49 protein-coding genes, 2 tRNA genes and 2 rRNA genes (2 of these 53 running past the window's edge) are annotated in these 57671 nt (G+C 54.5%); 21 read left to right on the top strand and 32 right to left on the bottom strand.

Annotation, left to right across the window (positions count from 1 at the left end; genetic code table 11):
- The 4 genes from ACFIOZ_RS11690 to ACFIOZ_RS11705 all read right to left on the bottom strand — a co-directional run.
- A 23S ribosomal RNA gene (locus ACFIOZ_RS11690) occupies window positions 1-694 on the bottom strand (it extends 2198 nt beyond the left edge of the window).
- Between the two features lie 257 nt (window positions 695-951).
- A tRNA-Ala gene (locus ACFIOZ_RS11695) sits at window positions 952-1027 on the bottom strand.
- 116 nt (window positions 1028-1143) lie between these two features.
- Window positions 1144-1220, bottom strand: a tRNA-Ile gene (locus ACFIOZ_RS11700).
- 83 nt (window positions 1221-1303) lie between these two features.
- Window positions 1304-2836: ribosomal RNA gene (locus tag ACFIOZ_RS11705) — 16S ribosomal RNA — on the bottom strand.
- The 16S and 23S rRNA genes sit together here with 2 tRNA genes alongside, the layout of an rRNA operon.
- Window positions 2837-3276: 440 nt before the next feature.
- Between ACFIOZ_RS11705 and ACFIOZ_RS11710 the strand changes: the two genes are divergently transcribed.
- Window positions 3277-4263: a cytochrome-c peroxidase gene (locus ACFIOZ_RS11710; protein WP_386077742.1), complete on the top strand. Its 987-nt coding sequence runs from the start codon at window positions 3277-3279 to the stop codon at window positions 4261-4263.
- Between the two features lie 53 nt (window positions 4264-4316).
- Here the strand turns inward: ACFIOZ_RS11710 and ACFIOZ_RS11715 are convergent, their stop codons facing one another.
- From ACFIOZ_RS11715 to ACFIOZ_RS11740, 6 genes are all read right to left on the bottom strand, one after another.
- Window positions 4317-5309 carry an adenosine deaminase gene (locus tag ACFIOZ_RS11715; protein ID WP_386077744.1) on the bottom strand — a complete coding sequence of 331 codons (993 nt, stop codon included), beginning with the start codon at window positions 5307-5309 and terminating at the stop codon, window positions 4317-4319.
- A gap of 42 nt (window positions 5310-5351) precedes the next feature.
- A complete protein-coding gene (gene cydC / locus ACFIOZ_RS11720) occupies window positions 5352-7064 on the bottom strand; it encodes a thiol reductant ABC exporter subunit CydC (protein WP_386077747.1) in 1713 nt (570 codons plus the stop codon).
- Entirely contained in the window at window positions 7061-8734 is a 1674-nt protein-coding gene (gene cydD, locus ACFIOZ_RS11725) for a thiol reductant ABC exporter subunit CydD (RefSeq protein ID WP_386077750.1), read from the bottom strand. The genes cydC and cydD overlap by 4 nt, the downstream gene beginning before the upstream one ends.
- Window positions 8735-8737: 3 nt before the next feature.
- Window positions 8738-9739: a cytochrome d ubiquinol oxidase subunit II gene (gene cydB / locus ACFIOZ_RS11730; protein WP_386077753.1), complete on the bottom strand. Its 1002-nt coding sequence runs from the start codon at window positions 9737-9739 to the stop codon at window positions 8738-8740.
- A gap of 2 nt (window positions 9740-9741) precedes the next feature.
- Entirely contained in the window at window positions 9742-11157 is a 1416-nt protein-coding gene (locus ACFIOZ_RS11735; protein WP_386077755.1) for a cytochrome ubiquinol oxidase subunit I, read from the bottom strand.
- 260 nt (window positions 11158-11417) lie between these two features.
- Window positions 11418-12395, bottom strand: a complete 978-nt coding sequence (locus ACFIOZ_RS11740; protein ID WP_386077758.1) for a calcium/sodium antiporter — start codon at window positions 12393-12395, stop codon at window positions 11418-11420.
- Window positions 12396-12742: 347 nt separating this feature from the next.
- On the opposite strand from ACFIOZ_RS11740, the gene ACFIOZ_RS11745 reads away from it, so the two are divergent.
- The 9 genes from ACFIOZ_RS11745 to ACFIOZ_RS11785 all read left to right on the top strand — a co-directional run bounded on the left by ACFIOZ_RS11745 (window position 12743) and on the right by ACFIOZ_RS11785 (window position 21775).
- Window positions 12743-14116 (top strand): PqiA/YebS family transporter subunit, encoded by a 1374-nt coding sequence (locus ACFIOZ_RS11745; protein ID WP_386077760.1) that lies wholly within the window; start codon window positions 12743-12745, stop codon window positions 14114-14116.
- Window positions 14109-15794, top strand: coding sequence for an intermembrane transport protein PqiB (gene pqiB, locus ACFIOZ_RS11750; protein WP_386077763.1), 1686 nt, complete (start codon window positions 14109-14111; stop codon window positions 15792-15794). Before ACFIOZ_RS11745 ends, pqiB begins: the two co-directional genes overlap by 8 nt.
- A 10-nt stretch (window positions 15795-15804) precedes the next feature.
- Window positions 15805-16389: a PqiC family protein gene (locus ACFIOZ_RS11755; protein ID WP_386077766.1), complete on the top strand. Its 585-nt coding sequence runs from the start codon at window positions 15805-15807 to the stop codon at window positions 16387-16389.
- A gap of 65 nt (window positions 16390-16454) precedes the next feature.
- Entirely contained in the window at window positions 16455-16961 is a 507-nt protein-coding gene (locus ACFIOZ_RS11760) for a helix-hairpin-helix domain-containing protein (RefSeq protein WP_386077768.1), read from the top strand.
- Between the two features lie 272 nt (window positions 16962-17233).
- A complete protein-coding gene (locus ACFIOZ_RS11765) occupies window positions 17234-18493 on the top strand; it encodes a DEAD/DEAH box helicase (RefSeq protein ID WP_386077771.1) in 1260 nt (419 codons plus the stop codon).
- A gap of 95 nt (window positions 18494-18588) precedes the next feature.
- Window positions 18589-19092, top strand: a complete 504-nt coding sequence (locus ACFIOZ_RS11770) for a hypothetical protein (protein WP_386077774.1) — start codon at window positions 18589-18591, stop codon at window positions 19090-19092.
- A gap of 8 nt (window positions 19093-19100) precedes the next feature.
- On the top strand, window positions 19101-20342 hold the full coding sequence (locus ACFIOZ_RS11775) for an MFS transporter (protein ID WP_386077776.1): 1242 nt from the start codon (window positions 19101-19103) through the stop codon (window positions 20340-20342).
- Between the two features lie 29 nt (window positions 20343-20371).
- A complete protein-coding gene (locus tag ACFIOZ_RS11780) occupies window positions 20372-21448 on the top strand; it encodes an asparaginase (RefSeq protein ID WP_386077779.1) in 1077 nt (358 codons plus the stop codon).
- An 87-nt stretch (window positions 21449-21535) separates the two neighbouring features.
- Window positions 21536-21775, top strand: a complete 240-nt coding sequence (locus tag ACFIOZ_RS11785; protein WP_211594980.1) for a DUF2789 domain-containing protein — start codon at window positions 21536-21538, stop codon at window positions 21773-21775.
- 5 nt (window positions 21776-21780) lie between these two features.
- Here the strand turns inward: ACFIOZ_RS11785 and ACFIOZ_RS11790 are convergent, their stop codons facing one another.
- Both ACFIOZ_RS11790 and ACFIOZ_RS11795 read right to left on the bottom strand, forming a co-directional pair.
- A complete protein-coding gene (locus tag ACFIOZ_RS11790) occupies window positions 21781-22389 on the bottom strand; it encodes a TVP38/TMEM64 family protein (RefSeq protein ID WP_386077782.1) in 609 nt (202 codons plus the stop codon).
- A gap of 57 nt (window positions 22390-22446) precedes the next feature.
- Window positions 22447-22872, bottom strand: coding sequence for an SRPBCC family protein (locus ACFIOZ_RS11795; protein WP_386077785.1), 426 nt, complete (start codon window positions 22870-22872; stop codon window positions 22447-22449).
- Between the two features lie 220 nt (window positions 22873-23092).
- Between ACFIOZ_RS11795 and queC the strand changes: the two genes are divergently transcribed.
- The 4 genes from queC to ACFIOZ_RS11815 are packed head-to-tail and all read left to right on the top strand — an operon-like array spanning window position 23093 to window position 25569.
- Window positions 23093-23803 (top strand): 7-cyano-7-deazaguanine synthase QueC, encoded by a 711-nt coding sequence (gene queC / locus ACFIOZ_RS11800; RefSeq protein ID WP_386077787.1) that lies wholly within the window; start codon window positions 23093-23095, stop codon window positions 23801-23803.
- A complete protein-coding gene (queE, locus tag ACFIOZ_RS11805) occupies window positions 23803-24459 on the top strand; it encodes a 7-carboxy-7-deazaguanine synthase (protein WP_386077789.1) in 657 nt (218 codons plus the stop codon). The genes queC and queE overlap by 1 nt, the downstream gene beginning before the upstream one ends.
- The gene (locus ACFIOZ_RS11810) at window positions 24459-25319 is read left to right on the top strand and encodes a 6-pyruvoyl trahydropterin synthase family protein (protein ID WP_386077792.1); all 861 of its coding nucleotides are present in this window, start codon (window positions 24459-24461) and stop codon (window positions 25317-25319) included. The genes queE and ACFIOZ_RS11810 overlap by 1 nt, the downstream gene beginning before the upstream one ends.
- A complete protein-coding gene (locus ACFIOZ_RS11815) occupies window positions 25312-25569 on the top strand; it encodes a YkgJ family cysteine cluster protein (RefSeq protein WP_386077795.1) in 258 nt (85 codons plus the stop codon). Before ACFIOZ_RS11810 ends, ACFIOZ_RS11815 begins: the two co-directional genes overlap by 8 nt.
- A gap of 21 nt (window positions 25570-25590) precedes the next feature.
- Here the strand turns inward: ACFIOZ_RS11815 and ACFIOZ_RS11820 are convergent, their stop codons facing one another.
- Both ACFIOZ_RS11820 and ACFIOZ_RS11825 read right to left on the bottom strand, forming a co-directional pair.
- Complete coding sequence (locus ACFIOZ_RS11820; protein WP_386077797.1) at window positions 25591-29490, bottom strand: AAA family ATPase; 3900 nt, start codon at window positions 29488-29490, stop codon at window positions 25591-25593.
- An 18-nt stretch (window positions 29491-29508) separates the two neighbouring features.
- The gene (locus ACFIOZ_RS11825; RefSeq protein WP_386077800.1) at window positions 29509-30174 is read right to left on the bottom strand and encodes a tRNA-(ms[2]io[6]A)-hydroxylase; all 666 of its coding nucleotides are present in this window, start codon (window positions 30172-30174) and stop codon (window positions 29509-29511) included.
- 564 nt (window positions 30175-30738) lie between these two features.
- Here ACFIOZ_RS11825 and acnB point away from each other — a divergent pair.
- From acnB to ACFIOZ_RS11840, 3 genes are all read left to right on the top strand, one after another.
- Complete coding sequence (gene acnB, locus ACFIOZ_RS11830) at window positions 30739-33342, top strand: bifunctional aconitate hydratase 2/2-methylisocitrate dehydratase (RefSeq protein WP_386077803.1); 2604 nt, start codon at window positions 30739-30741, stop codon at window positions 33340-33342.
- A 185-nt stretch (window positions 33343-33527) separates the two neighbouring features.
- Window positions 33528-34025, top strand: coding sequence for a ribonuclease E activity regulator RraA (gene rraA / locus ACFIOZ_RS11835; protein WP_386077806.1), 498 nt, complete (start codon window positions 33528-33530; stop codon window positions 34023-34025).
- Window positions 34026-34067: 42 nt separating this feature from the next.
- Window positions 34068-36011 carry a glycerophosphodiester phosphodiesterase family protein gene (locus ACFIOZ_RS11840; RefSeq protein ID WP_386077808.1) on the top strand — a complete coding sequence of 648 codons (1944 nt, stop codon included), beginning with the start codon at window positions 34068-34070 and terminating at the stop codon, window positions 36009-36011.
- An 8-nt stretch (window positions 36012-36019) separates the two neighbouring features.
- On the opposite strand, the gene ggt is transcribed toward ACFIOZ_RS11840, so the two are convergent.
- Entirely contained in the window at window positions 36020-37810 is a 1791-nt protein-coding gene (gene ggt, locus ACFIOZ_RS11845) for a gamma-glutamyltransferase (RefSeq protein WP_386077810.1), read from the bottom strand.
- A gap of 107 nt (window positions 37811-37917) precedes the next feature.
- On the bottom strand, window positions 37918-40293 hold the full coding sequence (gene ppsA, locus ACFIOZ_RS11850; protein ID WP_386084064.1) for a phosphoenolpyruvate synthase: 2376 nt from the start codon (window positions 40291-40293) through the stop codon (window positions 37918-37920).
- A gap of 274 nt (window positions 40294-40567) precedes the next feature.
- Here ppsA and ACFIOZ_RS11855 point away from each other — a divergent pair, with 274 nt between their 5' ends.
- On the top strand, window positions 40568-41401 hold the full coding sequence (locus tag ACFIOZ_RS11855; RefSeq protein WP_386077813.1) for a pyruvate, water dikinase regulatory protein: 834 nt from the start codon (window positions 40568-40570) through the stop codon (window positions 41399-41401).
- 43 nt (window positions 41402-41444) lie between these two features.
- Here the strand turns inward: ACFIOZ_RS11855 and ACFIOZ_RS11860 are convergent, their stop codons facing one another.
- The 4 genes from ACFIOZ_RS11860 to ACFIOZ_RS11875 form a co-directional block, all read right to left on the bottom strand.
- A complete protein-coding gene (locus ACFIOZ_RS11860) occupies window positions 41445-42023 on the bottom strand; it encodes a hypoxanthine-guanine phosphoribosyltransferase (RefSeq protein WP_009286922.1) in 579 nt (192 codons plus the stop codon).
- A gap of 63 nt (window positions 42024-42086) precedes the next feature.
- Window positions 42087-43124 (bottom strand): beta-N-acetylhexosaminidase, encoded by a 1038-nt coding sequence (nagZ, locus tag ACFIOZ_RS11865; RefSeq protein WP_386077817.1) that lies wholly within the window; start codon window positions 43122-43124, stop codon window positions 42087-42089.
- A 63-nt stretch (window positions 43125-43187) separates the two neighbouring features.
- Window positions 43188-43724, bottom strand: coding sequence for a L,D-transpeptidase family protein (locus ACFIOZ_RS11870; RefSeq protein WP_386077820.1), 537 nt, complete (start codon window positions 43722-43724; stop codon window positions 43188-43190).
- Window positions 43702-44394, bottom strand: a complete 693-nt coding sequence (locus ACFIOZ_RS11875) for a TetR/AcrR family transcriptional regulator (protein ID WP_386077822.1) — start codon at window positions 44392-44394, stop codon at window positions 43702-43704. The genes ACFIOZ_RS11870 and ACFIOZ_RS11875 overlap by 23 nt, the downstream gene beginning before the upstream one ends.
- A 266-nt stretch (window positions 44395-44660) precedes the next feature.
- Between ACFIOZ_RS11875 and lexA the strand changes: the two genes are divergently transcribed.
- Window positions 44661-45341 (top strand): transcriptional repressor LexA, encoded by a 681-nt coding sequence (gene lexA, locus ACFIOZ_RS11880; protein ID WP_386077825.1) that lies wholly within the window; start codon window positions 44661-44663, stop codon window positions 45339-45341.
- Between the two features lie 8 nt (window positions 45342-45349).
- Here lexA and ACFIOZ_RS11885 read toward each other — a convergent pair whose 3' ends face one another.
- A complete protein-coding gene (locus tag ACFIOZ_RS11885; RefSeq protein ID WP_386077828.1) occupies window positions 45350-46021 on the bottom strand; it encodes an energy-coupling factor ABC transporter permease in 672 nt (223 codons plus the stop codon).
- 24 nt (window positions 46022-46045) lie between these two features.
- The gene (gene purU, locus ACFIOZ_RS11890; protein WP_386077831.1) at window positions 46046-46900 is read right to left on the bottom strand and encodes a formyltetrahydrofolate deformylase; all 855 of its coding nucleotides are present in this window, start codon (window positions 46898-46900) and stop codon (window positions 46046-46048) included.
- Window positions 46901-47131: 231 nt separating this feature from the next.
- On the opposite strand from purU, the gene ACFIOZ_RS11895 reads away from it, so the two are divergent.
- Entirely contained in the window at window positions 47132-48742 is a 1611-nt protein-coding gene (locus ACFIOZ_RS11895; protein ID WP_386077834.1) for a ribonuclease J, read from the top strand.
- Window positions 48743-48758: 16 nt separating this feature from the next.
- On the opposite strand, the gene moaE is transcribed toward ACFIOZ_RS11895, so the two are convergent.
- The 10 genes from moaE to ACFIOZ_RS11945 all read right to left on the bottom strand — a co-directional run bounded on the left by moaE (window position 48759) and on the right by ACFIOZ_RS11945 (window position 56632).
- Window positions 48759-49226: a molybdopterin synthase catalytic subunit MoaE gene (gene moaE, locus ACFIOZ_RS11900; RefSeq protein ID WP_386077837.1), complete on the bottom strand. Its 468-nt coding sequence runs from the start codon at window positions 49224-49226 to the stop codon at window positions 48759-48761.
- Window positions 49227-49228: 2 nt separating this feature from the next.
- Window positions 49229-50029 (bottom strand): cyclic pyranopterin monophosphate synthase MoaC, encoded by an 801-nt coding sequence (gene moaC / locus ACFIOZ_RS11905; protein WP_386077839.1) that lies wholly within the window; start codon window positions 50027-50029, stop codon window positions 49229-49231.
- A 4-nt stretch (window positions 50030-50033) separates the two neighbouring features.
- Window positions 50034-50612 (bottom strand): molybdopterin-guanine dinucleotide biosynthesis protein B, encoded by a 579-nt coding sequence (gene mobB / locus ACFIOZ_RS11910; RefSeq protein ID WP_386077842.1) that lies wholly within the window; start codon window positions 50610-50612, stop codon window positions 50034-50036.
- A gap of 71 nt (window positions 50613-50683) precedes the next feature.
- Window positions 50684-51916 (bottom strand): uracil-xanthine permease family protein, encoded by a 1233-nt coding sequence (locus ACFIOZ_RS11915; protein WP_386077845.1) that lies wholly within the window; start codon window positions 51914-51916, stop codon window positions 50684-50686.
- An 87-nt stretch (window positions 51917-52003) separates the two neighbouring features.
- Window positions 52004-52633 carry a uracil phosphoribosyltransferase gene (gene upp / locus ACFIOZ_RS11920; protein WP_113269665.1) on the bottom strand — a complete coding sequence of 210 codons (630 nt, stop codon included), beginning with the start codon at window positions 52631-52633 and terminating at the stop codon, window positions 52004-52006.
- A 95-nt stretch (window positions 52634-52728) separates the two neighbouring features.
- Entirely contained in the window at window positions 52729-53412 is a 684-nt protein-coding gene (ung, locus tag ACFIOZ_RS11925; protein WP_386077848.1) for a uracil-DNA glycosylase, read from the bottom strand.
- A gap of 2 nt (window positions 53413-53414) precedes the next feature.
- A complete protein-coding gene (gene gpt, locus ACFIOZ_RS11930) occupies window positions 53415-53894 on the bottom strand; it encodes a xanthine phosphoribosyltransferase (protein ID WP_009286932.1) in 480 nt (159 codons plus the stop codon).
- A 6-nt stretch (window positions 53895-53900) separates the two neighbouring features.
- Window positions 53901-54446, bottom strand: coding sequence for an adenine phosphoribosyltransferase (locus tag ACFIOZ_RS11935; RefSeq protein ID WP_386077851.1), 546 nt, complete (start codon window positions 54444-54446; stop codon window positions 53901-53903).
- A gap of 52 nt (window positions 54447-54498) precedes the next feature.
- On the bottom strand, window positions 54499-55797 hold the full coding sequence (locus tag ACFIOZ_RS11940; RefSeq protein ID WP_386077854.1) for an NCS2 family permease: 1299 nt from the start codon (window positions 55795-55797) through the stop codon (window positions 54499-54501).
- 208 nt (window positions 55798-56005) lie between these two features.
- Window positions 56006-56632: a riboflavin synthase subunit alpha gene (locus ACFIOZ_RS11945; protein ID WP_386077856.1), complete on the bottom strand. Its 627-nt coding sequence runs from the start codon at window positions 56630-56632 to the stop codon at window positions 56006-56008.
- Window positions 56633-57251: 619 nt separating this feature from the next.
- Between ACFIOZ_RS11945 and ACFIOZ_RS11950 the strand changes: the two genes are divergently transcribed.
- Window positions 57252-57671: the 5' portion of a methionine ABC transporter ATP-binding protein gene (locus tag ACFIOZ_RS11950; protein ID WP_386077859.1), read on the top strand. It continues 639 nt past the right edge of the window; 420 of the gene's 1059 nt are visible here — the first part of the coding sequence; it begins with the start codon at window positions 57252-57254; its stop codon lies off the right edge, out of view.

Raw genomic sequence — 57671 nt, forward strand, 5'->3', positions numbered from 1 at the left:
TCACCCTGCTCATGGATAGATCGCTCGGTTTCGGGTCTATATCCAGCGACTGTGTCGCCCAGTTAAGACTCGGTTTCCCTACGGCTCCCCTATACGGTTAACCTCGCCACTGAATATAAGTCGCTGACCCATTATACAAAAGGTACGCAGTCACCCAACTAGTGGGCTCCTACTGCTTGTACGCACACGGTTTCAGGATCTATTTCACTCCCCTCTCCGGGGTTCTTTTCGCCTTTCCCTCACGGTACTGGTTCACTATCGGTCAGCCAGGAGTATTTAGCCTTGGAGGATGGTCCCCCCGTCTTCAGTCAAGGTTTCTCGTGCCCCGACCTACTCGATTTCACATGATCAGATTTTCGACTACGGGGCTATCACCCGCTACGGCCAGACTTCCCAATCTGTTCGCCTAATCAGTCTCATGCTTAAGGGCTGGTCCCCGTTCGCTCGCCGCTACTAGGGGAATCTCGGTTGATTTCTTTTCCTCAGGGTACTTAGATGTTTCAGTTCCCCTGGTTCGCCTCGTACCCCTATGTATTCAGGGCACGATACTCATCTTATGATGAGTGGGTTTCCCCATTCAGAGATGTCCGGGTCACAGGTTGTTGCCACCTCACCGAACCTTATCGCAGGCTACCACGTCTTTCATCGCCTCTGGCTGCCTAGGCATCCACCGTGTGCGCTTCATTGCTTGACCCTATAACCCGAAGGAGTCTGGATTTTCGCAATGATAACGTTTCATTTTGCCGGATACGCTTGAGACGTATCACAATTTAAGAAGCACACCTTACGGTGTGTTCTTGTCAGCATGATATACATTGTTAAAGAGCAGCTGTTCAATGAACAGTGATAAAGCGGCGTGTGAGAACTAAAACAACAGTTACAGCACAGCGACTTATCAGTGGTCACGAAACATTCACAAACGGTATGGGATTTAACAGGGTAGTAACGTAATGGTGGAGCCAAGCGGGATCGAACCGCTGACCTCCTGCGTGCAAGGCAGGCGCTCTCCCAGCTGAGCTATGGCCCCATCGAGTCACTCTTAGTCACGCTCACCTCTGGCCAATTTTATTTAGCGCAAGGCATTTTATGGCGACGCATAGCCTGCTATGCGAGTCATAAAATAACGCAGCGGTAGATAAAATTTGGTGGGTCTGGGCAGACTTGAACTGCCGACCTCACCCTTATCAGGGGTGCGCTCTAACCAACTGAGCTACAGACCCAAGAGGGGATCGTGCTTAAACCGTTTGCTCTATATCTGATCAGGTAATTCATTGTGGACGCTTACTAACTGTGACGCATCGTTTAAGGAGGTGATCCAGCCGCAGGTTCCCCTACGGCTACCTTGTTACGACTTCACCCCAGTCATGAACCACACCGTGGTGATCGCCCTCTTGCGTTAGGCTAACCACTTCTGGTGCAGTCCACTCCCATGGTGTGACGGGCGGTGTGTACAAGGCCCGGGAACGTATTCACCGTGACATTCTGATTCACGATTACTAGCGATTCCGACTTCACGGAGTCGAGTTGCAGACTCCGATCCGGACTGAGACCGGCTTTAAGGGATTCGCTGACTCTCGCGAGCTCGCAGCCCTTTGTACCGGCCATTGTAGCACGTGTGTAGCCCTACCCGTAAGGGCCATGATGACTTGACGTCGTCCCCACCTTCCTCCGGTTTGTCACCGGCAGTCTCCTTAGAGTTCCCACCATTACGTGCTGGCAAATAAGGACAAGGGTTGCGCTCGTTACGGGACTTAACCCAACATTTCACAACACGAGCTGACGACAGCCATGCAGCACCTGTCTTACAGTTCCCGAAGGCACACCAGAATCTCTTCCGGCTTCTGTAGATGTCAAGGGTAGGTAAGGTTCTTCGCGTTGCATCGAATTAAACCACATGCTCCACCGCTTGTGCGGGCCCCCGTCAATTCATTTGAGTTTTAACCTTGCGGCCGTACTCCCCAGGCGGTCGACTTATCGCGTTAACTTCGCCACAAAGTGCTCTAGGCACCCAACGGCTGGTCGACATCGTTTACGGCGTGGACTACCAGGGTATCTAATCCTGTTTGCTACCCACGCTTTCGCACCTCAGTGTCAGTGTCAGTCCAGAAGGCCGCCTTCGCCACTGGTATTCCTCCCGATCTCTACGCATTTCACCGCTACACCGGGAATTCTACCTTCCTCTCCTGCACTCTAGCCTGACAGTTCCGGATGCCGTTCCCAGGTTGAGCCCGGGGCTTTCACAACCGGCTTATCAAGCCACCTACGCGCGCTTTACGCCCAGTAATTCCGATTAACGCTTGCACCCTCCGTATTACCGCGGCTGCTGGCACGGAGTTAGCCGGTGCTTCTTCTGCGAGTGATGTCTTTCCTACCGGGTATTAACCGATAGGCGTTCTTCCTCGCTGAAAGTGCTTTACAACCCGAGGGCCTTCTTCACACACGCGGCATGGCTGGATCAGGGTTGCCCCCATTGTCCAATATTCCCCACTGCTGCCTCCCGTAGGAGTTCGGGCCGTGTCTCAGTCCCGATGTGGCTGATCATCCTCTCAGACCAGCTACGGATCGTTGCCTTGGTGAGCCTTTACCTCACCAACTAGCTAATCCGACATAGGCTCATCCAATAGCGGGAGCCGGAGCCCCCTTTCTCCCGTAGGACGTATGCGGTATTAGCCTGGGTTTCCCCAGGTTATCCCCCACTACCGGGCAGATTCCTATGCATTACTCACCCGTCCGCCGCTCGTCAGCGGGTAGCAAGCTACCCCTGTTACCGCTCGACTTGCATGTGTTAGGCCTGCCGCCAGCGTTCAATCTGAGCCATGATCAAACTCTTCAGTTTAAAATCATTGTGATCCTTACTCGCTTACTTACGGACTAGCCGAAAGCAGCAAAAGCGAATCAAACTTGGCTCAAGGTTCAAACGAATTCATTCAAAACAGGTTTCGAAAAACCTTATTGCTTGAGTCGCTTGCCTTGATATTTGGTGATTTGTCACCAACGTCAGCAAGCGCCCACATGAATTACCTGATCAAATTGTTAAAGAGCTGGTCGCTGAGGCAGTGCCCCGTTGACGTGTGGCGTATACTACCCGATTTCCCGCTAGGGTCAACAGAGAATTCAACTTTTATGTACAAAACCCGTTAAAAATTAGCACCCACCTCTCAAACCCAGCATAGCAACACAACTTTTGATCCAGGACAAAACGACCACTCTCCTCTCCCGTAAGCTAATCAATAAGCGACTTCAAACCGTCGACTGTAAAAGCAAGGGAGAATAACCATGACTACAAGAGCTAACTTACTAGTCACTCTGGCAACGGGTAGCGCCTTTGTTACCAGCTTGGCCATTGCTGATGATGGGCTAGATAACTATCGCAACCGCTTCGAAGCACTACCTTTCCTTCCCCCTATCCCCGCGGATAACTCATTAACGACGGAGAAGGTCGAGCTCGGCAACATGCTGTTCTTTGAACCGCGCATCTCTTCCAGTGGTGTTATTAGCTGTGCTACCTGCCATAACCCAGCGCTGGGCTGGGCAGATCGAATTCCTCGCGCGGTGGGCCACGATGGGCAGGTGGGTGAACGGAATACGCCAACCGTGCTGAACAGTGGCTTTTTAGGATCGCAGTTTTGGGACGGCCGCGAACCTGATTTGGAAGGCCAAGCACTGGGCCCTATCGAAGCCCCTGTGGAAATGGCGATGGATCTTGAGATGGCCCTGGAGCGGCTGGTGGGGTTCGAGCTGTACCAGGAGAAATTCAGCGCCGCCTATCCGGATCAAGAAGAACCGATTACCGATAACAATCTGGCTTACGCACTGGCTGCTTTCCAACGCACTCTCAATACTCCCAATTCACCTTTCGATCGCTACTTGCATGGTGATCTAAATGCGATTAGCGAGCAAGCCAAAAAGGGTATGGTGGCTTTCGTAGATAACGGCTGCATTGCCTGCCATCGAGGCCCCGCTTTAACCGATAGCCAGTTCCATGCAATTCAGGTGCCGGGCTCGACCGATTTGGGTCGTTATGTCGTAACCGAAGAGGAGAGCGACAAGTACCGCTTCAGAACACCCACGCTACGTAATGTAGCGGTGACCTATCCATATATGAATAACGGTGCTACAGAAACGCTTGAAGAAGCTGTCGCGATAATGGGTGAAGAGATGCTGGGGCGTGAGTTTGATAATGATACCATTGATGACATTACCGCCTTTTTACATACGCTGACCGGCGAAATGCCCGCTTTTGAAGTACCCGCACTGCCTTAAACAGGACGGTTTTGAAGCAAACAGCCGCCTGGTAATCCAGGCGGCGCGCATACCTAAAGTGAGCCTAAACGACCCAGCAACTCTTCACGACGGAGCGGGGCCACAAATGCTTCTTCAATAGCATTACGCGTTAACTGTCGAAATACCGCCTCGTCCCAGCCAAATGCATCGGCGCACGCAATATGATTGGTTAACATGCCGCCGCCGAAGTAGGCGGGATCATCTGAGCTAATAGTGACTTTAAGCCCCTCAGCCAATAGCCGTGGCAGTGGATGATCACGAAGATCCTCTACTACTTTCAAGCTGACATTAGAGAGCGGGCATACGGTGAGTACAATCTGCTCATTGCGCAAGCGCTCAACTACCTCATCACTTTCTAAACAGCGCACCCCGTGATCAATGCGCTGAACCTCAAGCACATCAAGGGCTTCTTTAATATACTCAGCAGGCCCCTCCTCCCCCGCATGGGCTACACGCACTAGCCCAAGCTGCTTAGCGCGATCAAATACCTCAACAAATTTCACCGGGGGGTTATTTTGTTCAGCGCTATCTAAACCAATGGCATCCAGCATTTTCCAATAAGGAGCGGCCTGTTCAAGCACATGCAACGCCTCCTCTGCGGGACGATCACGCAGAAAAGCCATAATCATACCAATAGAAAGATCGAGGGTTTCTTCAGCTTCCTGTTTGGCTTTTAATAATCCAGCCATAACCACTTCTAAAGGTACGCCACGCTGCAGATGCGCCTGGGGGTCGAAGTGCATGTCGATATGAACAACCCCCTCCCCTCGCGCACGCTTGAAATAATCCATTGCCAGGTCGTAAAAATCTTCCTCATTACGAAGTACGCTCATGCCTTGAAAATAGAGATCCAGGAACCCCTGTAGATCGCTAAAGTGGTAAGCATCTTTCGCCTCTTGCACCGTGGCATAGGGTAGTTCAACCCCGTTACGCTGCGCCAAAGCAAACATTAATTCTGGCTCAAGCGAGCCTTCGATATGCAAATGGAGCTCTACTTTAGGAAGAGTGCGTAAAAATTCATGCATGACGGGCTCCTTGCTGTCTTATCTATTAATCAATGCAGCTTATTATCGATTATTAATGGGGGGTTGGCGAAGTTTACCGGCATCCAGGTGCCAGTGGTACTCTACCCCAGGCAGTAAATTGAGCGAGCTCACCTGATGAACCAAGAAGATAGCCGTTCGATTCACCAACCATTTATCCAGGGAAGCAGCGATATGTTTTGCCGTCGTTTCATCAACCCCTGCAAACGGCTCGTCAAGAATCACCACCTTGGGGTTACGTAGCATTAGGCGCGCTAATGCCAAGCGTCGACCTTGGCCACCGGAAAGCTGCTGCCCTTTCTCGCCCACCGCCGTTGCCAACCCTTTTGGCAACTGCTCACCCCAACTATCCAAGGCAACAGCACTCAATGCCTTCCAGAGTTTGTCATCACTCGCAGTGGGATCAGCAATACGCAGGTTCTCAGCAATTGAGGCATCGAATAGGTCTACCTGCTGAGTGAGCATGGCAAAGTGATTAGCACGGTTTTCGGCCGTGAGCTGCCAAGCTGGCACGCCGCCGACTAGCGCCTCCCCCCGAGTCGCTTTTAAGCGCCCCATCAGCACACTGGCTAAAGACGATTTTCCGGCACCGGAGTTGCCGGTAATCACTGCACGCTTTCCAGCGGGCAGTTGAAGATCAATCTCATTTAACGCGGGTTCTAGCGTTTGCGTATAGCGCAAAGAGAGTTGTTTAGCTTGAATGCTAAAACCAGCACCTTCAGGGAGTGTGCCGGCAGGCCAACCAGGCGAGGAATCACCGATTAGCTCATTTAAGCGACGCACCGCCGCATAGCTTGCGCCCAGTTTGATAAAACTTGCCGGTAGCGATATAAACGCCTCGTTCACCCCCAGTGCAATCAATACTGCCATCACCAAGATAGGGCCCGTCACCCATTGCTGGGTAAGCATCAGGCTCGCTAACCACAACACCGCCACTACCATTACTCCGCTGATGACACTCACCAGGCAGTTTATTAATGCCGCCTTGCGCCCTAAGCGACGCTGATTACTGAATGCCTGCTGCTCCTGCGTCGCGATCAACGCCCGGTGCCAATGGGTCGTTTGATAGCTCATCAACTCGGCCGAGGCCTGGACTTGATCGACCACTAGGCGACGCAGCGACTGCTGGTCAACCACCTGCTGGTAGCTATTCGAAAACCCGCAGGCCGCAGCCAAAAGGGTCGCCACCAGCCACAGTAAGCCCAGCGTCATCGCCATCAGCACGGCAACGCCGGGCAACCAGACAGCTACAAAAAGGACAACAGCCACCACGCCAAGCAGCGCCACTAGCGGCGGCACCAAGAGGCGCAGATAAAAATTATCCAGGGTATCGATATCAGCCGTTAAACGGCTCAGCCAGTCGCTGGCACGCTCACCACGCAAGCGAGCATCATCAAAGCGAGTCAAATAACCAAACACCCGATAACGCAGATCCGCAAGCAGCGTTAACACCGTATTATGGTTATACAGCCGCTCCATGTAGCGCGCTATAGTGCGCGCCAAGGCAAAAAAACGAATGCCGCCACCGGGGACGTAAACATCTAACCGAGCGGGCAGCCCCATGGAGAGGGCTATACCGGCCAGGGCACTAGCGGTGATAAACCAACCAGATAGGCCCAAAAGCGCCAGCCCAGCCATCAGGGTGACAAACACCAGCAGAGCGCCCAACAAGAAACGCCGACGACGCCGTAGTAGAAGCAGCAGCCAGGGGCGGAAGTCGCGGTAAATAGTCCTCATCTGGAGACCTCCACCAACTCACCCAGCTCAAACGCAAAATGGCGTTGGGCCGCATCAATGACTGCCGGGTGATGGGTCGCTATCACCAGGGTGCGCCCCTCTTGGGCAAGCTCTAGCAAAGCGGCCATAACCAACTGTTCAGTCTCGTAGTCTAAGCTCGCCGTCGGCTCATCTAACAGCACCAGCGACGCATTGCTGAGATAGACTCGTGCCAGGGCCAGGCGCTGCGCCTGGCCACCTGACAATCCTACCCCGCGCTCGCCTATTAACGTATCCAATCCCTCGGGCAGTTGCGTTAACATAGACCCAAAACCCGCCCGCTCTAGTGCGTTGAACATTTCTTCACGGGAAGCGTCAGGGGACGCTAAGCGCAAATTATCGATCAAACTGCCATGCAAGAGCGAGGGCTGCTGATCCAGCCAGGCAAAATGGCTATCTTCCTGCCGCCTATACTCCCCTGCAGTGGGGGCAACAAAGCCCGCCAGGAGCGCCAGCAGCGTCGACTTACCGCTGCCGGAAGCACCGCTGAGCGCCACTACTTCGCCGCGATGAACAGTCAGGTTGATCGGGCCTATCACTTGCCCACGACCAGGGTAAGAAACGCAAACCGCCGTTAACTCTATGGCTGATCTATGCGACAGCGGCATCAGATAGCGCTGCTTGCTCACCAAGGTTGGCTGGTTGAGTATATTCACCACGCTTTCGGCAGCGCCCAAAGCTGCAGCGCGATCATGGTAGTGCTGAGAAAGGGTACGCAGAGGCTGAAAAAATTCGGGCGCCAGCAGCAGTACTGCCAAGCCCGAAAAAAGCGTCAGTGAAGGAGATGGCCCATACTCGATGTAGCCCAGCAGGCCAAAACCGACATACATGGCCACAACCGCAATCGCAACCGAGGAAAAAAACTCCAGCACTGCCGAGGAGAGAAAGGCCAAGCGAAGAGTACGCATGCTAAGTCGCCGATAACCGTCAGTGGCATACCAAACCTCCTGCTGCGCCGCTGCCGTGTGGCCAAAAAGCTGAAGTGTGGTCATGCCCCGCACACGGTCAATAAAATGCGCCGACAATCGCGAGACTGCAACAAACTGATCACGATTAAGGCGCTCCGCCCCCATACCAACCAGCGCCATAAACAGCGGAATTAACGGCGCAGAAAGCAACAGAAACAGAGCCACCAAATAATCGAGCCACCCCGCCACCGCTAGTATCAATAGCGGCAAGCAGAGCGTAATTCGTAGTTGAGGGTAAAAGCGCGCGAAATAGCCTTCCAGCGCATCGATATGCTCAACCACTTGATTGGACAACGAGCCGCTGTGCTGACTGGTGAGCCAAACCGGGCCTAAAGAGGATAATTTATCCAACAGTTGAGCTCTGGCACGCTGCCGAATACGCAGACTGGCTTCCAGGCTCAGTGTTTCATGCCCCCACTGAAAGGCAGCGCGTAACAGCACGCAGCCCACCAGCAGGGAAAATATCGGCACTAAAGATATGGGCGATTGATCATGCACCACCAACTGATCAATAAGCCAAGCAAGCCCCACCACCACAACTACCGTTTGACTACCTGCCAGAACGCCGCAAAGAGCTGAGCCGAGCAGGCGGTTGCGCTCTCCCTTAGCCAACGTTTGCAGCCAGCTGCGCGGCGTAAAAGAAAGCGCGTCTTCAGTCACCATGGATCAGTGGTATCCCTCACCTACACGCACCTTACCGCGGAATACCCAATAGGTCCAGGCGGTATAGGTCAATATAATCGGAATAACGAACACCACGCCCACTAGCAAGAATAGCTGTGATTCCGGTGAAGAAGCCGCATCCCATAGCGTATAGTTAGGTGGCACAATGACCGGCCATTTACTGACGATCAGCCCTAAATAGGTGAAGACATAAATGCCGATAGTGGCCAGGAAAGGCACCCCTTCACGCCGTTTTTGCACCGAACGAAAAACCACAAACGCACAGGCCAAGGCAGCAAATGGAAAAACCCAGATTAGTTGAATATTCCCGAACCAGCGCTCCCATACCAGCGGATTCACAAACGGCGTCCAGAGGCTAATCACGGCAAACACAAACAGCACTATTGCCAGTAGCAGCGGAGTAATCTTATAGGCCCAATCCTGCACATGGCCCTCTGATTTCAGTATCAGCCAAGTAGCCCCCAACAGCGCATAACCTGCCATCAAGCCAAAACCGGTTAACACTGAAAAAGGCGTTAACCAGTCAAAGGCCCCGCCCACATAGGCAAAATCTTCAACCGGGAACCCCTGGATATAGGCCCCTACCACCGCACCTTGTGCAAAGGCAGCGACCGCAGACCCCCAGCAAAAAGCGCGGTTCCACCAACGGCGGTTTCGACGGGATTTAAAGCGGAACTCAAAGGCCACACCGCGGAAGATCAAGCCTGCCAGCATTAAGAAAACGCCAATGTAAAGCGCAGGCAAGAACACCGAATAAACCAGTGGGAAGGCGCCCAAGAGCCCTGCACCGCCGAGCACTAGCCATGTTTCGTTGCCGTCCCAAATTGGCGCCACCGAATTCATCATCACATCCCGCGCATCCTCATCGGGAGCAAAGGGATAGAGAATACCCAACCCCAAATCAAATCCGTCCATTAGCACATACATCATGATGCCGAAACCAATGATGAAGGCCCAAATCAACGTTAGATCAAACATTTCCATGTCTAGCTCCTCACCGGGTCAACGTCATCGTCAAAAGGTGTATGCGCCGCCGACATAGGCCGCATCGGACGCTTGAAGTTTTCGTCAGTGGTTTCGCGCTCCTCTTCCGGCAGCATGCCGTTACGCACAACGCGCGTCAGGTAATAAATACCGGCATAAAACACCACTGCGTAGACCAAGACATAGCCGATCAACGTAAACAGCGCCATTGGGCCAGTGAGCGAGGGCGTTAACCCCTCTGCATGAGTCATCATGCCGTAAACCAACCACGGGGAGCGTCCTGACTCGGTGACGATCCACCCCGCCAAGACAGCAACAAACGGCATTGGAATCATCGCCGTCAGGCCTTTTAAGAATAGCCGCTTGTCATAGATACGCCCTTTACGACGCAATACCAGCCCGGTTAGCGCCACCACAATCATTAGCAGCCCAATTCCCACCATGACACGGAAGCCCCAGAAAACGATCAGCACCGGCGGCTGCTCTTCAGGCGCCGCCTCGCTAATACCCGGCACTTCCCCGTCAATAGAGTGGGTCAAGATAATACTGGCCAGGTTCGGAATACCCAGCTCAAAGTGATTGGTTTGAGCATCTTGATCAGGAATCGCAAACAGCAGCAGCGGTACATTGCCAGAGGTTTCCCAGTGACCTTCCATCGCCGCCACTTTAGTCGGCTGGTGCTCTAACGTATTAATGCCATGGAAGTCGCCGATAACTGCCTGGGTGGGCGCTAAAAAAAGCAGTAGCCAAAGGCACATAGAGAGCGCACGGCGATTCGCTTCCGGATCACGATCACGCAATAGAAACCAGGCACTCACCCCGGCCACAACAAAGCCACCGGTCAAAAACGAGGCAACAGCCATATGCATAAAGCGGTAGGGAAAAGAGGGATTAAAGATTGCTTCGCTCCACGAAGTGACGTGGAAGCGGAAGTCGACTAGCTCCACACCCGCCGGGGTATGCAACCAGCTGTTAGCAGACAGAATCCAGAAGGAGGAGATAAAGGTGCCCACTGCCACCATAATGGCGGCAAATAAATGAACCCCTTGGGGCACCTTACCGCGACCAAACAGCAGCACGCCCAAGAAGGCTGCCTCTAAAAAGAACGCCGTCACGACTTCATAGCTGAGCATGGGGCCAAGGAAGTTAGATGAAGCCTGAGAAAAGTTACTCCAGTTAGTACCAAACTGGAATGACATAACAATGCCGGATACCACCCCCATGCCAAAGACAACGGCAAACACCTTTGTCCAGAATAGCGACAGGCGATCCCACGCAGGGTTCTTCGTCTTGAAGAAAAGGCCGTGAAGCAGCGCTATGTAGGATGCAAGGCCAATAGTAAACACGGGGAAGATGGCGTGAAACGACACGACGAATGCAAATTGCAATCGCGACAACACCAGCGGATCAAGTTCCATTTCACTCTCCTAAGACCTGAATCGGTATCCCATGGATGGGTTAACACAAGCTTAGTTGAGCCTTCATGGCACGACACTTTTAGTTATAAGCACTAAGCTTATTTCTTTACGCTAGGTTCCTTTGCACGACGTTTTTTTGCGTTTGCTTTGCAGAACTAAGCTTTTATCACTAGCCCCTCTTGGACAGCCATTATATTACAGCCATCAGATGTCCAAGATGAGTCGCATTGACGCACCAACCGCACAATGACGAAATAAGGCTACCGCGACATTATAACGACGCTGACCATATAACCGGTGTACGCGATAAATAGCGCCAGAAGAATCCCCCCTTCCAAGCGATTTATACGCCGTGGGCGGCCACGCCAGGAGAATGCAAACAGAATCATCAGTAGCGTCATTCCGGTCATCACACTCCAGTCGCGCACCAGCACTTCGCGCCCCGCTTCGATGGGCGCAATAACACCGGCAAGGCCCACCACTGCCAAGCTGTTAAAGAGATTGGATCCGACTACGTTCCCCAGCACCATGTCGTGCTCATTTCGGCGTAGGGCAGTGATCGAGGAGGCTAGCTCAGGTAGCGACGTCCCAATAGCAACCACGGTAAGCCCAATTATCAAGTCGCTCACACCAAAGCGCAGCGCAATTTCTACAGCTCCCCACACCAGTAGCCGCGAACTAGCGATTAACAGCACTAACCCTACCAGGGTCCACATGATTGCTTTGCCCCGGGACATCGGCTTGCTATCCAGGGTTTCTGCTACTTCAGCAACCAGCGCATCTTCGGGTTGATTGCGCGAGCGAACGATACTCACAACGATAAAAACAACCAGCGCCAACAGCAGCCCTATGGCCTCCCAGCGCGCGACGAAACCGTCAAGCAGCATTAAGCCCGTTGCCAGCATGACCAGCATCAGGATAGGCATCTCTTTACTAATAACGCTAGAATGCACCGAAAGAGGCGCCACAAGGGCTACTAAACCGAGGATCAAACCGATATTGGCAATATTTGAACCGTAGGCATTACCGACAGCCAAGCCAGGATTTCCATCCAGCGCTGCCAGAACGGACACCATCATTTCTGGCGCCGAGGTTCCAAACCCTATGATCAACATACCGATCAGCAATGGGGAGAGGCCAAGCCAACGCGATGTTGCCGCAGCGCCGTCGATAAATTTCTCGGCACTCCAGACCAATAAAACCAATCCAAGCACCACCGCTAGTGTAGGAAGCAACATTCCATTTCCTTCATGACATAATGATTGTCACAGTTTGCAGATTTTGTACCGAAGTACCACTTTATAGCGACAGCAGTCAGGTGCTATTACTAGCCATCCTGACCGCTAAACTGCGACACTTTAATGAAGAACCAACCTGACAGAAAAGTACGCGGCCATTATGATCGAATTTGACTGCTCGTCACTGCGCCGCAGCATCGTTGTCTAAACTAACGCTTTGGTCAAGCGGCCAGCCTACTTTTTTAGCACTGTTTCAGCGACATAGGCTTGCTAAAATGCGCAGTTAACAGCCTAATTCGCCACATCCTAGTAGCTTTGCTAGGGGTTCGCACTGAGAGTTTTACTTTTTGCTTCCACAACGATTGATTAAGCGCCGAACATTACCGGTTAATGCCCCCCTCGTTGACCGCTTACCACCTGAGGCTAGAACTCAGCGACGGCGTTTGCGTGCCTGTCACGAGTGCGACTGGGTATCGGCACTGCCGCCATTAAATTCGGGTGAGAAAGCCAGTTGCCCGCGCTGCTCGCATGTTTTGGTTAAACGCCACCGCTACCCGGCACAGCGCAGCATGGCTCTGGCCATCGCCTCGTTTGTTGCGCTGATGGTCGCAGTGTCGTTTCCCTTTATTAGCTTTACAGTCAGTGGGGTGAGCAACCGCATTGAGCTGACCCAGACAGCCACCACACTGATTGGTTTTCATCAGCCGGTGGTCGCTATTGCCGTCATTATGACCATTGTTGTACTCCCCGCCGTCTATCTACTCGGGGTTCTTTGGCTTCAGTTTGGGTTACTCCGTGATCGCCCCCTGCCCTTTAGCCGTGACATCGCACGCTCACTGGCGCACTTAACACCATGGATGATGGCCGATGTGTTCATTATTGGTGCTCTGGTAAGCCTGATAAAAATCGCCGGATTGGCTGATGTGACCTTAGGCATCTCTTTCTGGGCATTTTGTGCTTTTGCACTCCTGCTACTGATGACAACCCAGTCCCTGGATGCCGACTGGATGTGGTTCTCGTTAGAGGGAGAACCACTGGCACCCGAAGGTACGCAAACAGGATTGCCTGCTGGCGATCAAGGCCTGACCGGCTGCCCAACCTGCGGGCTGATCAACCGGTTATCGCCTCAGGGGCGGGGTCACTGCGTTCGCTGCAATGAAAAGCTTCATCAGCGACTGCCGCATAGCTTACAGCGCACCTGGGCACTTCTCGCCGCCTCGGCCGTTATGTATATTCCTGCCAATGTATACCCCATTATGACCACCACCAGCCTGGGCAGCTCCTCACCATCAACCATTATTGGCGGTGTGGTGCAGCTGATCCAGATGGGCTCCTGGCCGATTGCGGCTGTTATTTTTATTGCCAGCGTGATCGTTCCCGTGGGCAAGTTGTTGGCGCTAGTTTGGCTATGCTTAGTGGTTCGACGTAGCAGCGCACTCAACGCCCAAACTCGTACACGACTATATCGGCTAACAGAATTTATTGGACGCTGGTCAATGGTCGATGTTTTTGTGGTAGCCATATTAGTCGCACTGATTCGCGCAGGCTCCTTGATGTCAATTACACCAGGCCCGGCGGCACTCGCTTTTGGCTCGGTGGTTGTATTAACCATGCTAGCGGCGATGACATTTGATCCGCGCTTAATTTGGGACACTCCAATTCCACCTCGTCACTCCCTTCTTCGCCGTAAAGCGGCCACCAAGGAACCTGTTGATGGCTAATGAAACAACACCGCCTAATACCAATCCAACAAACGATCAGGATCTTAATAAGGCCAAAACCTCACGCCAAACCCGGCTCTCCCCTATTTGGATCGTGCCCATCGTTGCGATTGCCATTGGTCTATGGCTGGTTTATGACAACTACGCCAGTCGTGGCACGTTGGTGACACTGACTATGGAGAGCGCCGAGGGGATAGAAGCGGGTAACACACTGATTCGGAGCCGCAATGTAGAAGTCGGCCGGGTGCAGGGTGTGCGTTTGTCGGACGACCTTTCACACGCGGTGTTGACCGCTCGTATTCAGCCGGAGGTTGAGGATCTTCTGCGCGAAGACACCCGCTTTTGGGTGGTTAAGCCACGCATTGGCCGTGAGGGTATTAGTGGTTTGGGCACTGTACTCTCCGGTGCTTACATTCAGCTTGAGCCAGGCACGGCAGAAGCACCACGACGGGAATTTCCCGTCAGCGATATCCCCCCTGTTGCGCCCGCCGGCCAAGCGGGGCTGCGTCTTAGTTTGACGAGCCAACTGGGCAACTCACTGCGGGTAGGTGACCCGGTTTCTTACCAGGGCTATACCGTGGGGCGTATTGAAGAGAATAATTTTGAGCCTCTCTCACGCACCATGCAGCACCAAGTCTTTATTGAGGAGCCGTACACCAATTTAGTGACCGACAGCACCCGCTTTTGGACGTCTAGCGGTATCGACTTTCGCTTAGACGCCGACGGTGTACGCGTAAACGTGGAATCCCTGGAGGCACTGCTGGGTGGCGGTGTTACCTTCGGCGTACCCGAAGACCTGCCCATGGGACAGCCGGTTGAAGCCAATACCCGCTTCACCCTCTATGCCGATGAAAACGCCGCCCGAGAAGGTACCTTTAATCGCTACCTAGAGTATGTCCTGTTGGTAGACGAAACAGTGCGCGGGCTCTCAAAAGGAGCGCCGGTAGAGTTTCGCGGCGTGAGATTGGGCACCGTTGCTGCCGTGCCCTGGAATTTTACCGCACCACAGCCCGACTCACGGGCCCGCTTTGCTATCCCAGTACTCATCAGGATTGAGCCTCAGCGCCTGGGTATTGAAAATAGCGATATTGATCTCGAAGAGTGGGAGGCGCGGTTCCAGCGTATGTTCGGCCTGGGTCTACGCGCATCGCTAAAAAATGGCAGTCTGCTAACGGGCGCCCTGTTTGTCGACTTAAACTTTCAGCGAGACTTGGCCGATGAGTATGTTGCCGAGCGCTTCTCAGATCGCTCAGTGTTTCCCACCGTACCTGGCGGCTTTGCCCAGATACAGGCCCAAGTGACCAATTTACTTGATAAGCTAAACGCCCTTGAGGTTGAGCCGCTGCTAACCGGCTTAGATCGGAACTTACAAGCTTCCGAGCAGATGCTGAATGAAGTTCGCGAAGTGAGCGCCTCTTTGAACCAGTTGCTCAATGATCCTGAAACTCAGGCCGTTGGAGGAAACCTTAACGCGACGCTGGATGAACTACGCAGCACGCTCCAGGGCTTATCGCCCTCATCGCCAGCTTATCAAGAGCTTACTACGGCCATTGAACGGTTGGATCGCTTGATGCGTGACCTACAGCCATTGACACGTACGCTCAATGACAACCCCAGAGCGCTGTTGTTTGACAATCTGGATGCCCAAGACCCCATCCCGCGCGCGCCACGAGATTAAGGAGCTAACGATGTTCATATGGATGAGATGTTCACTGCTGCTGCTCTGCTTGTTGTTATCCGCCTGCGCCAGCAGCGTCACGCCCCCCTCTCGCTATATGCTGCCGAGCGACCCGCTGACTAGCACCGCTCGCCAGCCCGAGGGCACGCTGATAGTGAACGCCCCTCGGCTTGCCCACTATTTGGATGTCGACGGCATCGTGATGCAGCTAGACGATATTACGTTAAACGCCGCTCGGGAACATCAGTGGGCAGAAGGGTTAGGCAGGCAGTTAGAACGAAATCTGCGCGGCAACCTGGCGCAAGCGCTGCCAACGCTTAGAGTTATGCGAGCGGAAGGCAAACAGGCCAACGCCTTGACGCTGCGCCTCAACGTGGATCAATTTCAGGGGCGCTTTGACGGTGTCGCCGTGGCTAGCGGCCAATGGCAATTACTTAACGATACTGGCGAGCTGTTAGCGATGGAAAACTTCTATGCGGAAACCCCTCTAGCAGAGGATGGCTACCCCGCCCTAGTGCGCGCATTAAGTGATAGCTGGGATCGAGCCGCCGAACTTATCGCCACTGAAATCCGTCAGGGTGATTATTTTGATTAATCAGCGCTTTTCTAAACTGAGCTTGCTGCACTACGCTTAATGCTAACCCTCTCAGGGATGTCAATATGACAGCTGAACCGAGCCAGACCACGGATCTGCCCGCAGAACAACTGCGCGATAACATTAACACCCTAATGCATACCGTAACGGCACTGCTTGAGGGTGAGTTGACCCAAGGTGTGCTCGAAACGGCTTTAAAAAGCCACGACGACCTGCGTGATCAGTTAGCGGCGCAGCCTCTTGGCACTTCAACGCTATCCGCGCTGCAGCGCATTGAGCAGTTTATTGCAAGCCAAGCGGGGCACTATTATCAAACGGCCAGCGTCGATTTTGATGAACAGCAGGAGGGTCGTTTTATTACCCTCTTTGCACGACAACTGCTGACGCTCGACGGCATAGGGCCAGCCACGGCCCGGCAACTATTTCAGATAGGTATTTTCACCCCTGAGCACTTTTTTGCATTAACCCCCAAAGAAGTGGCCCAGCTCAACCTGCCCGCGGCTACGTTAGCACGGCTAATTCCACTCCATGCCCAGGCCCCGCCACTGGCACGATTCAGCGAAACAACCTGAGGCCCTATAACCGTGTTATACTATGCGGCTTATTACTGACACGTAGTTTTCTGGTGTGTCCGTGCACACCAGGATGATAGTGCCGCTTGGCGCTATAACCTTCACGTCTCCTGTCATGGTCATCCACGGCTAACCAACGACCATCGCGGCACACTGAATTATCTGGCACACTTCGCTGCCGCGAAGGTGAATCAACCTCGCTTTTTGAACATTACACCTAGTGATAACAACCACTTACCGGTATTAATTCACTAGGTGACTGCGGAGAACGCATGAGCTTTTCTGAACTTGGCCTGCACGCCGATTTGTTACGCGCTGTCACAGCGCAAGGTTACACTGAGCCTACCCCGATACAACGACAGGCTATTCCCGTTGTACTTGAAGGCCGTGACATGCTGGCCAGCGCCCAAACCGGCACGGGTAAAACCGCTGGTTTTACGCTGCCAATGCTGCAACGCCTGAATAATACAGGCAAGCGTCCTGGGAAACGTCAGGTACGTGCACTGGTACTAACCCCTACACGAGAGCTTGCCGCTCAGGTGGGCGAAAGCGTGTCGAGCTATGGCCAACATCTGGCACTCCGCTCCCACATTATTTTTGGTGGCGTCGGCCAACAGCCTCAAATCGATGCCCTAAAAGCCGGTTTGGATGTATTGGTTGCCACCCCAGGACGCCTGCTGGATCTCCACCAGCAGGGGCACGTGGATCTCTCCTGCGTTGAGATTTTAGTGCTCGATGAAGCTGACCGCATGCTGGATATGGGCTTCATTCACGACATTAAACGCTTGCTGCGCCTGGTGCCTAAAAAGCGCCAAAACCTGCTGTTCTCAGCGACATTCTCAAATGAGATTCAGACCCTGGCGCAACAGCTGCTGGATAATCCGGCGATGATTGAAGTAGCACCGCGTAATGCGACTGCCGATAAAATTGAGCAGGCCATTTACCGTGTTGATCGCGAGAAGAAACGCGAGCTGCTAGCCCACTTAATTCAGCAACACGGCTGGTTCCAGGTACTGGTATTTACGCGCACCAAGCATGGCGCGAATCGCCTTGCCGAGCAGCTCTCCAAGCAGGACATCCCTTCCATGGCGATCCATGGCAATAAAAGCCAGGGAGCTCGCACCCGCGCGCTAACGGCATTTAAAAGCGGTGATCTACAGGTACTCGTGGCCACCGATATCGCTGCTCGTGGATTGGATATCAATGAGCTGCCTCACGTGGTTAATTTCGATCTACCCAACGTGGCGGAAGATTATGTTCACCGCATTGGCCGCACCGGTCGTGCTGGCAGCGATGGCGAAGCCGTTTCATTGGTGTGTGTCGATGAAGACGCCCTGCTGGGCAATATTGAACGGCTAATCAAACAGAAGCTACCAAAGCATATTGAACCTGGCTTTGAGCCCGACCCCAGCATCAAACCTGAGCCCATTGAGAATGGCCGACGCAATCAACGTCAGCCACGCGCCAAACGCAAACCTGAAGGTCAGAGTGCCAACACCGGCGGCGAACGTAAACGCCGCGCGCGGCGCTAGCTCAGCGTGTAGGAATATGCGAAGGTATCGCCTTTGCATATTCCAAGCCGCTGTTTCCAGCACTTATTTAAGCCAACACCTTTCATGGAGTGATTATGGCGTCTTCTCAACTGATGAACGAGTACCGCCAATGGCTGACGTTTCAACGTCAAGAGCAGCTCAGCCGCGAACATCAAGGGATAGTACAGCGTTTAGAGGATGCCCGGGCGTCAGCAAACCAGGTGGTGCAGGCCTATCGCAGCATGGCTGAAAAAGCGTCGGTTGAAGGCGCCTGCTACCGCACGATTTTCTTACGCCAACGGGATGACAACCACGCTCTTCCCTGCGAAGGCTGGCTATTTGTGCGCCGTGTGCTTAGCGAAGGCAATAGCACTCGCGTACGCGTCACCCTGCTTGAAACCTTTACCCTAGAAGATGGCATCTTGGCGCCAGGCGACAAACCTGCTCGCAAGCTTACTTTAGAAATATTTGACCAGTTGAATATGGATAAAGGAATGCGCACAAACGTCAGGGTCGACTGCCTGGACACCCCCCAGGACTACCACTTTATTACGCTACTCGATGCCGTTCGCGGAGACTTGCGTCCCCACCTTAAGTAACTACTCGTATGGCAACGCGTCGCTCGATTACGTTTATTTTGCTGATGGTTGTGGTGGGGCTTAATTTACGCCCTGCCATGTCTTCGGTTGCCCCACTACTGACTCGCCTGCAAGAAAGCGCGGGGCTTTCCGCGGCGGCTGCGGGGCTACTCACCACGCTTCCCGTGCTGTTTTTGGGCCTCTCCGCGCCGCTTGCCCCCGTTCTGGCTAAACGTATAGGCAGCGAACGGGCGCTGAGTGCGGCCTTGACCCTACTGGCAGCAGGGCTGATTTTGCGTGGTTTGCCGCTGCCCGGCGCGCTCTTTATAGGCTCGGCGATGGCAGGCTGCGCAATTGGCGTTGGAGGCACCCTGCTACCGGCCCTGGTCAAACGCGAACTTCCCAACAGTGCCGACCTCCTCACTGGCTTATACACCATGGCACTCTGCCTAGGAGGCGCTTTAGGTGCCGGGCTTAGCGTTCCACTGACCCAACTTTTGGGCAGTTGGCAGGCAAGCTTAATGAGCTGGTCACTGCTAGCACTCTTCGCACTGCTGCTGTGGCACTTTCAAATGCCCCGTCCTACACGGGTCTCCGCTCAGCTGACAGCCAACCCACGGGGAAGCCAGCCTACACCGCCCCAAAGCGGTATTTTACTGCTACTTAAGCAGCCGCTCACCTGGCACATCATGCTTTATATGGGTATTCAGTCTTCCATGGCGTATATCGTCTTTGGATGGCTACCGACCCTGCTAGTTGATCGCGGATACAACGAGGCGGATGCGGGCTGGACGATGGCAATTTCGATTATGTGCCAACTCGTCTCCGCACTAGGTGCCCCCTGGCTTGCACGCATGGGGCGTGACCAGCGTCCTGCGCTACTGCTTGTGCTGCTGAGTACCGCCATTGGGTTGTGGATGCTGCTGATCGCCCCATTAATTTGGAAATGGCCCGGCGCTGCACTACTCGGTATCGGCCAGGGCGGTAGCTTTAGCCTGGCGCTAAGCCTGCTGGTCTTACGCACGGCCAACTCACGCCTGGCCGGTCAACTTTCTGGGCTTGTCCAGGGCGGTGGTTATACACTCGCAGCACTGGGGCCTTTTGGTGTGGGGGTTATGCTACAAGCAGGCGCCAACACAGCGCATATTGCCTGGTTGTTGATCGCCCTGATTACCGTTTGTGGTGGCTTTGCGCTATTGGCGGGTCGCAATCAGCGCCTAGACGATCATAGCGGTGAACTATTGGTTCAGCGCGCTACCCCCACTGTTTGATTGGCAGGTTTTAACTAAAGCCCCAGGAGATGGCGATGCCCCCCTACTCCCCTCTAGCTGAGAGCATGCCCGCCCAAGAGCGTATCCTGGTCATCTATACGGGCGGAACCATCGGTATGCAACCGCATGCTGAAGGCCTTGCGCCTGGCGGCGACTTTCCTACTCGCATGGCGGCGGCTCTTAGCCGACTACCGCTTGTCCAACAGCAATCCCTTCCTGCTTATGAGGTCGTCAGCTACGTTACGCTGATTGACTCAAGTGCGGCTACCCCGCTCACTTGGCAACAGCTCGCCCGTGATATTAACGACCAATTAACGGCCTACGCCGGTTTCGTGATCATTCACGGCACCGACACACTCAGTTGGACTGCCGCTAGCCTTGCCTACCAACTCCAGGGATTAGATAGACCAGTGGTCGTCACGGGCTCCATGCTTCCACTGGAAGCCCCTGGCAGCGATGCCATGGACAATTTACACGGTGCGCTGCAGTTTGCCGCCAAGCCCGCACTCCAAGAAGTCACTATTTACTTTTCAGGACAACTGCTGCGTGGCGCCCGAGCTATCAAGCAGCACAGCGAAGCAGCCAACGCCTTCGCCAGCCCCAACTATCCGCTGCTCGGCGAACGGGTAGGTGACGATTTTGTTTACTACCCCAGCCGCGGGCTTGGCCTGCAGCAGCGTGGCGCACCACGCTTCGAGATCCCCGACTACCGACTAATCAGCCAGGGAGAAATCGTTCGCATCGCCCTTTGGCCGGGCATATCAGCTTGGCAGCTAGACGCCTGGTTGAGTGATACACGAGTCAAAGGGGCGTTACTTCAGCTCTGGGGTGCTGGCAATCTCCCTGACGACCCCGATTTGCTTGATGTGCTCGCCAGAGCCAGTGGCGAAGGCAAGCTGCTCGCCGCCATTAGCCAGTGCCCCCAGGGGAGTGTCCATTTGGGTGCTTACGCGGCGGGACATGGCCTTAGCGACGCAGGCGTTCTCTCAGGCGACGCTATGACACCAGAAGCGGCTTTCACCAAGCTGGCCCACTTACTGGCACAACCGCTCACGTTGGAAGATCAGCGTCAGCGCTTCTTAACATCGCTAATCGGTGAACGCTAGCCAAGCAAAGTCGCTCAAAGGTGGCGCAGGCTGAGAATCAAGCTATGTTAAAGGAAGCATTCTAACCGTTTGAAGGAGCAACAGATTATGGAAAAACCGGTGCACCATTTCAGCGAGCTATTCGAGCAGTTGGGCCTAGCCTCTGACGCTGCGTCAATTGAGCGTTTTATCCAGCGCAACGCTCCTCTTCCAGAAACCATGCCATTGGCTGAAGCCCCCTGCTGGAACGAGGGCCAGGCAGATTTCCTAAAAGAAGCCGTCGATGAGGATGCTGACTGGGCAGAGGTCGTTGATCACCTTGACGCCTCAATGCATAAACCCCAATAAAAACCTCAAGCTTTGCGCGCCGCCTCTACGCGGCGCCTAAACCAAGCCCCTATCAACAGTAGCAATGCCAGTGCTATTAATGGCAGCACCACATCAAATTGCAGCGCGTCCTCCTCCTCAATGGCCTCTAAGGTGCCGTAGATCGCACTGCTATAAACAGCCCACTTCACTGCTAAACCAAGCGTTGCTGCCAACAAATAAGTCTTAAGGGAGATACTACGCAGGCCTGCCGCAAAATTGATAACCGAGTGAGGGAAGCCGGGCAGTATCCGCAGGGCACACTGGGTTATCAGATCGCTACGCTGCTCCAACATATCCATCACCTTCAACGTCAGACCGCTAGGAGCCCAGTTTCTACCAGCGCGCGCGGCTATTTGATAGGCACCCAAAGCGCCTACCACACTGCTGAGTGTCAGCATCGCGGTGGCTATCATCGGAGGATAAAAGGGCGCAATTAACCACAGCCCGATACTACCGGGCAGTCCAATGGCTAACGTAACGGCCATAATCACCATCACCCCAATAATAACAACAGGATGATGGGATGCCTGGGAAGCCCACTGCTTCAACGCCATCAAATCTGGCGAATACCAAAGCCACACATAAGCCAGCATGGCAACACATGTAAACCCTAAGGCCCAGCGCCAAGGGTATCGGGGTGGGCTATTCATTCAAACTTGCTTGTCATGCAAACGCGCCTCTACACGTTCAAGAATTTGTCGGCTAACTTTACCCACGAGTGGCTTGGCCGCTTTGTTGACAGCTTTCTCCATTAAGCGATTGCGAATTTCATAGCTCAACGTCAAGGCCACTTCGGTACCTTCTGGCACCTCACGAAGGCGATAACGTCCCTGGTTCTTCACACCATCCAACGACTCCCAGGCAAGCACATGGGGCGGCTGGATCTCGGTCACCACTACATCAAACGCCCAGTCCATACCTACGGCACGTACATGCCATCGATAGCGGTCTTCGCCCAGCGTTTCTATTGAGCGAATTAGATCCGAGTAGTCGGCAAAATCCTCGACGCGGCGCAATAGCTCGAATACTCGTTCGGGCGGAGCGCTAATGATTTCACTATGTTCAATCGTTGCCATTGCTTTGCCTCTAACAGCATGGATAGATAGCGTAGCATGTTGATATTCATGCTGCCCGCCTCTGCACTTTTTACCTCAATGAGGGACAGGATGGGCGCTAGAACTGGTCAGACTAACGGCTATTGCGTAAACTGCCGCCCTTCCGGACCGGACCCCGGAACGCTGCGACAGCTATTGGCTGCTCGCGATTAATAAATTCTCCGGCACAGAGTACTTTCTCATGTCATCACTACCTCCTGTGGCTGCCGATGCAGCCACCACCGTCGTTATCTATTCCGGTGGAATGGACTCTTTTACCGTGCTGCACCGCGCACTGCGTGAAGGACTAAACGTACACGCGCTTTCGTTTGACTATGGTCAGCGGCATGCTCGCGAACTCGACACTGCACGCCAAGTCTGCGCATCGCTGGGGCTACCCCATCAAGTAGTCGATATTCGCGCCATACACAGCCTAATTGACAATTCGGCGCTCACCAACCCTGACCAGATAATGCCCCAGGGCGACTATGATGGGGATAACCTGCGCGCTACCGTCGTACCCAATCGCAATATGATCTTGCTCTCTCTGGCGATAGCCAAGGCCGTCAACATTGGCGCAGAGCGAGTCGACTACGGTGCCCATGGCGGCGACCACGTTTTATACCCAGACTGTCGACCCGAATTCGTCGAGGCGATGAATCACGTAGCGGGCATTGCCAACTTCGAGCCAGTGAAGCTACATGCGCCTTATCTTTCTGCGAGTAAGGCCGACATCCTGCGTGAAGGCTTGGCGATGGGGTTGGATTACCACCATACCTGGACCTGCTATGAAGGCCGTGAACTTGCCTGTGGCGTATGCGGCAGCTGCCGTGAACGACTGGCCGCCTTTGCCGCCAACGGCGTCACCGACCCACTGGCTTACCGCGTAGACAGCGCAGTAGGTCAGCGCTGATGTATCAGGTCAAAGAAGCCTTTTATACTTTGCAGGGGGAAGGTGCTCAAGCAGGCAGAGCGAGCGTTTTCTGTCGTTTTAGCGGCTGCAATCTGTGGTCGGGCCGTGAGATTGATCGTGCGACGGCGAAATGCACTTTTTGCGATACTGACTTTATTGGCACTAACGGCATCAATGGCGGCAAGTTTGCCACTGCCATTGCCCTTGCTGAGCACATTGCCGCGCTGTGGCCCAACCAAAGCAGTGACGTCAAGTCGAATGCGACGCCCTATGTGGTGTTTACCGGCGGAGAGCCGCTGCTGCAGCTTGACGCTACGCTGATTGCCACGCTGCATAGCCATGGGTTTGAGGTGGCCGTCGAGACCAACGGCACGCTCACACCACCCCCTGGCATTGACTGGCTGTGTGTCAGCCCTAAGGGTAGCAATCCGCTGGCCGTTACCCAAGGCGATGAGTTAAAGCTCGTTTACCCCCAGGAGGACGCTTCCCCGGAGCAGTTTTCAAGCCTGGGGTTTCGCCACTTCTTTTTACAACCGATGGATCTTGCCCCCTTCAGTCAGGATAAGAGTACCGTCGCTGAAGCGACCGCCTACTGTATGGCTAATCCCCAGTGGCGCCTGTCGCTACAAATGCACAAATTAGCAGGTTTTGATTAATGTCCCTATTCGTGAACCAACTAACCCATATTGACGTTTCACTTTGGTGTTCCAAGCGCGGTCTAGTGGGCTGCAGCTGGCAGGTGGACGCAGTGCTGGATGGCGAGCTGGGCGAAGATGGCATGCTGTTCGATTTTGGTGAAGTCAAGCCATGGATCAAGCGGACGTTAGACAGCGGTTTGGATCATACTCTGCTAGTGCCCACCCAAGCGCCTGGAGTGACTGTTACAGAGTGCCCTGAAGGTGTGTGCGTGCGAACTACCACGCCCTACCCGATGGAAGTCAGGGGGCCAAAAGAGGCCTTTAGCCTGCTACCCTGGCACACTATCGAGCTTGACACGATCGCTGAGTATTTAAGCCAGCAGCTCACCGAACAGCGCCCTAACAATGTCCACCAGGTCACTCTGACGCTTAGCGACGAGGCCATTGAAGGCGCTGCCTATGGCTACACCCATGGCCTGAAGCGCCACTTAGGTAACTGCCAGCGTATCGCCCACGGCCACCGTTCGCGGCTACATATCTTTCAGCAAGGGGTGCGTCAACCCAAGCTCGAACAGCAGTGGGCCGCATGGCTGGATAATCGCTACCTGCTTGAAGAGGCGGATATCACCTCGCAGGAAAACGACTTCCTTACCTGCGGCTATCGGGCCGCCCAAGGCGATTTCTCCATTACGCTGCCACAGTCGCTATGCGCACTCCTTCCCGGCCCTACCACGGTAGAAAATATCGCCGCCTGGCTGGCAAAAGAGGTTGCCACGCAAAGTGGAACAAACACACGCATCCAGGCCTTTGAGGGTATCAATAAGGGCGCGATTGCCATGTCTTCTGCCAGTGCTACTCCAGTAGCAGGCTATGAGTGAAGGGTGTCGTGCGGGGTGTGGCGCCTGCTGCATCGCGCCCTCTATCAGTTCAGCCATCCCCGGCATGCCTGAGGGCAAGCCGGCGGGCGTCCGCTGTGTTCAGCTAGATGAGCACAATCTATGCCGCCTGTTCGGCGATCCGAGTCGCCCCAGAGTTTGCGAGCGCTTTAACTTTGACGCCAGTGTGTGCGGCGAACACAGGGAAGAGGCGCTGGTCACCTTGACTTGGCTGGAGCAGGACACCCGTTAAACAGCGCCCTGCTTCAGCTTATCAACCTTCAGCGCCAACCGGCCGTGGCAAACGGCGATCCAACAAGCTGATCCAACGTGTTAGCACCGGGGCATCACTGTGGCTGACTTCGCTCAACAGCTGCCTAAAGCTCTCTTTGGCCTGCTGATCGTTGGGCTCAATGCGCGTTAGCCATAGTTCAAGGGCCGCTAACTCCTGGTGGCGATTGCCGTGCTCGCGGGACTGGTTAATCGCCATGTCAGCCAGTGCTTTGACTTCATTGGCAGGATGCCCAAGTAGATCGCGCACCTTGGCGAGCTGGGTGGCTAATTCAGGCAGAAACAGCGTGGTACGCTCACGGGCAATGACCAAGCACTGGTCAAGGTAATCCTCTGCGGCGTTTAGTTCACCTAGTTCAATGCAGGCATCTGAGTACCACAACACTGGCCGCTGATAGCGGTCACGGCCATTCAGTTCCGCCATCTGATCCAGGCTATCCCGCAACTGAGTCAACCCAGCCGTGTCGCCCGCCAAGGCTTGTTGCCAACCAAGGATACACTGGCTGGAAATTTGCCACAGTTGTAAATCAGGCGTTCCGGTCATTGCCGCCGCCCGCTCCGCATGCCGCGCGGCTAAGTGGACGTGGCCAAGCTGGCGATAGAGCGCAGCGGCAAATAGCAGCGCCAGCGCCAAAGTGCCGGGGTGGGCAATTTTCTCCGCCAGCCGAATCGCCGCCGACACTTGGCGCTCGGCACGCTGATAATCCCCCCGCAGGCAGAGCGCCCAACCTTGGAAGCAGGCCGCCGATACTTGCGGGTGATCGGAGAACGGCAACCATTCGATCATCATCTGCACATTGAGCGGATCGATTTCATCCAAATGGTCATGAGCCTGTTGAATGCGACCGGCCCAATACTCGCAGTTGGCTCGGGCATAGTCGGCCAAGCGACGATAACGAGGATCTTCAAGACGGGCAGCTATATCAGCGAGAGTCGAAGCCAATGCAAAAGCATCTGCATGGGCATAGCGCTGGCTGCGGCCGACCCAAAGCCCCCACTTAACCAGGAATATCTGCTCAAGATCTTCCGGGTCTTCCAGGCTGTCGGTACCCGATTCGCGCAGTAGTTCCCGTGCACGCACAAAGCTTTCGTGAGCGGTTGGCGAGCCGTGGCCTTCTAATGAGAATGCCGCCTGACCGCGTACAGTGAGCAGGCTCACTTCACGCTCAATCTGATGCTCGACATGGCGCAGGCTCGCCAACCCGAAATCGGCCATACGCAGCGCGGTTCGATTGGCGCTCACCTTGAGCGCTTCACGGGCGGCCAGTTCGAAATAGCGCGCACCACGAGCATAGTGGCCGCTGCGGCGCAGATGGGTAGCAAAATCGCCAGGGTGGCGACTAATCCACACCGGGAAGCGCTCCTCTATCAAGGTCACCACTTGCTGGTGCAGCTTGACGCGCACATCGCGAGGGCAGGAAAGATAGGCCGCTTCTTGCAGTAGCTGGTGGCTGAATTGATATTCGTGCTCGCCGCTCTCTTTATCGACCGATTCGACAATCTCCAGCGCCCGCATATGCTCGAGCGCTTGGTTAAGCCGCCCTTTTTCCCAACCGCTGCACTCCAGCAGGAAATCCAACCGGAAGCGCTTACCCAGCACTGCCGCCACGTGGGCAATTTCGCGGTCACCCTCAAGCTGATCGATGCGGCTAGCCAGTAGCCCTAACAACCCTTTGGGCAGTTCATCGAACTGGACACTACGCCCCTCACGGCGATCCATATCCAGACGCCGACAAATCTCCTGCATATAGAGCGGCACGCCATCGCAGCGTTCAATGATCTGGTTACGTAGCCGCGGGCTCAAATGAATGCGATAGCGCCGTGACAGCTGTGACAATAGCCGCGAAGACTGCTGCGGATCAAGATTCCCCAAGCTAACCTGCTGATCCCAGTGCAGCTTCACCGGTAACACTTCTCTGCCGTGATGGCTGGCTACCAGCATAAAGGCAGTATTGATTGGCAAGCGTGCCTGCAAACCAGCGAGTACCTTAAACGACGGCTCATCAAGCCACTGTAAATCATCGACCATCAGTACCAGAGTATGGGTGGTCGCCTGGCGCTCGATTAAGCGGTGCAGCAACATTACCACCAGCTCAACGGCTTCACCGCTTTGGGCAAGCTGGGTGATCTCCTGAACTTCGTGCACCCCAAGCGCCTCTTCCAACAGGTGCTGGCGCTCGGGCGTAAGCTGGTCAAACTCAAGCGTTGCCTGTAGTTCGTGAATCGCGTCAACGGTTAACGGCTGCTTGAGATACCAACTAACCAGCGTGCGGGCAACGCCGTAGGGATCCAGCACCGAAAGCCGCGTGGTGGGCTGCCAGCAAATTGCCGCATCGCGACTAAGCTCTAACTGGCGGAAACCGACCATCAGCGCCGATTTGCCCATACCAGAGGCACCACGAACCAACACGCTTTGACGCAAACCTATACCTGCTCGCGCCAGCGCGTCGCGCAGTGTGCGCAGAGAGGTCTCACGCCCCACCAGGCTTGGGGGCAGCGCGTCGCGGCCGCCTTCGTTTAAACCCAGCACTAAAGCGCGAAGCCGCACGCGACCGTCGCTAGCCACCAAACGTGATACCAGCCGCGGCTGTAGGTCGAGCGCAGGTGGCATGTGCTGACTGGCTTCTTGAGAGATAACCAGCTCACTGCCTTCGGCTGCGCTCATTAACTCAAGTGATGTTTGAGTGACTTGCCCCAGGGGATCCGCCAATTGCCGCTCGGGTAAATAGACGACTCGCCCGCTGTGCAAACCAGCAGCCAGCTCAAATTGCGGTACGTCGTCTTCGCCAGACCAGTGGCGGGCGCTCTCTTGAGGAAGTGCCTGTCGACAGTGCTCATAGAGCGCCACCAACTCAGCCAACTGGTGGGCAGGCCCATGGGTACCAAAACACGCCAGCCCCAAGCCACCAGTGGCGCCAGGCAGCCAGAAGCCGCCCAAGTGATGACACTGCTGCTCTAGCCAACGCAATAGCTCCAACTGCAGAGTAAGGCAGTGGCGCGTTGCGGCGCGATCTTGCCACTCCCCTTTAAGGCGCAGCCGGATAGCCATTACCGAGAGCTGACGCAGCTCAATTTCGTCTTCACGCAGTGGCTTGCTGTCAGGCGCCAGCGCACGGGAAAACGCCCCCTGGGGACTCATCATGCGAGGGTCGTGGTGACCGTCAGACCAGTAGCTGGCCAACTGTAAAAAACTCGGCTCTGGCTGCTGGCCTGACAACGCCAGTAACTGCAAGTAGCTATTATACTGCTCGTGAGCGGCGGCCATTTGATTCTGTTCAGCCAGTTGACGCACCAAACGTTCATGAAAGGGGCCATAGCCTGAAAAGCGGCTCACCAGGGTTTCCAGGATCAGGTCAGGCACATCGGTATGGGCATCGAGCACCTGTTCAGCAAAACGAATGACACGCTGACGCCACTCATTGCGCACCTGGACTAACCAGCGCTGAAATTCACTACAGCTTGACAACTGAAGCTCTTCAATCAGGTCACCTTGGTAGCAGGTCATCAGCGCTTCCAGGGTATCCAGGTCGCGCGGCCCTTCAAGGAGCTGCTGAAGCGTGTGCAGGTCAACTTTCCAATGGGCAGGAAGCTGGAAGGCAATCGTTTGCCGGGAGACACTCAACACTTGGTCAGCGCTCTCGCCTAACGATTGGCGTAAACAGTGGAGCGCGTGACGTAGGTTGGTTCTACCGGAAGATAGCCCTTGATCCGGCCACAGCAGTTCGGCTAGAGCGGCGCGATTAACCGGCTGACGGTGCAGCAGCAGATAAACGAGCAGCGCTTTCACTTTGTCGTAGCTGAAGTGGGTTAAAACATCTTCACCCTGCGTCAGTGAAAAATGGCCAAATAGTGTTAACTGATCTGTCTCACGAGCATCGCGCATGATAAACATCCTGCCGGACTAAGCGGGCACACCGCTATGAAAACGAAAAGCCGTATCGGTCGAAGTAATCAGCTCCGCTTCACGCGCTACAAAAAAAGCGATCCGCTCAGCAATTGAGTCCGATGTCTGTTGGCGAGCCAGTAACAGATAGTCCTCAAAATGACGGCCTTCTGACTTCACCAGGGTACGATAAAACTTGGCAAGCTCTTCGTCTAAATAAGGAATTAAGCAAGCGAACCGTTCACAGCTACGCGCTTCGATGAGTGCGCCGATAATGAGCACATCAATGAGCCGCTCGGGGTCGTTGCTGCGCACGTGCCGCCTAAGGCCTTCCGCGTAGCGCGAAGCAGTTAAGTGTTGGTAAGCCACACCACGCGCCTCCATAAGGCCAACCACCTGCTCGAAATGCAGCAGCTCTTCGCGAGCCAATTGCGACATTTTGCTCAGCAGAAGCGGCTGATCTACGTAGCGGTAGAGCAAGCTCATTGCAGTCGAAGCAGCTTTTTTTTCACACTGCGCATGGTCGATTAGCAGCGTTTCTGGATTTTCAAGCGCCCACTGCAACCATGCATCAGGCGTCGCGCAGGCCAAAAACTGGTGCAAACTCTCTGGCAGTAAATCATCCGCTTTCACCGAGTGGTCGTCCGTTTGCAAGGCACTCTTTTGTATAGAAGGCTGTGACATACTAGGTTGTATCAACATAACACCCTTACCAAGCTTATATCTCACTATTGTACAACATATAAGCCCATAAGGCGCTTATAGTTCCCTGTTGCTTTGCACTCTTTATAACCTGAATCGACTATTACTAATGTAGCTGCGCGTTTAAAAATGCTCCACACACTTTTAGCCCACGCCCTTACAGAAGCTCCACAGCAGTAAAACGACCCCAAGGTTCTAAAGTGATGAGTATGGTAACGCGCTGTAACGACAATCACATCCGCATAACATGAGGATTACTACGAAATGAGCAACAACCCTCCTCATTTTGAGCCTATTGGCTAGTAATAACGCTTTTTTGATCCGTTTAAACCTTGGCATCAACATAAAGTACAAGAGCCGTCGCCGCTTGCCAGCTTAACATTGTCGACAGTTTGCCGTAGAATCCCAACCATCCAACCACACGCTGTTTGTCAAGCGTATGTCATATGTGATCGGCCCCACTTTACAAAAACTGCCCGGCCAACACCGTGCAACGTGCAGGTCGTCACCATAAAGTAAATGAAACGTGAATGAGAGGGCCCCAACGTGCTTGAAGCTTACCGCCAACATGTCGAGGAACGTGCCGCCGAGGGCGTCCCGCCCAAACCCCTAACCGCCGAACAAGTAGCGTCACTGGTTGAACTACTAAAAACGCCACCGGCCGGTGAAGAAGAGTTTATCCTCGATTTAATCACCAACCGCGTTCCGCCAGGCGTTGACGAAGCCGCTTATGTAAAAGCAGGCTTTCTCACCGCCATTGCTAAAGGTGAAGCGAGCTCTCCGCTGATTGACAAGATTCACGCCGTTAAGCTGCTGGGCACCATGCAGGGTGGCTACAACATCGTTTCACTGGTGGAGCTACTTGATAACGAGGAGCTTGCCCGTGAAGCAGGCGAGCAGCTCAAGCACACCCTGCTGATGTTCGACGCCTTCCACGATGTGGAAAGCCGTGCCAAGAACGGCAACAGCGTTGCTAAAGAGGTTCTTCAGTCCTGGGCCGACGCCGAGTGGTTTCTATCAAAACCCGCGCTGGCTGAAAAAATCACTCTGAGTGTGTTTAAAGTCCCTGGCGAAACCAATACCGATGACCTCTCTCCTGCGCCGGATGCCTGGTCACGCCCGGACATTCCACTCCATGCCAATGCCATGCTCAAAAACGAACGTGACGGCATTGAGCCAGTGGTTCCAGGCACCACTGGCCCGCTCAAACAGATTGAAGACGTTAAAGCCAAAGGCTTCCCCGTCGTCTATGTAGGCGACGTTGTCGGCACCGGCTCATCGCGCAAGTCAGCCACCAACTCGGTACTCTGGTTCTTCGGCGACGATATCCCCTACGCCCCCAACAAGCGCGCTGGCGGTTTCTGCTTTGGTAGCAAAATTGCACCTATCTTCTTTAACACTATGGAAGACTCAGGCGCCCTGCCGGTTGAAATGGACGTCACCAATCTGAACATGGGTGATGTCATCGATGTTTACCCCTATGCAGGCAAAGTGTGCAAACACGATAGCGATGACGTTATCACCACTTTTGAGCTTAAAACGCAGCTGATTCTGGATGAAGTACGCGCTGGCGGCCGTATTCCCCTGATCATTGGCCGCGGTTTAACTGGCAAGGCGCGCGAGTCGCTGGGTCTACCCGCTTCTGACGTTTTCCGCCTTTCCGAGCAGCCTAAAGATACCGGCAAAGGCTTCACCTTAGCGCAAAAAATGGTCGGTAAAGCGTGTGGTCTTGAAGGTGTTCGCCCCGGAATGTACTGCGAGCCCAAAATGACCACCGTTGGCTCACAGGACACCACTGGCCCGATGACCCGTGATGAGCTGAAAGACCTTGCCTGCCTGGGCTTCCAGGCCGACCTGGTAATGCAGTCGTTCTGCCACACCGCGGCTTATCCAAAGCCCGTCGATGTGGATACTCACCACACACTGCCCGACTTCATTATGAACCGTGGCGGCGTGTCGCTACGCCCTGGTGACGGCATCATCCACAGCTGGCTCAATCGCATGCTGCTGCCGGATACCGTGGGCACCGGCGGTGACTCACACACCCGTTTCCCGCTCGGCATCTCGTTCCCGGCAGGCTCAGGGTTAGTAGCGTTTGCTGCTGCCACAGGCGTTATGCCGCTGGATATGCCAGAGTCGGTACTGGTGCGCTTTAAAGGCAAACGCCAGCCAGGCGTTACGCTGCGAGACCTGGTTCACGCCATTCCACTTTACGCCATCAAGCAAGGCTTGCTGACAGTGGATAAATCCAACAAGAAAAACGCCTTCTCCGGGCGCGTGTTGGAAATTGAAGGTCTGGAAGACCTAACCGTTGAGCAAGCCTTCGAGCTCTCTGACGCCTCTGCCGAGCGCTCCGCTGCGGGCTGTACCATTACGCTGTCTGAAGAGAGCGTCACCGAGTACTTGAAGTCCAACATCACCCTATTGAAGTGGATGATGGGCAACGGTTATGGTGATGAACGCACCATCAGCCGTCGCATTGAAGGCATGGAGGCGTGGCTGGCCAACCCCAGCCTGATGCGCGCCGATCAGGACGCCGAGTACACCGAAGTTATCGAAATTGATCTGGCTGAAATTAAAGAGCCGGTGCTCTGTGCGCCGAATGACCCAGACGATGCACGCCTGCTGTCTGACGTCGCTGGCCAGAAAATCGACGAAGTCTTTATCGGTTCTTGCATGACCAACATCGGCCACTTCCGGGCTGCAGGCAAACTGCTTGAGAAGCAGCCTGCCGGTAGCTTAAAAACCCGGCTGTGGCTGGCACCACCGACGAAAATGGATCAGCATCAGCTGACCGAAGAGGGCTACTACGGCATTTACGGCCGTGCCGGTGCCCGCATGGAAATGCCGGGTTGTTCACTGTGTATGGGTAACCAGGCCCGCGTTGCGGCTAAGAGCACCGTGGTGTCTACGTCTACACGTAACTTCCCGAACCGTTTAGGTGATGGTGCCAACGTGTACCTCGCCTCTGCGGAACTGGCCGCCGTCGCCGCAGTAGAAGGACGCCTACCCAGCGTTGAAGAGTATCAACGCTATATGGGTGAGTTTGACGCTATGGCGGGCGAGATATATCGTTACATGAACTTTCACGAGATTGAGGAGTATCAAAAGATAGCCTCAAACGTGATTCCGGTCGCTCAGGAAGCCTAACCCAGGTTAAGCACTTGAGAGAGACCGCCCCATCGCCGATGCTCGCACCATCGCAGATGATGTAGCCAGTTGCATCTTCTGAGTCGATGACCGAACGCTCCGCCACTGTTCTACAGGGCGGGGCGTTTTTTTGCACGGCCCAGTTAACTGCCTATGCTTATACCCACCTTTCATAAACGGAGCATATGATGACAAACGCAATTGAAATAGTGACGCCCGATCTCTGCGATGCGCACCCAGAGGTGGAAGTGCTGGATCCTCTTTTTGCCAATTTTGGCGGTCTTGAAGCCTTTTACGGCCCTATTCGTACGATTAAGTGCTTCGAAGATAACTCCATGGTGAAGCAAGCTGTCACCGAGCCAGGTAACGGCGCGGTGCTGGTAGTGGATGCAGGTGGTTCACACCGCTGCGCCATGCTGGGTGATATGCTCGCCGAGCAGGCCGTTGCCAACGGCTGGGCGGGCGTTGTCATGTACGGCTGTGTGCGAGATGTGGATATACTCGCCGCTCTGCCGATTGGCGTTCAGGCGTTGGGCAGCCATCCGCGTAAAAGCGAAAAACGTGGTGAAGGACAGCGCGATATTTCTGTCACTTTTGCCGGCGTTACTATGCAGCCAGGACAGTGGCTATATGCCGATAACAACGGCATTATTATTGCTCAACAGGAGCTACCGCTTTCTTAATAACCGGCTCTGTATTGATAAAGCTGGCCTTAAAAGAGCCCCTTGCCAGGTGTGGCGGTTACTGCCACCCTGGTGGTTCATTCTTACCGCTTAATGACGATGCAGCCTTTGACCTATCTTGGCTCTGCCTTATTGCGCACGTTGCGCGATCATCTTCGCCCACTGATCGCCTATCACCTGTTTTTTACCCTGCTTGCTTCAGCCTTGCTGCTGCCCGCGATCACCTGGGTGACGCGCTGGCTACTGGCCCAACTCAACCGTACCGTCGTCACCAACGATGAATTAATTGCACTGCTCTTTAGCCCGCTGGGTTTGGTAGGCATGCTCGTGGGGCTTGGCTTCGCTTTTCTGATTATTTACTGGCAGCAGGCAGGCATGCTCCAGGTAGCCGTCAGACCACGCGACAACCACTATCGATTGGCCCTTGAAGCACTCTGGCTGAGCACCCGCAGGCTACCCGCATTAGCCGGTCTTGTCATTCTCCAGGTAGGCACACACTTGTTACTGCTTGCCCCCTTTATGGCCGGCCTGGCATGTCTGTACGACGTCTGGCTGAGTGGTATAGACCCTTATTACCTACAGCGTGTGCGCCCACCCGCCCTGTGGTATTTCATTGCTTGCGCGCTACCGCTGATCATCGCCTGGGTATGGGCAGCGTCGTGGCTCTACCTGCGCTGGCTGTTGGCGCTGCCCTTTGTTGCTCTGGAAAAGTGTACCCCCTGGCAGGCACTCAAACGCAGCGTCAGCTTGACCCGTGGCTGGCGGCGCTCCATAGGCGCTGCAGTACTTCTGCTATTGGTGCTGATCGTCAGCCTACCGCTGCTCGCTACTCTGTTGTTTGATCGGCTGTTTACGCCGCTACTCTGGTGGCTACCTGAGCATAATGCCGTGCTTATACCGGCGATGCTGGGATACTTAATTGGCTACGTGTTGGTCACCCTAGCCATTACATTTATCGGTATCGCCGCCAATGCGCTGCTTTCCGCTTGTCTATATATGCAATTGGCACACCGAGAAGCTCGTCCAGCACCTCCGCCAGAGGGCATTAACGCAGGCAAACTGGCCTGGGCAGTCGAACTAAGTGTGCTCATTTTTGCTGGCCTTCAAGCATGGTGGATACTCAACAGCTTTGAGATACGTGACAATGTGGCAGTGATTGCTCACCGTGGCAGCTCAATGGTTGCGCCAGAAAACACTCTTTCCGCGTTAGAACAGTCGCTGCTTGATGGTGCTGACTATATCGAAATTGACGTGCGATTGAGCAGTGACCGGCAGGTGATGCTCTACCACGACCGCAGCTTAGCGCGGCTAACAGGCGATAACCGGGAGTTTGGTGAGCTCACCAGAGAAGAGTTAAAGCAGTACGATGTTGGCAGTTGGTTTGGCGATGCCTTTCGAAATGAGCCCATTCCCGGCCTGGACGAAGCACTCGATAGCGTGCGCGGAAAAGCAGGGTTAATGATCGATATCAAACCTCTACCCGGACAAGAACAGGCGTTAGCCGATGCCGTTATCGAGGCACTCAATATTGAAAGCGATCTACGCTATCGATGCTGGGCAACCCAACAAAGCGCGTTTGACGGCTATACAGCATGCGGCTTTCCCAATGCGCTAATGGATATGCGCATGGCTACCATGTCGCCCTCATTACTTAAGCATATCAAAGCCCAAGCACCTGAACTGCGCGTTACCTTATTGGCCCAGCTTATACTGCCCGGCACACTCAATCGGCGCGATTTTGATGCGCTCGGACTGCGACATAACCGCATCACCGAAGGTGAAATTCAATTAGCGCGACTATATGGCTACGAAATACACGCCTGGACCGTGAATGATCGAGCCCGAATGTCGACGCTGATTGATCTGGGTGTCGATGCGATTATCACCGACTACCCAGATCGTTTAACCGAACTTATTCAAGACCGGCATGATTTAAGCGACGGGGCGATAATGTTGGTAAAGCTACGCAACTGGCTTCGCCAATAGGCGCTGACTTAATCCCCCATGACGACACCTTCACGACGTGGGTCAGCGCCACCAAAGAGAGAGCCATCGTTTAGGCGCCTAATGGCCTGGAGCCCGCTGGTTAGCTCACGTTCACTTACCGTGTGGCCACGCTCGCGCAGTGATTCGATGGTCGCTTCAGGAAAACGGCCCTCTTCCACATAGACATCCCCGCCCAGAGTAAGAGCATGTGGCAGGTTAAGGGCTTCTTGAGCACTCAGCCCCCAGTCGCGCAGCGCCACTAGCGTACGAGCGGTGTAGTGAATTATGGCGGCACCGCCAGGAGATCCCAGACTTGCAACCAATTCACCCGTGTCCTGATCAAATACCAGGGTCGGGCTCATACTGGAGCGTGGGCGCTTACCGGGCTCAACCCGGTTAGCGACGGGCTCTCCATCTATTTCAGGAACAAAGGAGAAGTCGGTCAGCTCATTATTGAGCAGGAAACCACCTGCTAGCCCCGTGCCACCATCAGACATAATCCGCGACCCAAACGCCTGCTCGATGGTAGTCGTCATGGCGACCGCGCTGCCCTCTTCATCGACAATGCTGATATGGCTAGTACCATACTCGGGCTGATCGGGCTGGCTAGCCCAGCTAACGGCTAGCTCTCCTGGGTTACCCGGCTCAGCGCTATCGCCCATGCTCATCTCTTCGATAAGCGCACTGCGCTGTTCGAGATAGTCGGGATTCAGCATCAGTGACCAGTCACCCCCTGGCGCTTCGACAAAGTCAGGATCGGCAATGTAACGACCACGATCCGCAAATGCCAAGCGTGAGGCTTCTAAAAACTGGTGCAGCCACCCGCTGCTTGAAGCGCCATTATCTAACGGGGCTTCAAGCAGCGGCTGCTGATCAAGCATGCCTAAAATCTGCATTACGGTAAGGTGGCCCGATGAGGGGGGCGGGAAACCGCACACCTCCCACTGCTGCCAGGGCGTACAAAGCGGTTCGCGATTAAGCGCTTCATAGCCGCTCATATCCTCAAGCGTCAAACCGCCTGGACGCTCAGGGTGGCTCTGAACGCGCTCGACGATATCTTGTGCCACTGCGCCCTCGTGGAAGGCGGCGCTGCCTTGTTCAGCGACGCGGCGAAGGACGGCTGCCAAGGCCGGGTTTTTGAGCGTTTCGCCTACGGCAATCGGCTCACCATCGGCATCATAATAAAACTGGCTCGCGACTGGATCCTGGCGCAGGAACTCATCGTTGGCCAAGCTGGTATGCAACCGATTGCTAACGGAAAATCCCTCTTCCGCTAAGGTAATCGCCGGTTTAAACAGTTCCGCCCACTCCAGTTCACCATGCTCAGCGTGCGCCTTCTCAAGCATACGCAGCGTGCCCGGCACGCCTACCGAAAGACCGCTAACCACCGCGTCGTTGAACGCCATCGGCTCGCCTTCCTGCAAAAACAGCTCGCCGTTAACGCCCTGGGGGGCCGTTTCACGTCCATCATATGCACGCACTTCGTCCCCGTCATAGAGCATCAAAAAAGCGCCGCCGCCAATACCGCTGGATTGCGGCTCCACCAAATTCAGCACCATCTGCACCGCAATGGCCGCATCAATGGCATTACCACCAGCTTTAAGGACTTGGTAACCGGCATCGGTGGCGAGCGGGTTAGCTGCAGCTACCGCAAACGACTCAGCTTCCCAGCCCGGCTTCTCTTCGTAGCCAGACTCACTTTCAGGAGAAATAGAGGGTGTCTCATAGCTAAACCCCCAGCTGTAAAACGGCGCTACCAGCAGGATAGGTAGTGCACACTTAACCGATTTTGGTGACATCTCAGCGCTCTCCGCGACAAATTAAAAAACCACTCCAAAAGAGTAGCCTATAAAAACAACGACGCCCGGCACAATGGCCGGGCGTAAATTAGTTGAAATAAATATAGCTACTCAATTTTTTGCCCTGCGAGCATAAACCAGGTTTCCAGTACCGCATCAGGGTTGAGTGATACAGAATCGATACCCTGCTCCATCAACCATTTAGCCAAATCTGGGTGATCTGATGGCCCCTGCCCGCAGATGCCCACATATTTTCCCTTTGCTTTACAGGCTTGAATGGCCATCGCAAGCAACTTTTTAACCGCCCCGTTACGCTCGTCAAACAGATGCGCGACGATGCCCGAATCACGATCCAAACCTAACGTTAGCTGGGTTAGGTCGTTTGAGCCGATTGAGAAACCGTCAAAATACTCCAGGAACTCATCAGCCAGCAGCGCATTAGCGGGTAGCTCGCACATCATAATCACTTTCAAGCCTGTGGGGCCGCCACGCTCAAGGCCATTGGCGGCCAGCAGCTCTACCACCTCACGGGCTTCATCAGTAGTACGCACAAAGGGCACCATAATTTCGATATTCTCGAAGCCCATCTCTTCACGTACCCGCTTAAGCGCCCGGCATTCGAGTTCAAAGCAAGGCCTAAATGCCTCTGATATGTAACGCGACGCCCCACGGAAACCAAGCATAGGGTTCTCTTCGCCCGGCTCATAGAGCTTGCCGCCAATCAGATTTTCGTATTCGTTGGATTTGAAATCAGACAGCCGCACGATGACGCGCTGAGGATGGAAAGCAGCCGCCAGCGTGGAGATACCCTCAACCAGCTTATCAACATAGAAACTGACGGGGTCGGTATAGCCCGCGGTACGTAAATCGATCACCTGCTGCAAGTCAACCGGCAGCGTGTCGTACTCCATTAGCGCTTTAGGATGGACACCGATCATGCGGTTAATGATAAATTCCAAGCGCGCCAACCCCACACCTGCGTTAGGCAGACTGGCAAAACCGAAGGCGCGGTCAGGGTTCCCGACATTCATCATGATTTTGAAGGGAATTTCCGGCATAGTATCGACGCTGGAGACTTTGCAATCAAACTCCAATAGCCCTTCATAGACATTGCCGGTGTCCCCTTCTGCACACGAGACCGTGACATCGATACCCTCTTTTAATTGGGTAGTCGCATCACCACACCCAACCACAGCAGGGATACCCAATTCACGGGCGATAATCGCCGCGTGACAGGTTCGTCCACCGCGATTGGTGACGATCGCGGAGGCACGCTTCATGATCGGCTCCCAATCCGGGTCGGTCATATCGGTGACCAGGATATCGCCATCATGGATCTTGTCCATGTCATCAGGGCTAAGCACCACTTTGACGGTGCCACGGCCAATGCGTTGACCTATTGCTCGACCGGTTATGAGCGTGCGGCCCTTTTCACGCAGCTGGAAGCGCTCAAGCTTGCCGCCCTCCTGCTGGGAGACCACCGTTTCAGGGCGTGCTTGAACGATATAGAGCTGGCCGTCATCGCCATCCAAAGCCCACTCAATATCCATGGGCCGCTGGTAGTGTTGCTCAATGGTCATCGCCTGACGGGCCAGATCCATTACCTGCTGGTCATTGATACAGAAGCGGACGCGGTCGCTATGGGGCACATCGACGGTTTCAACCGATTTACCGGCGCTGGCGTCCTGGCCATAGACCATCTTAATCAGCTTGGAACCCAGATTACGACGCAACACCGCAGGACGGTCAGCCGCCAGGGTCGGCTTGTGGACGTAGAACTCGTCAGGGTTGACGGCGCCTTGTACTACGGTTTCGCCCAGCCCCCAGGAGCCAGTGACAAACACGGCATCTTTAAAGCCGGACTCGGTGTCCAGGGTAAACATAACCCCTGCCGCCCCGGTCTCCGAGCGAACCATTTTCTGCACGCCTGCCGACAAGGCGACATTTTCGTGGGCGTAACCGCGGTGCACACGGTAGGAGATCGCACGATCGTTAAACAGTGAAGCAAACACTTCGTGCACAGCACGCTTGATATTATCGAAGCCTTCGATGTTCAGGAAGGTCTCTTGCTGGCCCGCGAAAGAGGCGTCCGGTAAATCCTCGGCTGTGGCTGAGCTTCGCACGGCCACTTTTAGCTGTGGATGCTGTTGCTGCAATTTGCCGTAAGCGTCACGCAGGGCTGCTTCAAAGCTTGGAGGTAGCGGCGTATCGATGATCCATTGGCGGATGCTGCTGCCCGCCTCGGCCAGCGCTTTAACGTCATCAACGTCAAGGCGGGCCAGGGTTGCATTAATGCGTTCGTTTAAGCCTTCGTGGGAGAGAAATTCACGATAAGCGTGTGCGGTGGTGGCAAAACCGCCAGGAACCGTTACGCCAGCACCAGACAGGTTAGAAATCATTTCACCCAGCGAGGCGTTTTTACCACCGACACGTTCGACGTCCGCCATGCCCAGCTGATCGAACCAAAGAATGTACTCTTCCACGTAACCCCCTCGCGCATAGATATCGGCATGACCACTGGTATGGGCACTAATGCCGTGGATCATGGATAATTGATTGGGACACCCTAGCACCGCGCCAATATATTCGCCATTGGTCTAATAGCGAAGGGAGTGGAGGATTTTTACAACAGCAGGGCTTTTTGGGCTGTTTATGTAGTCAGGCGTATCCACCACAGAGATACCGCCAGTGATGGCACGTTGTGCTGGCATACGGCTCGGCTCACAATAGCCGGATCACTCACCAGTGGATTTAGTTATGAAACGTACGGCTTTTTTTATTTCAGATGGCACCGGCATCACGGCAGAAAGTTTAGGACGTAGCTTACTGGCCCAGTTCAGCGACGTTGAGATCGATATGCAGACCAAGCCGTATATCGATACGCTGGAAAAAGCGCAGGCGTTAGCATCAATTATTGAGTCGACAGCCAACCGCGACGGTCACCGCCCGATCATTATCGACACCATTGTGGATCAGCAAATACGCGACGTTATTCGTAAGGCGTCCGGCTTTAAAGTTGATATTTTTTCAACCTTTCTGGAGCCCTTAGAGCAAGAGCTAGAGACCCACTCCTCCTACAGCGTTGGGCGCACTCACTCGATTGGCAGCGATGATGTCTACATGGATCGTATCCACTCGGTGCATTTCGCACTGGATAATGATGACGGTGCGCGCACCCACCAATACGATAAAGCGGATATCATTCTGGTCGGCGTCTCGCGCTGCGGCAAAACTCCCACCTCGCTCTATCTGGCGCTCCAATTTGGGATTCGGGCGGCCAACTATCCGCTGACGGAAGACGATTTAGACGAAGACGGCATGCTCAAACTACCTAAGGCACTCGCGCCCTATCGCAACAAACTGTTTGGCTTGACCATTGATGCACGCCGTTTATCGGCAATTCGCAACGAACGACGCCCCAATAGTCGCTATAGTTCGATGGATCAGTGCCTACAGGAAGTGCAGCAGGCTGAATCGCTCTACCGCACCATGCACATTCCCTATATAGATGCGACACGCTTCTCGGTGGAGGAAATTTCAACGCGGATGATTGCTGAGACGGGCTTAGCGAGGCGTTTCTCGCCCCGCTAAGTCAAAACTACACAAGTGAAAAACTGCGCAAGCCCCCAGTGAATTACATCCCTTTGGGGGCAAAAATTCCCGGCGCGTTGCGCCAGTAGCCTTTGTAATCCATACCAAAGCCAAACACGTAGCGGTCAGCGACTTCAAGGCTGCAATAATCAGCTTTCAAACCGGGCACGGCTTTGCGATTGTGCTGTTTATCCACCAATACAGCGGTGGTGACGCTGGCGGCCTGGGCCTCTTCGCAGTATGCCAAAATAGCCGCCAGCGTCGCTCCCTCATCCAGGATATCGTCAACAATGACGACGTGACGACCCGCCATGGGCACTTCGGGTGAAACGCGCCAAAACAGCTCACCACCGCGCAGCTCGTTACGATAGCGAGTGGCATGCAGATAATCCACTTCCAACGGAAAGCCCAAGCGGGTAAGCAGGTGCCCGGTGGTAATCAATCCACCATTCATTACACAGTAAAAAACCGGCAGCTTATCGCCTAAATCCCGTGTAATTTCTTCCGCCATACGATCCAGTGCCCGCTCTACCTCTTGCTGAGAAATGAGGCAGTCGGCGTTATCCATCAACTCGCGCATTGAGTCCAGCGACTCTAATGCTTCTTTGTCCAACTTTGACATCTACCAACTCCACGCGGGTTAAAACTTCATTTATTAAAGCTAGGGATTTATTCTGCGCTGGGCTTACTCTGCTTTCGCGCTGGGCTTAGGATTATCCGCTAGCGCTTCCAACTGAGCGTGAGTCCGACGCCAACGGCCCAGTGCGCTAAGCGCGTCCAAGTCTGGCCGAGCACGGCTATAGCGCAGTTTGGCGGGGCGCTTGGTGTTGACTCCCTGGCAGGCAGCCATAACATCAAGCGCAGCGGCTCGGTCGTTACATACCAACAGCATATCGCAACCGGCGGCCAGCGCTGCCTGGGCACGCGCCTTAGGGTCACCCGCTTCGTGCGCGCCTGCCATGCTCAGGTCATCAGAAAAAACGCAGCCTTTGAAGCCTAGCGACTCCCGAAGCATGCCCAACCAGATGGGTGAAAATCCCGCGGGGCGCGTGTCGAAGGCGCTATAAATAACGTGCGCAGGCATGACGCCATCCAGCTGTGAGGCCAACTGGGTGAAGGGAACAAGATCATGCTGTTTAATCACGTCTAACGGGCGGTCATCTACCGGCAAGGCAACATGGGAGTCCGCCGCAACGCCGCCATGGCCAGGGAAATGCTTACCCACAGCGGCCATACCGGCATCGTGAAGCCCTTGAATAAACGCGCTGCCCAACTGGGCAACGTGGTGGGGATCGCTACTAAAACTACGATCACCAATAACGCTGGATAGTCCGCTTTCAACATCTAATACAGGGGCGAAGCTCAGATCCAATCCGCAGGCGGCCATCTCCATCCCCAACAGCCAGCCCGCATCTTTGGCCAATGCCCGCCCCTCCTCCGGGGCAGCGCGATAGCACTCGCCAATACGCGCCATGGCGGGCAGACGTGTTAACCCCTCTTTAATGCGCTGAACGCGTCCGCCCTCTTGATCCACGGCGATCAGTAAATCAGCACGCACGCGGCGAATATCACTGCAGAGCTGGCGAACCTGATAGCCATTCTCGACATTGCGGGCAAACAGAATAATTCCCCCGACCGTCGGTTCTAGCAGCAAGCGTTTCTCTGCAGCCGTCAATTTTGGGCCTTCAAGGTCAAGCATGACCGGGCCTAACGGTTGAGTCATCGTGATTGATCCATTAAAAGGGGCGATGATTCTAGACGATCGTCTAGCGGTGTCAAAATCTGGCTAATCGAAAGACTGACGACCACCGTGCAGCCAAACAGCGGTACCTGGTAAGGCTAATGAATAAATGTAGAGCAAATCACTATTGCGTAAACGAATACAGCCATGAGAGGCAGCCACTCCCATGGGCTCGTCGGGGGGCGTACCGTGAAGGTAAATATAGCGCCGCTGCGAGTCCACCTGTCCACCACGATTCACGCCCTTTTCCAAACCACACAGCCAAAGAATACGGGTCAGAATCCAGTCACGCTCGGGGTGTGCCTCGGCCAGCGCAGTTGAAAAGGTTTCACCTGTCCAGCGGCGGCCTCGGAACACCGCATTTTCGGGCATATCTTCACCGATGGCAGCGCGCACATAGTGCCAGCCATGGGGCGTTTTGCCACTGCCGTTGTGCTCCCCGTTCCCGGCGGCACCGGATGAGATGGCACACTCATGGAGCACTTTAGGCCCTCGCCAACAGCGCAGCTGCTGTTGACTCGTATCAATCTCCAGCCAGATATTCTCAGTCGGGGGTAGCTCAGCTAGCGTAGGCGTTCGCATGTTTTCCTTCTTCAGGTTTAGCTGCTTCAAGGGCCGTGGGTAACGGTGCATTCATGGCAGCCACCACTACCGGGAGCAACCGCCTGACCAAATCACGCACAGAGACCTGTTCGTGATAATCCTTCTCTGCGATATCGCGTAGCGCATCGAGGCCAGACAGGGTAAAGATTACCGTGCCGAGCATAAAGTGTAGTCGCCAGAAACGCTCCGCGTCAGGCAGGTCTGGCGTTGCTTTTCTTACCAGCTCGGTGAAGCGGGTGAACACATCGCCATACTCTTGCTGTATATATCGTCTGAGATGCCCCTGGGCCTGGCTGTAGGCTAGGCCGAGCAGGCGCATGAACACTTTTAAGCTATTGCGCTCGGCAGGTACCGCAAGAACGGTTGTGGCCATCGTCTCAAGCAGTGTTTCAAGTGGAATCACACGCCCGGCGTGTTGGCCTTCAAGCTCATCCAGAGCGGTATGAAAACGCTGATTAAACGGATCCAGATAGCGGGCAAAAACAGCCTGGATCAGGGCTTTTTTGGAACCAAAATGGTAATTAACCGCGGCTAGGTTGACACGCGCTTTGCTGGTGATGTTGCGCAGTGAAGTCTCGGCAAAACCCCGCTCTGCAAACAGCACCTCGGCGGTATCGAGTATACGGGTCACCGTATCAGATTGAGCCATGTCGCTCTCCAGGGAAACAGGTGTTTAAAACATAGCAAAATACTATGCCATAACCTTGGTGGGCTCAACGCTTGATTTATTGATAAAATGTGGCGCGTTAAATAAGCAGAAGCTTAGTTTCAAACGATTAGAAAAATTGTATGGACTTCGGCATTAGGTAGTGACAAGGCATATACTGGACAGAGGAACATACTGTATACTTAACCACTTATTGATTAAGTCGCCATTTAACTTGTTACTGTCTATTCATATTTATGGAGTCTGGTATGTCGCGTCCGCTAACCGCTCGCCAACAGCATGTGTTTGATTTTATCGTTAAAACGATGGGCGAATTTGGCTACCCTCCTACCCGTGCTGAAATTGCCAAAGCACTGGGCTTCCGCTCTCCCAATGCGGCTGAAGAGCATCTGCGTGCGCTGGAACGCAAAGGCGTTATTCGCATTATCCGTAACACCTCTCGTGGCATTCGTCTGCCCAACCAGGAACCTCAAGAGATCCTCGATAGCGCCGCCACTGCGTTACCTGCTACCAGCGTTGAACCGCTGCCCACTGGTCTGCCAGTCATCGGTGAGGTTGCCGCTGGCAGTCCCATTTTGGCAGCTGAACATATTGATCGTTACTGCCCGCTGCCGGCTGAGTACTTCACACCCAAAGCCGACTACCTGCTGCGCGTGCGCGGCCTTTCCATGAAGGATATTGGCATCTTGGAGGGTGATTTATTGGCGGTTCATCGCACTGACCGCGTGCGCGATGGCCAGATCGTGGTGGCTCGCCTGGAAGATGAAGTAACGGTCAAACGCTTCAAACGCCAAGGGCACCAAGTAACGCTGTTTGCAGAAAACCCTGACTTTGCGCCTATTGAAATCGACCTGCGCTCCCAATCCCTCGATATCGAAGGCGTTGGAGTCGGCGTGATTCGTGGCGGCAACGGTCAGGCACTCGGTTAGTCACTCGGCTACTGCAAGTCGATATAGCGGTGGTCATTGAAGGTAGCCACCCAGTTTGGGTGATAGACCAACAGAATGCTTAACAGCATGCCGCTAATAAATGCCTCTGAAGGCATTAGCAGCGGCAAAAAGCGCGCGTACTCCTGAGCGAGATAGATCGCCTCAGGGTCAGTCCCTGCGACGATAATCAGCAGCACCGCTGCCAGCCCTCCCCCTAGCGTCGCCAGCGCCGCACCAAAAAAACCGCAGGCAAACAGAAACACCATCAAGTTATCCGGCAGGCGGCGATCTACTAACCGCCATACCGTGCCAATCACAGCCGCCGGAACGATTCCCGTCACCAGCACATTCGCCCCCAGCAACAGCCACTCATTGCGGCCAATCACCACCATAGCGACATTGATCAGCACGTTGCTGATCAGCGCTAGCGGCGCTTTAAAAACGAGTGTCATCAAAACTGTGAAGACCAGGTGCAGCGTTAGCCAATCAACCGCCTGGGCACGAAGCTGCCACATCAGCATCACCGCCAGCGTAGCCCCTAACCAGCGATGTTGAAGCGCTGTATCCTCGATTAATACCTGCCAAGGCCGCCGCCATAGTGCACACGCCATCACGCCTAGCGAAAGTAGCCAGGTGAGCAGCAGCGCCCAAGGCGCTAATACACTTTGCGCAAATGACATGGCGGCCTCTCAAGTTGATGAGCGTTAGCTAAACACCACGGTCTTGTTGCCGTGCACCAGCACGCGATCTTCCAAGTGCCAGCGCAAACCGCGAGCGAGCACGGCTTTTTCGACATCACGTCCAAAGCGTACTAGATCCGTAGGTGTGTGGCAGTGGCTAACGCGATGGATATCCTGTTCGATGATAGGGCCTGCGTCGAGTTCCTCGGTCACATAGTGGCAGGTAGCGCCTATCAGCTTAACGCCACGCTGGTAGGCCTGGTGGTAGGGCTTAGCCCCGGCAAAAGAGGGCAGAAAGCTGTGGTGAATATTGATCACTCGCCCCGCATAGCGCGCACACAGCTCGGGGGGCAGTATTTGCATATAGCGTGCCAGCACCACGCAGTCAGCGCGAGCGCTGTCGATTTCGGCTTGAACCTTGGCAAACGACGCTTGCTTATCGTCAGGGTCGACCGGTACATGGTGGTAAGGAATGCCGTACCACTCGCTCAGCGAACGCATATCGTCATGGTTGGAGATAACCCCAACAATATCGCAATCCAGCTCACCCGCCTGCCAGCGGTAAAGTAGATCTACCAGGCAGTGTGACTCCCGTGACACCATCAGTACCACCCGGCGACGCTGCTGGGTATCCACTAGTGACCACTGCATATTGAATTCGCTAGCCACCGGCTCAAACGCCGCGCGCAGTGCTTCCACCGACATACCCACCGAATCCGCCAGGATTTCATAGCGCATAAAAAAGCAGCCGGTTTCTAAATCTGAGTGCTGGCTGGCTTCAGTAATAGAGCCGCCCTGCTGGGCAATAAAGTTTGAAACCCGTGCAACAATACCTACCCGATCAGGACAGGAAACCACTAAACGATAATAATGAGACATGTGAGCTACTCTTGACCTATTTTCTAAGGTAATTATGACAAACCAGCGGCTTAGGCTTCATATTGTATCGGAAGGCCAAGGATGATTGTTAGCCGCCCCTGCCTTCCCGTATAGTTAAGTCACTACTTTTTAGGTTTTTCATAACAGATGCATTCATCACGCGTTCAAATTCGTCCCCGTCGTCGTCCACCGCTGCGCCTTTTGCCGCTGGGGGGATGCGGTGAGATTGGAATGAATCTAACGCTATACGGTTATGACGATTACTGGATAGCCGTGGACTGCGGGATGATGATTCGCCAGGATCTTCCCAACTCGCCGCTACAAGTGCCCAATCTCGACACACCGAAAGCACTAGGCATCGTGCCCAAAGCGCTGTTTATTACCCATGGTCATGAAGACCACATAGGCGCAGTCGCATGGCTCTGGCCGATGTGGAACTGCCCCATTTATGCCACCCCATTAGCGGCGGGGCTGCTGAGACTGAAGTTTGCCGAGCATCAGCTGAGCAGCGCATCCATCCATGTCATTGAACCTGGTGAGGCACTTGAAAGTGGGCCGTTTACGCTGCGCTACTTGCTTTTAACCCACTCAATCCCCGAAAGCTGTGCGCTAATAATGATGGCCGGTGGCTATCGTGTTTTGCATACCGGCGACTGGAAACTCGACCCAGAACCGATCATTGGCACGCCGATCAATGCAACCCACTTCAAGGCACTGGCGCCAGTTGACTTAGTCGTCGGCGACTCCACAAACGCCCCTATGCCCGGCCACTCGGGCAGCGAGGGGGATGTCGCCCGGGCGCTGGCAAAAACCCTCAGCCACTGCCAGGGCCGTGTGGTGGTCTCCTGCTTTGCCAGCAATCTTGCCCGTGTGTTAGCGATAGGGCGCGCAGCTCACCAATGCGGACGCCGTATAAGCTTGATGGGCCGCTCCATGGAGCGCATGGTCAGCGTGGCTCGAGGACTTGGCTATATGGATGACTTACCGCCGCTGGTGCCTAATCACGACCTAGGTTACCTCCCCCCGGATGAAGTGGTGATTATCGCCACCGGCAGTCAGGGAGAGCCACGCGCTGCGTTACAGCGTCTGGCGCAGGGCCGTCATCCCTACGTTGATCTTGAACCGGGCGATAACGTTATCTTTTCGGCTAAAGCCATACCCGGCAATGAGCGTCCCATCGAGCAGCTTAAAAAGCGCCTGGCGCAGTTAGGTGTCAGCATCTATGACGAGATCAATCATCCTGAGTTACACGCCACCGGGCATCCTGCAGAGGATGAGCTCATCAAGCTTTACCAGTGGGTAAGACCCAAGCATCTTATGCCAGTGCACGGCGAAGCTCGCCACCAGCAGGCTCATCAGGAAATTGCCAAACAGCTGGGCGTTAGCGCGCCGCTTGCACCGGTGAATGGTGATCTAATTTTCTTCGATAGCCATGGGCTGCGTTGCGAGGCGCGTTATCCGCAGCCGCCCTGCATTGTCAGTCAAAATAGCGTGGTACCCCACCCTGGCCTCGAGGTAAATGACGCCAACAAGGCCCGTCGCGGCAGCTTATACTTAGCGCTGCCGGTGACAGCCACTGAGACAGGATGGGCGCGCATTGGTCGTTTGATGCTGGATGCCGCAGGGGCGAGCCCGCTCGATGAGGATAGCTTTAGCGAATGGCTGGATGACCAACTTGAGCAGATTGCCGCAGAAACACTTGCCGACTTGCGCCAAGCATTGCAGCCCCGCTTGGTTCACTGGCTCGCGGAGCATATGCAGCACCTGCCCGAAGTCCACCTTCAGATTATGGCTGCCGAAATGCCCGAGCCCATTACTCTGGACAACGCTGCCAACCGTTAGATCTGCACAGACAATGTCACTCCCAGCGCGCCGCATCCTGTTGATCGGAGTGACGCTCTTTGACCCAATACTCGCCCTGGGCAGAGTGCTCCTTCTTCCAGAAAGGCGCTTGGGTTTTCAGATAATCCATAATGAAATCGCAGGCTTCAAAGGCCTCACGACGGTGTGCGCTGGCTACGAGTACACGCACAATAGGATCGCCAGGCCCCAGGTAACCGACGCGGTGAATAATTCGTACCGCCTGGAGCGACCAGCGCTGCCAGGCCTGCTCACCAATCTCCGTCAGCGTACGCTCGGTCATGCCCGGGTAGTGCTCTAGCGTTAACCCAGTGACGTCCGGCGTTTCATTAAAATCACGCACTAAGCCGGTAAAACTCACCACTGCGCCAATATCGCTGCGCCCCGCCAAGGCATCGTCATAGCCGTAGGCCATTGAGAACGAGTCAGCTTGAATGACTACTTTAATATCCAGCTTATTATCCACCCTCACCCCCCTGTTACTGGCGGGAAAAACGCCACTTCGTCATCATCGGTCACTAACGCATCGTCATTGGCCATGACATGATTAATCGCACACAGCGTACGCTGGTCGGTAAGCTGTTTAAAGCGACTATCCTGCTCGGCCAGCGCGGCTTTTAATCCGCTAATGTCGCGGCTAGCCAGTTGATCAAGACTCACGACGGCCTCACTCTCGCCTACCCGCTCGCGTAGTTCGGCTAAAAACTTAACCCGCACGCAGGGTGAAGGGCAGCGCTCGCCCAAGCTGACCTCCCCGGCTACGCCGTCGCCGGTAACAATGGGCGCCTGGGTGCTGCTCATACGTTGGTAGTCACCACGCACCCCACCCTGCTTACTGTCGAGCTGGATGGCCTCGATACGCATACCTTTATCAACCGCTTTGCACATATCGTATAGCGTCAAACAGGCTACCGAGACGGCGGTCAGGGCTTCCATTTCAACCCCGGTGCGCCCATTCAAACGACAAAGCGAGGTCACATGAACGCAGGATTCGGCCACATCAATATCGAACTCAACCGATACTTTGGAGAGCGCCAGCGAATGACAGAGAGGAATCAGTTCATGGGTACGCTTGGCAGCCTGGATACCGGCGATTCGCGCGGTAGCCAGCACATCGCCCTTGGGCAGTTCTCCATCGCTAAGCAATTTCAGCGTTTCAGGCTGCATGATGATGCGCCCCGAGGCGACTGCTTCGCGACGGGTTTCCTGCTTATCGCCGACATCCACCATATTGGCTTCGCCACGGGTATTGAGGTGGGTAAGATGCATAGTGTCACCGTTCCTTTTTTGAAGCCCAAGCACTTGAAAATATAGCGTCGTTTTTCGCGCTTACCCAACTGACAATCCAGCGCGCTATTGCTTCACTATCGTCTAGGTCTAACTGAGTAACCGAAGCCGCCAGTTCGACAGGCGGTGGCGCACTGAGTGCGACTGCCTCAACCCACTGGCCGGTTAAAATAGCCGCATCGCCAATCCCATCGCGATATAACACCAGCTTGGGAATTGGCCATGCCTTGAAGCCTTCGACAATCACCAGGTCAGGTTTGTGCGGCGCCATCATAGCAATTAACTGACCTAAATCAGGCTCCTCCTGACCGGGGGTTTCCTGCATCAGGGCAAACCGTTGGCGGGAAGCCACTAGTACCGGTGCGGCCCCTGCGCTGCGCAGCTTATAGCTATCCTTGCCAGGCTGGTCGACATCAAACGAGTGGTGAGCATGCTTGATCACCGCGACGCTCAAGCCATACTCACCTAATCGTGGCAGCAGCTTCTCTAACAGCGTCGTTTTCCCGGTGCCGCTCCAAGCAGCTATCCCAAGGATGGGAAAGGAGGCGGTGAGTTCGTTTTCCATGCTGCAGAGACTCCTGATAATCACTAATCGATGGCGCCCTAACGACTTACCCAGCGCTCCAAATGATGCTCTTACTCACCTTCTTGCTCGCGGGGCAAGAGCCAGTTCAGGGCAATACCCACCAAAGCGGCTAGACTGACGCCCTGCAGCGTAAACTGGCCCCCACCAAACTGCATACCACCAATCCCGAACACCAGTATCAGCGAAACCACGACTAAATTGCGCGGCGCCGTCAGCGACTGACCGGCACGCACCAGGGTGTTCATGCCGACGACCGCAATGGAGCCAAACAGCAGCGTCATTATACCGCCCATTACCGGCCCAGGAATGGTCTGCAGCAGCGCGCCAAGTTTGGCCACAAACGCCAGCACAATGGCAATAATCGCAGCAACGATCATGTACTTGGGATTAAATGCCCTCGTGAGCGTTACCGCCCCGGTGACTTCCGAGTAAGTTGTATTCGGCGGCCCGCCGAATAGTGCTGCAACGCTGGTCGCCAATCCGTCGCCTAACAGCGTACGGTGCAAACCAGGCTTTTCCAGATAGTTTTTGCGCGTCACCGAGCCAATGGCCACCATATCACCAATGTGCTCTACCGCTGGGGCAATAGCGACCGGAATCATGAATAGAATGGCAGCCCAGTGAAAACTGGGTGCAGTAAAGCTGGGTATCGATAGCCACTGCGCCTCGTGCACCGGCGTAAAGTCAACCAACCCCATCAACAACGCTAACAAATAGCCGGTAACAATACCGCCCATAATCGGTACAAGGCGAAGTAGCCCGCGACCAAATACAGCGAGCACCAGGGTTACCAGCAAGCTGGTCATTGATAAGAAAATCGCCGCGCCATAGCCGATATTGTCGCTGGTTTCACCGGTCGCCATGCTGACTGCCACCGGCGCCAACGCCAGACCAATCACCATAATCACCGGCCCCACCACCACAGCGGGCAGCAAGCGGTGCAGCCAGGCAGTGCCTTTTAAACGCACAGCCTGAGAGATCGCCACATAGACCAGCCCCGCCGCCATTAGCCCGCCCATGGTCGCCGAAACCCCAAAGCTCGCCACAGAGCCTTGAATAGGCGCTATAAAGGCAAACGATGAGGCCAAAAACACCGGCACGCTCTGCTTGGTCACCCCATGAAATACCAAGGTTCCCACTCCAGCCGTGAACAGCGCAACGCTTGGGTCGAGTCCTGTCAAAAGCGGCACTAATACCAAGGCGCCAAACGCCACAAACAGCATTTGTGCGCCGGTTAATATGACTTTTGGCCACGACTCAGCCTGACTGGCAGCTTCACGCATAAGTGAATTCCTAGTGATTATTGGATTTTAGGTGTGCAAAAAAATGCCCCTGACGCGAGGCGTAAGGGGCAATGTCAGTATCGATGCTTAGCGCGTTCCGAAAATCTTGTCGCCTGCGTCGCCCAAACCGGGGACGATGTAGCCATTCTCATCGAGGCGGTCATCGACAGAGGCGGTGTAGATCTCGATATCGGGGTAAGCGTCCTGCACCCGTTTGATACCCTCAGGGGCCGCAACGAGCACGATCACCTTCATATGCTCACAGCCCCGCTCACGCAGCATGTCCAGCGTGGCTACCATCGAGCCGCCAGTAGCCAGCATGGGGTCGATAACGATGGCCATGCGCTCTTCGATATCATTAGCAAACTTGGCGAAATAAGGCACCGGTTGAAGCGTCTCTTCATCGCGATAAAGACCTACAACGCTTACCCGAGCACTCGGGATTAGATCCGTAACGCCCTCCAGCATGCCAAGCCCTGCGCGCAGAATCGGCACAACGGTAACTTTCTTACCTTTTAACCGACGCGTAGCAATCGGCTCACCGTTCCATCCCTGGATTTCATGATCTTCCAGCTCCAGACCCTTGGTTGCTTCATAGGTCAACAGCTTGGCAACTTCACCTGCCAGTTCACGAAAGCTCTTAGTGCTCAGGTCAACTTCGCGCATCAGACCCAGCTTATGTTGTACAAGCGGATGGTTAATGGCGTAAACACTCATAGGACTTCCTCACTGCAGGGGATTCAGAATGGCAACCAAGGTTGCATCAGCTAGGCACAAAATTGCGCGTATTCTACCCGCAACCACCTACAAGGTTAAGGGGTTTCCGGCAATTGCCACTCGATGGGGGCTCGCCCTTGCGCTTGCAGAAATTGATTGGCTTGGGAAAAATGCCGAGTACCAAAAAAACCCCGGTGCGCAGAGAGTGGTGAAGGGTGTGGCGCTTCCAGTATTAGGTGGCGCCCTTGGTCGATCAATGCTTTCTTCTGGCGCGCATGGCTGCCCCATAACAGAAACACACAAGGCGGCGCGTGCTGGCTGACGGTTTGAATCGCGCGATCAGTGAACGTCTCCCACCCTTTACCGCGGTGCGAGGCCGCATTGCCCTGCTCCACGGTCAGCGAGGTGTTTAACAGCAGTACGCCCTGCCTCGCCCAGGCCTCCAGATGGCCGTGGCGCACGGGGGTAAACCCCACATCGCTGGCCAGCTCTTTATACATATTGGCCAACGAGGGAGGCACGGGCACCCCAGGCTGCACGGAAAAGCATAAACCGTGAGCCTGATTGGGCCCGTGGTAGGGATCCTGGCCTAAAATAACCACCTTCACTTCGTTCAACGGGGTCAGCTCAAAGGCTCGAAACCAATGCGCGGAGTGGGGATAAATGATTTTTTTGGCCGCTTTCTGCTCAGCCAAGAACGCTTTTAGCGCCAGCATATAGTCAGCCTGAAACTCATTACCCAGCCACTGATTCCAGTCGTCAGGAAGTGGATTAGCCATCACTACCTCTTCATCTGATCTACAAGCGGTTCAACATAGGCAACGCCCATATCCCAGGGGAACTGGATCCAGCACTGCTGGGCAACTTCGGTCAAGTACTGATCCACCAGGGGGCGACCATCCGGCTTGGCGTAGATAGTCACAAAGTGCGCTTTCGGCAGCATTTTACGAACTGCCCGCGCCGTTTTGCCAGTATCCACCAAGTCATCGACCAACAACCAACCTTCGCCGTCATGATCGACGCCCTTCATTATATCCAGGCCGCCTTGATCCATGTGATCGTAGCTTTTAATGCATACGGTATCGATCAAACGGATATTTAGTTCCCGAGCAATCAGCGCAGCAGGAATTAAACCGCCGCGGGTAATCGCTACGATGCCTTTAAAGTCACGCTCGATCATCTGATGACAAAGCGTACGCACATCACGGTGCAGTTGATCCCAGGAGACAGTGAAGTGTTGGTGATAGCGATCGCTGCTCATGGGACATTACTCGTCTTCGTTGAAGGAACAAACTGCGAATACGCTATAACCAGCATCGCGTATTCTCTGCGACCCACCCAGCTCGGGGAGAACAATAATGGTAGCGGTCTCCACAACATGACCACCGCTGCGCTGGATGAGGTTGGCCGCGGCCAGCATGGTGCCACCGGTGGCGATCAAATCATCCATCAGCAGGATACGGTCATCCTTCTGGAACGCATCGGAATGCAGCTCCACTTCAGAATGGCCGTACTCCAGGGTGTAGGTCTCGCTGATGGTTTTGAAGGGTAACTTTCCCTTCTTACGCACCGGGACAAAGCTGCAGCCCAACTCATAGGCGAGCGGCGCGCCGATAATAAAGCCACGCGCATCAATAGCCGCGATGGCATCCAGGTTCATCTCCTGATAGCGGTGAACGAAGCTATCGATCAGCTTGCGAAAGGCGGCGCTATTTTGCAGCAACGGCGTGATGTCGCGAAAATTCACGCCCTGTTCAGGCCAATCGGGAACCGTGCGAATAACGGACTTAATATAGTCGCCGTAGATGCTCATCGCGTCTCTCATTGAGTAGTCAAAATTAAGTAGTAAAAGCGGCAAAAGCCGATCAAACCAAGAAAAGATACCTTGCCGCAAACAGCAGCGACAAAATAACCACTGCGGGGTTCAAGTCACGAAAGCGGCCCGACAGTACCTTGATCGCCACGTAGCTAATAAAGCCTAGCCCGATCCCTTCGGCAATCGAGAACGTCAGCGGCATTGCCAGGGCAGCAATCAACACCGGCGCGGCATCAGTGGCATCTTCCCAATTAGCGTGGGCCAAGCTGCCCGCCATCAGAACAGCTACATACAGCAACGCACCCGCGGTAGCGTAGGCCGGAATCGAACCCGCCAGCGGTGCGAAGAACAGGCTGATCAGGAACAGAACACCAACAACTACCGCCGTTAAACCAGTGCGGCCACCCGATGCGATACCCGCCGTCGATTCAATGTAGCTCGTCGTCGTGGAAGTACCCAAGGCAGCGCCCGCCATTGACGCGGTGCTGTCGGCCATCATGGCGCGGCCAATGCGCGGTAGCTTGCCATCCTTGTCTAATAGCTTGCCGCGGTGAGCAACGCCAACCAGGGTGCCTGACGTATCGAATAGATCTACAAACAGGAAGGCAAAGATAACGCTAAGCATTGCCACGTCCAGCGCGCCCATCAAGTCCATGGCCATAAAGGTAGGTGCAATGGAGGGCGGCATCGACATTAGACCACCGTACTCATTATGTCCGAGCACCATTGCAGTAATAGTAATACCCAAAATCCCGATCATGACTGCACCTGTCACTCGCAAGTATGAGAGCGCGGTGATCACAAAGAAGCCCAGCAGCGCATAAATAGCCGGAGGTTGGGAAAGATCCCCCAGGGAAACAAAGGTCGCCGGGTTGGCAACCACAATACCGGCATTCTTAAGCGCAATCATCGCCAAGAACAAACCAATACCGGCAGCGATACCCAGCCGTAATGTCATTGGAATGGCATTAATGATCCACTCGCGAATTTTAAAAATGCTCAATAAAAAGAAGGTTAAACCGGAGAAGAAGACCGCTCCCAACGCAGCCTCCCAGGTATACCCCATCCCCAGTACGACGCCATAGGTGAAGAAGGCGTTCAAACCCATGCCCGGTGCCTGGGCAATGGGGTAATTGGCCCATAACCCCATGACGAAACAACCAATCGCAGCCGCCAAACAGGTCGCTACGAACACCGCGCCGTAGTCCATCCCCGCTTCTGAAAGGATGCTCGGGTTGACAAAAATAATGTAGGCCATCGTCAGGAAGGTGGTAATCCCGGCGATAACTTCTGTTTTCACGTTGGTTTTTTGCTCGGAGAGCTTGAAATAGTTATCCAGAAGTTTCATGAAGTTTGTTGTCCTTAGCGCTAACGTCGCATGACGTGTATGCGTTCTGGTGCTGAGAAAAGCCGCACATACTACCGAAACGCGCGCCTCGACGCGAGCCTCTCAGCATGGCGACCAATGTCGGCGGAAACCGCTCCGCTGCCGAATACCAAGCAATCTTCAGGCCATGACCTAACCGATCGGTCAGCCCAACAACCAATAAACACCATTACCGGTTCTGTTGCGACAATATGCGCTCAACGGTTTCAACGATTACCTGGGTTTGCGGATCAATCTCGATATTGACCTGATCCCCCGGCGCCCGATCCTGAAGCGTGGTGCGCGACAGCGTTTCAGGAATTAAATTGACGCTGAACTCCACGGCTCCACTCGCAGCGTGGCGTACATCGCCAATGGTCAAGCTAATACCGTCCACCCCGATATAGCCTTTTTCAAACACGAAACGGCCCAGCCTCTCCGGCAGCGAAAACCACAGTCGACGGTTGTTAGGTGCTTCTTCGATGGCAACGACTTCGGCCATGGAAATAATGTGGCCCGACATTGAATGCCCACCAATTTCATCCCCAAAGCGCGCAGCGCGCTCAATATTGACGCATTGCCCCTGGGTGATTGCACCAAGATTAGTCAATCGCAGCGTTTCACGCATCAAATCAAAACTAACGTTTTCGCCCTCAATCGCCGTTACCGTTAAACAGACACCGTTATGGGCCACGGATGCACCGATCTCAAGCCCCTCGCGCATTGCGTCGGGCATTTCCACCACATGCACGCGAAAATCATCCAGCTCACGCACCGCCACGACTTTGGCCACCCCTTGCACAATGCCGGTAAACATAGGGCTGTTCTCTCCTAATGTATTGAAAAACGTATAGTAAAGATTAAGTAGTCAAGAATGAGCAGTCAGCAGCATTGAGCAGTCAAAATGCTAAGCCATTGGCGCAAGCTTACTACTGCTGCCTGATGTTTGTGCACCGCGTTGTTGGGTTTTTCACTGCCATTCTACGCCATTCACGCTGCTGTGGCTGTTGAGCGGGAGGTGATTTCATCCAGTTAACGGCTGTTTAAACGTGGCCAACAGAACTTAAAACCAAAACCATCAAAAATAATAGAAAATAATGCTATTTCACAGGCTCAAAACATAAAATACGACGGCCAAAATTGACAAGACAGCTATCCAACCCTAAAATTTTGCCTCAAATGTAATGACGCCGATTTGTACCCAGATTGCGGGCGTCCACTTGGTCACTGATTTAGTATTGGTTATTGACCCGGTGAAGTGCAGCTAAAAGGGTGTGTCCAGCGTTGATGGCCACCCATTAGGGTGGCCTTTTTTTATTCCCCGCCCTATCCTTAGCCGCCCTTTTTAGTGACTCAAGAGCTTATCCCAACTGTTTTTAACCGCTTGGGTCGCGCACTCCGCACACTGTATTCGGCCTACCGGTAAGGCAAACGCTATGATTGAACTTAGCAACGTCAGTAAAACCTATTTCAGTAATAACAAGGGCAGCGGTGCAAACGCCATCCATGCGCTCAAAAACGCCACGCTTACGGTGCCCAAGGGTACGATTCACGGCGTCATCGGGCTGTCTGGCGCAGGAAAATCGACGCTCATCCGCTGCGTCAACTTGCTAGAGCGCCCCACCAGCGGCAGCGTGACCGTCGATGGTCAGGAAATGACGCGTCTGAGTAATGCCGAGCTAAACCGTGCGCGCCATCGTATCGGCATGATCTTCCAACATTTTAATTTGCTAACAACACGCACCGTATTCGACAACGTTGCGCTACCCCTTGAGTTAATGGGTCAAAAACGCCACACCGTGCGCGATCGTGTTATTCCGCTACTGGAGATGGTAGGTCTGGCAGATAAAGCCAAC

The sequence above is a fragment of the Vreelandella sp. F11 genome (assembly GCF_042466685.1).
Classification (GTDB): domain Bacteria; phylum Pseudomonadota; class Gammaproteobacteria; order Pseudomonadales; family Halomonadaceae; genus Vreelandella.

Coding starts and splice junctions, on each gene's coding strand:
- ACFIOZ_RS11710 (WP_386077742.1), top strand. CDS start 3,277: ATGACTACAAGAGCTAACTTACTAGTCACTCTGGCAACGGGTAGCGCC.
- ACFIOZ_RS11715 (WP_386077744.1), bottom strand. CDS start 5,309: ATGCATGAATTTTTACGCACTCTTCCTAAAGTAGAGCTCCATTTGCAT.
- cydC (WP_386077747.1), bottom strand. CDS start 7,064: ATGAGGACTATTTACCGCGACTTCCGCCCCTGGCTGCTGCTTCTACTA.
- cydD (WP_386077750.1), bottom strand. CDS start 8,734: ATGGTGACTGAAGACGCGCTTTCTTTTACGCCGCGCAGCTGGCTGCAA.
- cydB (WP_386077753.1), bottom strand. CDS start 9,739: ATGGAAATGTTTGATCTAACGTTGATTTGGGCCTTCATCATTGGTTTC.
- ACFIOZ_RS11735 (WP_386077755.1), bottom strand. CDS start 11,157: ATGGAACTTGATCCGCTGGTGTTGTCGCGATTGCAATTTGCATTCGTC.
- ACFIOZ_RS11740 (WP_386077758.1), bottom strand. CDS start 12,395: ATGTTGCTTCCTACACTAGCGGTGGTGCTTGGATTGGTTTTATTGGTC.
- pqiB (WP_386077763.1), top strand. CDS start 14,109: ATGGCTAATGAAACAACACCGCCTAATACCAATCCAACAAACGATCAG.
- ACFIOZ_RS11755 (WP_386077766.1), top strand. CDS start 15,805: ATGTTCATATGGATGAGATGTTCACTGCTGCTGCTCTGCTTGTTGTTA.
- ACFIOZ_RS11760 (WP_386077768.1), top strand. CDS start 16,455: ATGACAGCTGAACCGAGCCAGACCACGGATCTGCCCGCAGAACAACTG.
- ACFIOZ_RS11765 (WP_386077771.1), top strand. CDS start 17,234: ATGAGCTTTTCTGAACTTGGCCTGCACGCCGATTTGTTACGCGCTGTC.
- ACFIOZ_RS11770 (WP_386077774.1), top strand. CDS start 18,589: ATGGCGTCTTCTCAACTGATGAACGAGTACCGCCAATGGCTGACGTTT.
- ACFIOZ_RS11775 (WP_386077776.1), top strand. CDS start 19,101: ATGGCAACGCGTCGCTCGATTACGTTTATTTTGCTGATGGTTGTGGTG.
- ACFIOZ_RS11780 (WP_386077779.1), top strand. CDS start 20,372: ATGGCGATGCCCCCCTACTCCCCTCTAGCTGAGAGCATGCCCGCCCAA.
- ACFIOZ_RS11785 (WP_211594980.1), top strand. CDS start 21,536: ATGGAAAAACCGGTGCACCATTTCAGCGAGCTATTCGAGCAGTTGGGC.
- ACFIOZ_RS11790 (WP_386077782.1), bottom strand. CDS start 22,389: ATGCTGGCTTATGTGTGGCTTTGGTATTCGCCAGATTTGATGGCGTTG.
- ACFIOZ_RS11795 (WP_386077785.1), bottom strand. CDS start 22,872: ATGGCAACGATTGAACATAGTGAAATCATTAGCGCTCCGCCCGAACGA.
- queC (WP_386077787.1), top strand. CDS start 23,093: ATGTCATCACTACCTCCTGTGGCTGCCGATGCAGCCACCACCGTCGTT.
- queE (WP_386077789.1), top strand. CDS start 23,803: ATGTATCAGGTCAAAGAAGCCTTTTATACTTTGCAGGGGGAAGGTGCT.
- ACFIOZ_RS11810 (WP_386077792.1), top strand. CDS start 24,459: ATGTCCCTATTCGTGAACCAACTAACCCATATTGACGTTTCACTTTGG.
- ACFIOZ_RS11815 (WP_386077795.1), top strand. CDS start 25,312: ATGAGTGAAGGGTGTCGTGCGGGGTGTGGCGCCTGCTGCATCGCGCCC.
- ACFIOZ_RS11820 (WP_386077797.1), bottom strand. CDS start 29,490: ATGCGCGATGCTCGTGAGACAGATCAGTTAACACTATTTGGCCATTTT.
- ACFIOZ_RS11825 (WP_386077800.1), bottom strand. CDS start 30,174: ATGTCACAGCCTTCTATACAAAAGAGTGCCTTGCAAACGGACGACCAC.
- rraA (WP_386077806.1), top strand. CDS start 33,528: ATGATGACAAACGCAATTGAAATAGTGACGCCCGATCTCTGCGATGCG.
- ggt (WP_386077810.1), bottom strand. CDS start 37,810: ATGTCACCAAAATCGGTTAAGTGTGCACTACCTATCCTGCTGGTAGCG.
- ACFIOZ_RS11855 (WP_386077813.1), top strand. CDS start 40,568: ATGAAACGTACGGCTTTTTTTATTTCAGATGGCACCGGCATCACGGCA.
- ACFIOZ_RS11860 (WP_009286922.1), bottom strand. CDS start 42,023: ATGTCAAAGTTGGACAAAGAAGCATTAGAGTCGCTGGACTCAATGCGC.
- nagZ (WP_386077817.1), bottom strand. CDS start 43,124: ATGACTCAACCGTTAGGCCCGGTCATGCTTGACCTTGAAGGCCCAAAA.
- ACFIOZ_RS11870 (WP_386077820.1), bottom strand. CDS start 43,724: ATGCGAACGCCTACGCTAGCTGAGCTACCCCCGACTGAGAATATCTGG.
- ACFIOZ_RS11875 (WP_386077822.1), bottom strand. CDS start 44,394: ATGGCTCAATCTGATACGGTGACCCGTATACTCGATACCGCCGAGGTG.
- lexA (WP_386077825.1), top strand. CDS start 44,661: ATGTCGCGTCCGCTAACCGCTCGCCAACAGCATGTGTTTGATTTTATC.
- ACFIOZ_RS11885 (WP_386077828.1), bottom strand. CDS start 46,021: ATGTCATTTGCGCAAAGTGTATTAGCGCCTTGGGCGCTGCTGCTCACC.
- purU (WP_386077831.1), bottom strand. CDS start 46,900: ATGTCTCATTATTATCGTTTAGTGGTTTCCTGTCCTGATCGGGTAGGT.
- ACFIOZ_RS11895 (WP_386077834.1), top strand. CDS start 47,132: ATGAATCTAACGCTATACGGTTATGACGATTACTGGATAGCCGTGGAC.
- moaC (WP_386077839.1), bottom strand. CDS start 50,029: ATGCATCTTACCCACCTCAATACCCGTGGCGAAGCCAATATGGTGGAT.
- mobB (WP_386077842.1), bottom strand. CDS start 50,612: ATGGAAAACGAACTCACCGCCTCCTTTCCCATCCTTGGGATAGCTGCT.
- ACFIOZ_RS11915 (WP_386077845.1), bottom strand. CDS start 51,916: ATGCGTGAAGCTGCCAGTCAGGCTGAGTCGTGGCCAAAAGTCATATTA.
- upp (WP_113269665.1), bottom strand. CDS start 52,633: ATGAGTGTTTACGCCATTAACCATCCGCTTGTACAACATAAGCTGGGT.
- ung (WP_386077848.1), bottom strand. CDS start 53,412: ATGGCTAATCCACTTCCTGACGACTGGAATCAGTGGCTGGGTAATGAG.
- gpt (WP_009286932.1), bottom strand. CDS start 53,894: ATGAGCAGCGATCGCTATCACCAACACTTCACTGTCTCCTGGGATCAA.
- ACFIOZ_RS11935 (WP_386077851.1), bottom strand. CDS start 54,446: ATGAGCATCTACGGCGACTATATTAAGTCCGTTATTCGCACGGTTCCC.
- ACFIOZ_RS11940 (WP_386077854.1), bottom strand. CDS start 55,797: ATGAAACTTCTGGATAACTATTTCAAGCTCTCCGAGCAAAAAACCAAC.
- ACFIOZ_RS11945 (WP_386077856.1), bottom strand. CDS start 56,632: ATGTTTACCGGCATTGTGCAAGGGGTGGCCAAAGTCGTGGCGGTGCGT.